A 57,671-nucleotide genomic window follows, 5' to 3' on the forward strand; every position below is an offset into this window, starting at 1 on the left:
TGGATGAGACTCCCGCATCCACCGATCAAACACATAGTGCAGAAACAGGTTAGCTAGCAGTGGGCTGATAACCGCCCCTTGCGGTGTTCCCCGACCCGTACTGACGACCTGATTGCCATCGGGCATCTGGACCGGCATGGCCAACCATCGCTCGATATATAACAGCACCCAGGCACACTGGGTGTGCTTGCGTACTGCATGTATCAGTAATCGATGGTCAATGGTGTCGAAGAACCCCCGGATGTCCAGGTCCAGGACCCAGTCGCGTTCCCAGCAGCGCCGACGCGCCACCGCTAACGCTTGATGGGCTGAGCGACCGGGGCGATAGCCAAAGGAATCACGATCGAAGATGGCTTCGAACGTGGGTTCCAGAGCCCGTTTGACCACCGTTTGAGCAATCCGGTCCACGACGGTGGGTATGCCTAGGGGACGCGTTGTCCCGCCCTTCTTGGGTATGTCCACTCGTCGCACCGGTTGCGGTCGGTAGCTTCCCGAGCTCATTCGGTTCCACAGCTTGTACAGATGATTGTTCTCATTCTGTGCAAACTGTTTCAACGTTTGGCCGTCCACACCGGCCGCACCCTGGTTCGCCTTGACCTGCTGGTATGCCTCCCACACTTCCCGCTTGGAAATAACAAAGGGTTTGGCCAGGCTCATGCAAATCCTCCTCTTGCGAGTTGTTCGCTAAGTCCAACCGGGATAACAATGCCCCTTCGGTCCAGTGCCATTACGGCACCTTCCTCCCTACTACGGGCATTTCCGCCCCTGTGCGCCGCATCGGTACTCACCCTCTTGGGGAGGCCTTCCCCTTGAGGTTCTCCCTTCGCATCGGCACGACAGGTTCCCAAGTTCCTTATCAAAGCCTGGATTACCGTCACGTCGCCTTCATGCCGGTTGCCAATCAGGCGGTAGGCAGGTCGCCCCCTGATCTTGGGTCGCGCGCTGCAACTCATCAGCACGGTTTCGGCAACGTCTAACCATTTTTCGACACGTCGACAGCGATTCACTTGCGTTCGTCTCGGTAATCCACACCTGACGTGGTTGTCCACGCCTTTAACTCCAACGCTCACCACCCGAGCTCTTGACTCGCGCAGCTTGGAGGGGTTTGCGATCCACGCCTGTACGTTGACCGCGAGGGGCCTTCCCTCATCTTCGATAAAGCATCGCTAGCTCTTACAGAGCTACGCGTTCTTGGCACACGAGTTGATCATGGCTGTCCACGATCATACGGCACCCGCACACCTGTCTTTTCTTTCCTTGGGTGACCCGTTCACCGACTCGCCCGCTGCCGGTCTACCGGCTCATCGTCCACAGGCACCCTCGCTACGTGGCACGACCTTCGACGACGTTGCGCTGGCGCACTACGCGCTTTCGCGACTGTGGTTTGAGGACGAGCAGTATCGAAAGGCGAAGGCAAAGCATCCCCATGCCCAGCCCCTAACATGGCCACTCCCAACGCTTTTCAAGGACGGAGTAGCCGTGGCGATTCAGTGCCTGGAGCAGTACGCCAAGCAGCTAAGCGACGAGCGAGCGATGAACGGGTAAGCGTGTCCTTGTGATCGTCCCCGCGGTGCATCGGCCGGTTGGGCGGTGCACCGCACCTTGGTGACGCCTTACCCCAATGCAGGGCTTTGCCCTACACGGATCGCCGCCAGCGCTTATCCGTCGATCCGCTGTGTCCTACACAGATGCGCCCGCAACAAAGGGAGCGACGGCGCCCGCTTCCTCTTGCGGCTCCGCGGTCACGCTGACCACGGTCTTCGAGCCAAAAAAACGGCCCCGCTTGCACGGGGCCGTTCTGACTTTCATGGACAACGATCTGGAGATGAACTGCCAGATCGCCGGGTGCGGACAACATCGTCCATTTCGCTGTTCGAAAAACGGGCCGGCACAGTCATGCCATATCGGCCGCATTTCCCATGCAGTTATTTACAGATCCACGCCGAAGCCGGCACCCACGGACGTCTCTGAACCGCTGGCCGTGGCACCCACGCTGACGTGCATGCGGTTACCCAGCGGTGCGGCATAGCCCACCGAGATCGCCGAGCGTCCCGACTGTTCACCGACGCCTGCTGCAAGGCGACCGTTACCGGTGGCGCCGGCCGCATTGATCGCCATCTGGGTCGATGCAGCACTCATCGCGCCGTCTTCATTGATGCGCTTATCAACCTGCCGGAACTGGTCGTTCATCTGGTTCTGCAACGAGTGCACATTGCTCACCGCGGCATCGGTATAGGCCTTGGCCGCTGACAGCGTCTGCTGTGCGTTGACGTCGGTATAGGTCTTGGCCGCTGCCAGCGCTGAGTTGACTTGGCCGACGTTGGCGGCATCGGTGGTATTCACGCCGGCGGCGACATTGGTGATCTGACGCTGGTTGGTGGCCGAACCGACCGACACCGTGTTGGCGACATCGGCAACCGAACCCTGGCCCAGGGCCACGGCATTGGCGGCCGTCACCGACGCAGCTTGGCCGATGGCCGTACCCGAGGGTGCTGTTACGGATGCGCTTTCACCGACGGCCACGGCATTGGTCGCCGTCGCGGCGATGACCGTGTTGGCACCGACGGCCGTGCTGCCATCCGCATTCACCTTGGCGTTACCGCCGAGCGCGGTGTCGTTCGGGCCCGCGGCGTAGCTGCTGCCACCGATGGCGGTGCCCATCGCGCCACCGGTCTTGGCGCTGTCGCCGATCGCCACATCGCCCGAGTTGGCCTGCACGGATGCGCTGCCGCTGCCATCCACTGCGATCGTATTCGGCATCATCCCACCGCTCTGCTGCAGGGTCGTCATCGCGCCGTTGAGCGTGCTGATCGCCAGCGCGTCCTGGTTTTCCAGCGTGGTCAGCGCGTTGATCGAGCTGTTCAACGAATTGCCAAGCGTGTTGAGCTGGCCCATGTTCACCGCGTCAGCATTGGCTACACCGGCGGCGACGTTGTGGATCGTCGTACCGTTGGCTCCCCCCAGGCTGACGTTGGCCATGTCCGCCGCGGCGTAGTTCACCGCCATGGCGCTGACCTGCGACATGCCCGAGGCGAGCGTCGACGTGAGCTGGCTGAAATTCACCGCGTCGGTGGCCTGAGTGCCGGCCGCAACGTTGGTCAACTTCACGGGCGTCACGCCGCCACCCAGGGTCACGCTGGTATGGGTGCCGTCGGTGTACATGACCGCGTTGCTGAGGGTCTGGTTGGTCGCATACAGCTGCGAACCGTTCACCGCATCGGTACTGGTTGCGCTGAGCTGGCCGGCGGTCACGTTGGTGATGCTGCTGGTGAACTTGGCGCCACCCGTGGTGCCGTCATTACCCACCGATACGGTGTTTGGGGTATAGGCCCGCGCATTGGCACCCAGCGCGACCGCGTTGTTGGCGGTGGCGAGCGCACTGGTGCCAAGCGCGATCGCGTTGGTGACCTGCGTGGTCGCCCCGGTCGGAGTCTTCACGCTCGCGCTGTAGCCGATCGCCACGGAGTTGCTCGGCATAAAGTTCTGTGGCGCAGTTGGGTTGGTATTAAAGGCCGAGTAATTATAGATGGATGCGGACGTTCCGAGCGCCACGTCATTTTTACCTGCCGTAGCGCCGTAACCCATCGCGACGCCGTTTTGCGCTACCGCGGCGTTGGAACCAATCGCCGTACCGGAGTTGTAGTAGTGCTGGATGTTCGAGGTGTCAACGTACCCAGCGATCGTCGCCCAGTTACCGATAGCGGTTGCATTGGTGCCATTGGCACTCACGTTGTAACCAACGCCGGTAGACCAAGTGCCCAACACGGTGGCCAACACACCCACGGCGACGGTATCTCTACTACCGGTCATTGCTTGGCCGCCAACGGCGACCGACAACCCTGACTGGGTGACTGCGTTGTACCCGAGCGCGGTGGACATGCCACCATAAGTCATGGCATAGCCACCCAGCGCAACTGACTGGTCACCCGCGGCAATCGATTGATAGCCGATGCCGATCGCCTGTACACCGGTGACAGTGGAGGTCATGCCGATAGCCACGGACGCACCACTTGCTGCTACGGCCTGATAGCCGTTGGCGACGCTTCCGGTGCCTAGTGCCTGCGCCTCAACACCCAAGGCCGTGCTGGCGGTGCCTTGTGCCTGCGCCGCATACCCCATGGCCGTGCCGGCGGTGCCCTGTGCCAGCGCCGAAGGCCCCATGGCCATGCTGTAATCGCCGGTGGCAGCGGCGTCGGTGCCGATGGCGACGGCGTTTGCACCGATCGCAGTGGTCGCTACGCCAAGGGCGATGGAGCCATGGCCCGAAGCCACCGCACTGGCGCCGATGGCCGTGGCCAGAGCACCCGAGGCGGCCGCCGCCTGCGGGTTGCCGGAGGCGTCGTAAATCTCCGGGTTGCCACTGGCGTCCACCGCGACTCCACCCATCGCCACGCTGCTGCGGCCGGTAGCCTGCGCGTTGGCGCCTACGGCGATCGTGTTGACGTTCGTGGCACCCGCGCCGTAGCCGATCGCGGTCGCGTAGTCGGCGCCAGTGAAGGCGCTATGGCCGATGGCCGACGAGCCGACGCCGATCGCCTGCGAGTTGCCGCCCACGGCCGTGCTGTAGTCGTCATTGGCCACGCTGTTGTAGCCAAGGGCCGTGCTTTCGGTGCCAAACGCCGAGCTCAGCGCACCACCAGCCGTGCTGTTGGTGCCCAGAGACAGGGCGTTGTCGCTACCGTCACCTGCACCGTCGGCAGAGAAGTAGATGGCCGTGCTGGAGCTGGGCGCCGGCACGGAGGTCTGCGGCATCGCCCGCTGTGTTGTTGGCGGGGTCGTATTGTCGGCGGCCAGCGCGGACGTCACGGACGTCGCCAACAGTGTCATGCCCATGGCCAGCGACAGCGCCGCCACGCCGGCGCGCATGCGCTTGGCGCTGCCGCCCTTGCCATTGGCCTTGGCAAACTCGCTGGCAACAATGGTTGTACCCAGCGACTTGCTCCAGATCTTGCTGTGAATCTTGTTCATTGATTTTCCCGGAATGTTGGATCCGCAGTGCGTGTGCGGGCTCGTCGGCGATTCGCGACAGGGCACGTCATGCATCGGATAGCGGACGTCGTGACGCCCATGAATGAGATGAGAAGGCAACACCGGCCGTTTCCCGCGGACGCGCCTTCCCATCGCGGCTTCCAGAAGCCACTCACGTTGGAAGAAATGTCCCCTGCCGATGGAGCCCGGCCGTAGCCGGGCTCCTGGCCGTTAGGGCAAGTGCCCGGTCGCTTACTGCACGCTGCCCAGCACACTGACTCCGCTGAACACCGCATTTCCGCCGGTGATCGTCAGATAGTAGGTACCCGCCGCCGGCGCTCGGATCGTGATCGATTCGGTATTGGTGCCCGGGTGTGCCGACACATGGTCGTAGGACGACGCGCTGGCAGCACTATTGAGCTTTTCAAACAACGTGATGTCACCCGTACCACCGCTCGTGCGGAAGGTCAGAGAGGTCCCGGGCGCCAGCACCACGAAGGTGAACTGCTGTGCCACACCGGGTGTGCCCTGCGTGGTGACCGCGACGTTGTTGGTCAGCGCGGTGACCACCGGCGGCGGCGCAACGCCGGACGGCGGGGTGCCGTCGCCCCAGGTATAGGCCAGCAGGTTGAAGGCGCTGATGTCGAGCGAGCCGAAGCCGGTGGTGTAGTCCCAGCCCGCTGCGGCGTTGTAGCCATAGGTCGTGCCGGAGTAATACACACCGTTGTTGCCCGAGGTCACGTCATGCAGCACGGCCGGGTTGTTCGGAAAATCCCGATACATATAGCTGGCCGGGAAGCCGATCGAGTTGTTCGCGTAGGTCTGTGCGCGCGCAAACGTGCCTACGAAAATCGGCGAAGCGAGGCTGGTGCCGCCGACCCCGTACCTCTGGCCGCCGATATAGATCACGGCGCCGGTGACCGACGATGCGTCGAAGGCGATGTCCGGTACCTGGCGCTTGGTCGCGCCCAGCGCGGTAGCCTGCCATGCAGGTGCCGCTTCGAACGCGCTCGGGCCGCCACCGGTGGCCCAGATGCGGTTGTTGCCGTCGCCGGCATCCGCAATGCCGTCATTCCAGGTGACTTCGCCCGCCCATGCGGTGCCATTGGTGGTCACCTCCGTGCCACCCACGGCGATGACATTCGGCGACGTGGCCGGCTCACTCGCCACATAGGTGCTGATGCTGAACGGTGCCGGCAGCACCACGCCAGCATTGGTTTCGAATTCGCCACCGCTCTCGGTGTACACGCCCTGGTCACCGGAAGAGACCGAGAAGGTCTGCCCCTGCGCCACGGCCTGGGCAAAGATCTTGTCATCCACCGCCTGGTCGCCCGACTGGTTGGCCGAGATCTCGCCTTCGCCCAGCGACACGTTGATGACCTTGGCGATGTTATCCGTCACCGCCTTGTTGTAGGCGGCCGCAATGCCGGCGTTGGTCAGCTCAGCGTCACCACTGCCAGGGAGGCCATTGGCCGCCGTGTAGAACACGAGCTGCTTGACGCCGCCGGACGTGCCGGTGATGGTCTGCGAATCCAGATTCCACTCGCCGTCACCGCCGGGGTCATCGGAGAAGTCCTTCGCGCCCGCAAGCGTCACCGGCACCACCTTGACGTTGACCGGATTCATGCCGTTCACCGTCGTCATCGTATTCAGGTCGGCCAGCGTCTGGGTCAGGTCGCCCCAGGTGATGATGCCCACCGTGGTGTTGTACGCGGTCGGCGTGGTCCCGGCGTCGTAGATCAGCGGGAACTGCGTCGGCGGGTGCAGCACCGTGGTCGGGCCAGACTGCGTGCCGGACTGCGTGCCCGTCCCGGCCACCGAGGAAAGCTGCGCGCCGATGTGGCTGAGCGGATGCTTCACGCTGACGTTCTGCAGGCCGGTCACCGAACCGACGATGCCGCTCAACGCCTGCGGCACCATGGCGTCGCTGTCGTTGCCGAAGCGTAGCTTGCCGTTCTCGGTGTAGGACTTCATCGTCGCGTTGAACGCCGTGCCCACGGTGGCGGCATTGCCGTCCGCGAACACCAGCGTATTGTTCGGCGACACCGTGATGTTGGTGAAACCCGACTGCTGCATGTGCGTCACGACGGACTGCACTTGCGCGTCGGTCGGCGCGTAGGCCGCCTTGAACTGGTCCGGGGTGAGGAATTGGTGGTAATTAGCGCTGCCCCGCGTGTTCACGCTCTTGTTGAAGGCCTGCAGCTGGGCGACGTTACGCAGGTTGAGGCTCACGGCCACGTGCAGCACCTGGGTGCTGGCAAGCGGCGAGACCTGCGCCTGCACCTTGGGCCTTCCGTGCGCGTTGATCACGTAGCTGGCGGTGGCGGCCGAAGTCGACTGGGCTTTCAGCAAGGCGGCATGCGTCCCGGTAGTACCCCACGCGGTGGCGGCATGGCCATTCATCGGGCTCAGCGCCAGGGCCAGGGCCATGGGCAACAGCGCCTTGTTGCAGGACTCGACACCGGATTTCAGCTTTTGTATGCGACTAAACATCTTTAATCCCCAAAAAAGATGGAAGGCCCCCGCCGCGACTCTCGCTGGCGGATGGCTCGTTTCTGATATGCGCCATCAGGCGCGTACGCAAAGTTCAAACATCAACATCTGGCGGAGCGAGCGGAACGCGCTCATGGCTGACGAGACCATGGCGGACGCGACACACCCGTCGAATCCGTCCGCTAACCCGCGCTTACCCGCGCCTCCCCGCGCCGACAGCCAGACCCTTGCCATCGAGCTCAGTCAGTTCAGAGGCAACACCGATCCGCCGGAGCGATTTGCTCCAGGCCGGTGGTAAATCCTGTTCACGTAAAGCCCCCCCGTTTAGTGCTGATGCGATGACCGGCGATTGCCGTCGGTCAAGTTCGCATGGCGTTGCAACCCCCGCCCGTGGCAATCCCCATTGCCGTTCGGCGGTGTATGGACGTCGAAATGCCTAGCGTCCTGCAATCGTCTTGCGAAGAGAATTGGCTATGTCGACTGTGGAGTCACGCACACTTTTCCACGGGATATTTCCGTGAATTTCTGAATCTCACGCAACATTGCAGTTGCTCACGGCGCGAGCTCATGCGACAACTGTCAGGCGATAGATCGCGGTTGGGGGGCATAGTGATCAAAAAGGCTTGGCGTGCCATAGGCGAATGGCTGGCGCGGGTTCCCGTGACGGATCCCGTGGACCGACGCAATGCACCTTTCGTGCAGCTGCTGCTTATTGGCATGGGTTTCCTGGTGCCTATCGACCAGGTGATCCACCTGAGTTTTGCTTCGTTCCGGCACAGCATGACCTTGCCAGCCCTGGCCGTGGACGTTCTCACCGACGTGCTGATCATGATTACGGCCTGGGTGTGCCTTTACCTTGTCCGCGTCGGCCGCTTCCGGCTGGCCATCAAGTCGTATCTTGGGGTGATGCTCTTTTCGGCCATGTGCGCCTATGCGCTGCTCGGCCTGGAGCGGCTGTCGAACGATCCGTTCCCACTGCTTCTGCTCGGTATGAGCGGGCTGCTCCTTGGCCGGCGTGCGCTATGGACAGTGTTTGCAGTGTTGATGGTGGTGTTCGCCATTGGCATCGTGTCGGATGCCATTACGCAAGCAGGGCAAGGTGCCGTGGCATGGAACTTCGGCAAGAAAGTATCGATGGCGATTGGCTACGTCGTTGTGGCCGTCGTGCTCGATCGCACAAGCGCTGCGCTACGCGAGAGCCTGGCCGAGTCCAATGCGCGCGGGCGGATGCTGCAGGTGACGAACGAGCGGCTGTACCGCGAGATGGAAGACCGTGCCCGTGCCCAGCAGTTGTTGATCCATGCCCAAAAGCTGGAGACGGTAGGGCGGGTCGCCGGTGGCGTGGCTCACGATTTCTCCAACGTGCTCGGGGTGATCCTGGGTTATGCGCAGCGCCGCGAGCGGCTCGCCGATAGTGGGCCGGAGGCCTTGCTAAACGCCCTGCAAGGTGTGGAAATGGCGGCCCGACGAGGCTTGGCGGTTACCAGTCGCCTGCTCAGTTTCAGCCGTGAGGAGGCCACCGAACTGGAAGTCTTCAACGCCGACGAAGCGCTGCGCGAGCTACTGCCCATGGTCTGCCAACTGTTCGAGGCCAACGTACGGGTAAGTCTGGCGGTGAGCGAAGGGCCTACGCCTATTCGCTTCGACCGTTCGCAGTTCGAACTGGTGATCCTCAGCATGGCAGCCAACGCCCGCGATGCGATGCCCGAAGGCGGACACTTTCAGCTGGGTGCTTGCCCATCTAAGCAACGCCCTGCCGAAAGTATCGAGGTCACGCTGATCGATAGCGGACACGGCATGTCGGACGAAGTGAAATCACGCATGTTCGACGCCTTCTACACCACGAAGCCGGCCGGCAGCGGCACCGGGCTTGGGCTGGCCGTGGTGAAGGATCTGGTCGTGGAGGCCGGTGGCTGCATCGACGTTGAGAGTTCGCCCGGCCAAGGTACTCAATTCCGCGTCCGCCTACCCCGCGCGGACACGCCACACACGGAATCTGACCTGTCGGTCTGAGCGCTTGTCGCCTTCACTCGTGCTGAGAAGTGGACGGCTGAATTACCACGGCGGGATCGATGGACTGGGCCAAATGGTGGCGCTCAGTGCTGCATCTCCGCCACGAAAACGTAACCACTGCCGCGCGCTGTGAGTAGCGGCACGGCCTCGTTGGTGCACTTGCTTATCTTCCGGCGCAGGCGATGGATCAGCATATCCAGCCGATGTGGATCGAAGTTGTAGACATCCTTGGTGAGCGAGGCAATCAGCGCCTCTCGCTCAACCGGTGCGCCGGCCGCTGCAATCAGCGTGTTGAGCAGGATGCGCTCGGGCGCGCCAAGGGCGATGACTTCGCCCCTGGGTGAGACCAGGCACCATCCATCGGTATCCAGATGCCAGCGCGCATTGGCGTTCGCCGGTTTCTCGAACGCCACCTCCGGCGCGGTGCGCCCCCGCATCCGGCGGGAAAGGCTGTGCAGCGTGGCCGCCAGCACTTCGATATCGGCAGGTTTGGCCAGGTAAGCGTCAGCACCATCGCGGAGCGCGCGGACCCGATCATTGCGTGAATGGTTGCCCGTAAGCATCACGATGCCAAGGTCGGGCAACTCTTGCAGGTGGCGAACCACGCTAAGGCCGTCCTCGTCGGGCAAGCCGATATCGAGCACCACCATGTCGAAGGTGTTCTTCAGCATATGCCGATACAGCTCTGCCGCCGTGCCGGCGCCAGAAACGTCGAAGCCAAAATCGCGCAGGCCGGGTAGGAGAATGGCCTCCCGCAAGTCGGGATCGTCCTCCAGGACAGCCACGCGCAGCGCCTTGGGAGCCTTGCCACTGGTGTTGGATTGCATGCTATCTCTCATGAATGTAGCCATCACTCCACTGCAACAGATACTGGTGGCTAGATGCCGTGACCCGCCGCGATGATGGGCGATGTGGACATGCAAGCAGCCGGTGGAAGGAGGCTGAGGCAGATCAATAGGTTCTTCATAACGGCTCTTCCGCACGGCACCCGACGAACCTATCAACCGGTGACCTAGTCGCCCCCCACCCATAAAGGGGGGGCACGACCATGCGAGGTTGCCATTCTCACGCCTGAGCTTTCGAGCGCCACCCCGCCGTCCTCAGTGACCATGTCACGGCCGTTCGGTTTGACCAACATGACGCAACGCGTGTGGCGCCCGGCCGGGGCATGCACGATCGCCCTGCCCGCTATTTGTCCTTGCCGATCCGCCAACAGGCTTCAAGGAAGATCCGGCGTTCCGGCTCACCGTCGATTTCCGGTGCGAGGCGCCGCGCAAGCGCATCCAAGTCACCGCCGCCCTGCGCTGCCCGACGTACGAGGTGTCCGGCCACGGGCCCGATGCGTTTGGCAAGTTCTGCCTCCAGCCGGCGCAAGTGTGCCGCATCGACGCCGGCCGGATGCGTGGTATCGACTGGCCCGGTGGCCTGCACTGGCCGCTGTTCGGTGGGGAGGCCGCGGGCGCCATGCCCGCCGAGGGCTGTATCGAGGTAATCGCACAGGCGCTCGATGTGCGGTCCGAGGGGTGGCGGGAACGCATCCATCCAGTGTTGTGCGCTGAGGAAGTATTCCAGGCTCTTGGATGGCAGCACGTCCTCGATCCGAAATGGAAGAATCGGCAACTGCTTGTGCACGGCCCGCTCTACCTCGCGCCGCACTTGGCCCGAGTCGTTGCTGCTGCCGGAGAAGACCAGAACCATGAGGCGTGCACTGGAAATCGCATCGATGATTTCGGCGGCCCAGTCGGCGGCCGGCGATACGTCGCGCGGCGCGATCCATACGCCGATGCCGCGCGCCTCCACGCGCTGCACGAGCGCGAACGCAGCTTCCCGATCCGGCTGCGAATAGCTGACGAACAGGTCGTGTGCCATGGCTCAGCCACCCAGCATCCGCAACGCCTTGTCCAGGCTCTTGCGCATGCGGTCAAAGGCGGCCGCCAACGCCGCCACTTCAGGGCCGCCGCCACTCGGGAACTCCTCGGCTGATGTATCGCCGAGGCTCACCTGGTCGGCGATCCGCGCGATCCGGCGCACCGGGCGGATGACCAGCACATAGAGCGAGGCGTTGACGACCAGTAGTACGCTGATGAGCATCGCGGCGATGGCAACCAGCACGTCGCGGCGGACACGCCCGGCGTTCGACTCGGCACTGGCGTACGGCACCGAGACGATTTGCGCGCCGACGACCTCGTTGGGCTGCCAGCCAAAACCGTTGTCGCTGCCATAGCGTGCGAGCATCGTTGCGGGTGCCGCCGAAGGCAGGCTGTGACAACCCAGGCAGCCGGCATCGACACGGATCGGGCGCGCCAGGTAAAGGGTTTTGCCCATCGGGGTGTCGCGTGTTCCGCTCACTTGCCGGGCGGCGCCGTCGTTACGGAAGCCCTGCACGATGTCCGCCTCCCAATCCGTCGCGCGGTCGCGTGGATTGGTCGGGTTGAGCGTCGCTTCCTTGTAGGAGTAGTCGGGGTGCTCTTTGTGCAGCGTGAGGAAGTTCTGCGTGGCGGCATAGAACGGCACGCTCTGCGGGCGGAACGCGCTGACCATCTTGTCGTCGAGCAACGGCCCGATCTCGGTCTCGGTGTAGGAGCGGATCGCCGACGCGCTGTCGATCATCAAACCGGCCTGGGCAAGCACTTCGCGCGTCGCGTTTTCCTGCAAGGTCGATGTCACGAGCATCGAGATCGCGACCATGCCGAGCGCGAAGGCGACAAGCAGTATCAGGTTGATCCGCAACAGCACGCTCGACCCCCTTGCCGGAGCGCGGGTCGACGGACCCGGGCCCGACTGTGTTCTTGGCGGTTGGAACTTCGGTGGCGTCCTGGAGACGCGCCACTCATGCCAGCGTGGAAATCATGACACAAAGCGCCAGGCAGGGTACCCGCCAGGTTTCCGCCTGATTTTCCCCGTCAAAGCAGGAGTTTGTCACCGCCGCGACGGGTGGCGGCGCTCAAAAAGCGCGACTTACTGGCTGATGGCAACCTGCCGTCGAGAACAGACACTTCAAGCTAGGTCGCCGGACTTGAGCCCCAGGACGTGCGAGATGACGTCGGTATATTTCAGTCCGGCGCCCGTATTGAATAGGACGACACGGTCCGACTCATTGAGGACGCCAGCCTTGAGCACGTGAGCGTAGGCGGCCGTGGCCGCCGCCCCTTCCGGAGAAAGAAAGATGCCTTCGTTGGCTGCCCAGTCCCTCAGCGAGGCAAAGATATCTGCATCGGACACAGCGACGGCCATGCCACCCGACGCGCGAAGAATGTCCAGGATGATGTAGTCGCCATAGGCCTTGGGTACACGCAGTCCGGATGCTTGCGCTCACTCACGATGCGCGCGCAATCGGAAATGACGCCGTCCACAAGCGTCACCTTGGCGCCGTAGGCCGTAGCCTCGACGTAGTTGGCGAGGGGCACGTCGCGCGGCATGAAGATATGAGCCTCGATATCCGACGCGGCGGCATAGGCAGCGAGCGCCCCGGCCGCATTTCCGGCGGATGGCACAAGGCCCTGCATCGGGCCGACGAGGCCAAGAAATTGGCTGATCAAGCCGTTACCGACAGTGGCCCCTGGTTTCCAAAGCGGACGGACGCCTTAAAGGTCGAGCTGAAGTCGTGATTGAGGTGCGCGCCGCGGCGCGCTCTGGTCAGGCGGCGCCACGCTTGTCCCTACCGATGCCGCCGGAATCGTGTAGCCGTCACACAATGGGCACTTGGTTGACGTTGTTCTTGGGATCCATCCAGAACGCTTCGTTCGCGAAGCGTCCGAAGATCTCGCGCGGCAGGATGGACTGGCGTTCGATGGCCTGGACCTTCGGGCGCACGGAATGCAGGCCGGGCATGCCGACGCGGGCATCGAACTCGTCTGCGTGGTATTCGATGTGGTCGAAGTCGTGCTCGAACCAAGGCTCGTCGAGGAATTGGTAGACCGCACGCATGGCCGCGACTGGGTCGGCCACCAGGCTCTCGTAGGTCAGCATCAGCAGGTGGTCTTGCGCGTGCTGGCCGTAGAACGCCTCTTTGGTGGCCTGGTAGGCGAAGCCCACCATGCCCCGTGGATCGGTCAAGGCCTCGATGCGAGAGTAGATCGTGGTGTTGGTGTCGAAGCGGAACACTTTGCTGACACTGACCGGTTGCCGACGCACCAATCGCTCCATGCTATCGAGCACCCATACCAACTGGCGCACGCAGGCAATGACCTTCACCCCAGGGAACAGCGTGTCGAGCAACTGCATGCGGCTGCACCACAGCCGGCTGGTGTCGAACACCGCGCCGGCGTCCGCTTGCACCGAGTAGAAGTTCTCGACCAACCCGCGCAACAGTGCGACGCGTTGCTCGTCGGAGACATCGAACGAAAAATCGTTCTTGCTGCTCGCTTCCGCGATCACCACGCCCATGATGTCAGCAAGCGGGCTGGTCATGCCTGCGCGGAAACGCGGATTCTGGTTGAGGATGGCGGCCAGTAGCGTGGTGCCGGAGCGTGGCAGCCCGGAGATGAAATGGAACTTCCGCGGCGGGTTGCTGACGTCGGGCGTGGCAGGCATGTCGGTGTTCCTCTCGATCAGTGGCGTGGACTGCAAGATGATGCCTGACTCAGGGCGCGGATGCCGTCGATGCGCGCATGCGCATTTCGTAGGCGACTTCGACCATGCGAGCATCTCCCTTGCCCAGCACGCGAAGCAGCAGCTCCTCGGTGGCACGCTTGCCCATTTCACGCACGGGTTGATGAACGGTGGTCAGCGGTGGCCACACCTGCGTCGCGATGGTGGTGTCGTCGAAGCCGCAAATGGACATATCGCCGGGAACCGACACCCCGGCCTCCGCGGCGGCCCAGATCGCGCCGACCGCCATGTCGTCGTCGGCCGCGAAAATGGCGGTGGGCCGATGCTTTAGCGCGAGCAACCGGCGGGCCGCGGCCACGCCAGACTCGAAGGAAAACTGTCCCTGGACCATGTACGCAGGGTTTTCCTTCAGCCCCGCGCGCTTCAAGCCGTCGCGGTAACCCGCTAGGCGCCAGATGCCTGCGCCGTGCTTTGGGTCGCCAAGGATGTGGGCGATGCGGCGGTGGCCCAGCGAGACAAGGTGCTCCACCATCGCCGCAGCGGCTTCGCGTTCACGCAGCATCACGCCGATGCAGCCCTTGGGTTGGCGTGGCGCGATCGAGGCAAACGGAAGTTCGCTCTGGCGCAGGTAGTTGAGCAGCTTCGGATGGTCGGTGATGGGGGGCGTAAGAATCAGCCCATCGGGCTGGTGCCGCGAGAGGATGCTCTCGACGCGCTCGACGAAGTCCGGCGCCGTCGAGACCAGCGGCTGCACCATCATGCTGTATTGCTTCGCCTCGCAGGCTTCCAGCACGCCAGCCTGGACTTCCATGATGTAGCTCGGCGAGAGGTTGTCGTAGAGCAGGCCGATCATGAAAGAGCGGTTCGTCGCCAGGCTACGCGCCGAGGTGAGCGGCCGGTAGTTGAGTTTCGCAACAGCCGCGAGCACGCGTTCGCGCACCGAGTCGCGCACGTTCGGCTCGTTGTTCAGCACGCGCGATACGGTCTTCTTCGAGGTGTCCGAGGCATGGGCGACATCGTTGATGGTCACGCGCGACATGGAAGCCTTTGCGTCTTCAATGATCTGCTCCCTGACCGGCGGCAGCCGGAACGCTTTGGACTGGAACGTTCCACCCACTCACTTCGACGACAGGAGCGGCCGTTCCCTGCGATGCGTATCGCGCGGTCAGGACCATCGACTCACCGGGCCAAAGCGTGACGTCATTGTCATTCCAGCGTATCGGCAGCGCAAGGTCGCCGTGCACACCTCGCCTGATCGACACATGCTGAAACAGCGCCACGGCCTTGGACGATGCGGGCACCGACAGCGTGACCGTGGTGACCTCTTCGTTTCCCTCACGCCGTGTCGTTGCGTGGACCTCGCTCGTCGCGGCCGGCAAGGACTGCAGCGCGGTCAGGTCGGCATATTGTTTCAGCGGCGTGAGATACCAGGTCGAGCCCGCCCAGTCGAGCACGTCCTTGCGCGTGGACAGCCAGTAGACGTTGCGGCTGACCGGCTTGCCATCGGAAGCGACAAGATCGAGCTCGATGAAGTAGGTGGGCGACAGGCCGGCGATGCTCGGCAGTGTTGCCAGTGGCTGCGTGTGGTTCCCCACAAGGTCAATGTTTTGCAGGCGCTTCTCGTAACGCACGCTGCCGTCCAGATTGCGCACGCGGATGTCCGCTTGCAGGCCATGGACATCGTCAAGCCCATGGTTGACCAGCACGATGCCGTTGGAGTCGTACGAATACTGGATGTGCACCAGCTCGTTGGCTTTCTTGGCACCGAAATAGGCACCGGCGGGATTCATGAAGTAGTCGTACAGATGCCAGTGCAACGAGGGCCACGCGTTGTTGAGCATCCAGTAGATGACGCCGGTCGCCGGCTTGGCCGCATCCATGTGCGCGTTGAACGCCTCGAACTGCGCGCGCACGTTGTCGTAGTTGTCGAGCTGGGCCTTGGCGACATAATCGGCAAGACTCGTGGGCGCGCCGTAGCGCTGGGCCAACGCCTTGTCGAACGGCGTAAGCACGGCGAAGGTCGACCAGTCCGCGGAGGCGTGGTATTGCCTCGCCTCCGGGTACTTCCATAGCGCCTCCTGCTCCTGGGGCGACAGCATGCGCTGCAGGTCTTCCAGCCGCGGGATATCGGCGCCCGCACTGACCTCCGAATCGAAGCCAAACGCGCCGCCCAGCTTGTCGGCGTACCAATAGGCGGGCGGTATCCAGTCGTACGGACCAGCCATCTTCATGCCGGATGGACCGGCCTCAGCGGTCGCCTGATCGACGGCTGCCGAGATGATGGGCAACGACCAGTCTTCGGCGCGTAGCGTATCGGCGTACATCTTTGCGATCGGCGGCGGCGGTGCGTTGTCGCTGCCGATGAAGAACCCGATCACCGATGGGTGGTTGCGAAGCAAGCGTGCTTCGCTGGCCATGGAGTCTTGCGCGACTTTCAGGTCGGCAGCACTCCAGGGAGAGCCGCCAGTCTTCGCCGCCGACTCCCATTTGTCGCAACACTCCCAGCCCGCCAGTACCAGAATGCCGTTCCGGTCGGCGAGGTCGTAGAAACGCTGGTTCTCCAGCTTGCCCTCACTGCGGATGGTGTTGAGGCCGAGGTTGACGACATAGCTGAACTCCGCCTCCATGCGCGCGGGGTCGTCGCGCAGGAACATATCCGGCGCCCAGCCGCCGCCGCGAATCAGCAGGGGTTTCCCGTTGATGAAGAACTGGCGATAGCCCTGCTTGGTCAGGCTCGAACTGACGCTGCGTATGCCAAACGTCGCCGTGGCCCGGTCGCTGGTCGCGCCATCGACCGCAGCGCTCATCTCGAGCTGGTATAGCGGATGTTCGCCCATGCCGACGGGCCACCAGATCTTCGGGTGATCCAAAGCCAGGCCCGGTGTTGTCTGGGATGAGAACGAAACCACCTGTGTCTGTCCAGGCGCGAGGTGCACGGTCTGTTGTATGGCGACGCCTGCCACGGTGCCGCTGATGGTCGCGTCATGCGCCGTCGTGTCGAGGTTCCTCGCGGTGACTTTCACGGTCAGCTCGGCGCGCGCGAGATCGGGCAGCGACAGCGTCGAAAGCACCTGTGGGAAGCTCAACGCGACCGGTCCGGTCTGCACGATGTCCACGCCACGCCATGGACCCATATTGTTGTCCGGGGGCGTGGGATTCCAGTCCACCCAGCCAATCGACAGGCTCTGTCTTGGGTCGGCCGGATGCACTTGCATGGCGAGGGCGTTGGCGCCCGGGCCTACCCACTGCGTCACGTCGAACCCGTGCACGGGATAGGCTCCGGCGACTTGGGCGTGGTCGGCGACGAGATGCCCGTTTACCCACAGATCAGCGCTCGCGATGATGCCGTTGGTGCGAAGCAGGGTATGCCTGCCTTTCAGGTCCTTCGGTAGTGTGAAGTCGGCGCGATACCACCAAGGCGTCACGAACAGATTGCCGCTGGCTTCCGGCACCTGCACCGCACGCAGGTTGTCACTGTAAAACACGTTCTTGTACGTGCCGTTCTCCAATAGTCCGGCCATGACGGTCGCTCGACCGCTTACCGGGTACCAGCCCTTGGTGGGAAAGCCCGTCGCGGAGATCTCGGCGCCACTTTGCTGCGCCTTCGCGCTGTCTTGAATGTGCCAATGCGCGATGGCGGTGACGGAGCCAGCGTCAACGCTTACCTGGGTAGGGGCGTACGTCGTTTGGGCGTGTGCGTCCGGCGCGACCCATACGGCCATCGCGGCCATGACCCAGAGCGCGTGTTTGGCGGGAGTTCGCATGGCGTTACGGTTTCCCAAGATAGGTTTCGCGTATTTCAACAGGCGAGAACGGCCAGGACCGGTTGAGCCTGGCCCAAATCGTAAACACCACGAGGCCTGCGATGATCCATAAGCCAGACAGGATCAGCGACAAGGTAGAGGCAGACACGTATACATAGACCCATCCCAGCAGCGCGATCACGCATGGCACGGGGTAAAGCCATTGCTTGTACGGGCGCTCAAGGTTCGGTTGGCGCTTGCGCAGCACCACCAAGGCGGCGATCTGCGCGAGGGACTGCACGATGATGGTCGCGGCCAGCAACATGTTGATGACTTCGGTCAGGTCAAAGAACGTGCCGATGGCCGTCACCACGCCCATGGTGAGAAGTGCCACGTGGGGGAAGCCGTGCCTGGCGTGCAGGCGTCCGAACACGGATAGGAACACTTTGTCCTGTGCGGCCTGGAAGGGCACGCGCGAGCCACCCAGCAGGCCAGTGAACACCGACGCAAAAGCGGTCACGATGATGAGGACGGTCATGACAGCGGCGGCCAGATGGCCCCAACTGCGCTCCACCACCAGCGAGGCCACCGACTTGGACTGCGCGATGTCCTGCCACGGCGCCACCCCAAGCACGCTGATGTTGAGGAGCAGATAAATAAACATCATCGCGATCACCGAGATGATGATCGACCTGGGCATGGTCCGGCCGGGATCGCGCAGCTCGTCGCCGATGTAGGCGGTGGTGTTGTAGCCGAGATAGTCGTAGATGCCGATGATCAGCCCTGCCCCCAGCCCGACGAAGATATGGCTGCCGAACGTATCGGCCGGGTAGGCAAAGGCGAAGCCCGCATTGAAGTGTGAGAAGCCCGCCGCCGTCACGCCGACGACCGAGACGAGCATGATGACCCACAACGCGATGGTGATCGAGCGCACCGATTCGATCCGGCGATACAACAGCCAGGTGACTATGACCGTTGCCGCCACGCCGATGAGATGCACCGGCCACCAGCCCAGGTTGGGGAAGAAGAACCCCAGATACTCGACCATGCCGATGATGCCCGTAGACATCAGCAAGGGAATCGCCAGCAGCATGGTCCAGATGAACAGGAACGGCATCAGCTTGCCGCTGCGGTACTGGAACGCTTCGCGCAGATAGACATAGGTTCCCCCGGAACCCGGCATGGCCGCCCCGAGCTCGGCCCAGACCAGGCCGTCGGCCATGGCAAGGATGGCGCCCACGATCCAGCCAATGATTGCCTGCGGGCCGCCCATCGCGGCGACCATGATGGGGATGGTGATGAACGGCCCGATGCCGCACATCTGGGTCATGTTGATCGCGGTTCCCGAGAACACGCCGATGGAACGATGGAAAGCGTTGTCGCGAACGGGCTGGGGCGCGCTGGAGTCCTGCATGCTTGCCTTGTCGTGGTGGGTGGCGATCGGGGTATCGACGAAGCTACCCCGAAGAACGATCTTGTTGATGCGAACTCAGCCCGCGTCGGGGTGTCCCCGTTTCCGCGAAAGCGGCAACGGGGACACTGTCGAGCCTGGACCAACGCGCGAAGGCGCGCTCGTTACCACTGGCCGCGCACGCCCAACATGACCATGCGCTCGGAGAAAGTCGAGTGCGCAGGCTGGTCGGACCAGACCAGGTAGTAACGCTGATACTCGTTGGTGAGGTTGGTGCCGTCCAGGAAGACTTCGGCGTATTTGTTGAACTTGTAAGAGATCGACGCATCGAGGTACCTCTGCGGCGCTTCGTACATCTCCATGCCCGTGATGCCACCCACGCTATCCATCACCGCTCGCCGCGAACGGTAGTTGTAGGCGACGCGGGCCTGGAAGTGGTCATCCTGATACCACACGATGAAGTTGCCGGATTTGGTGGAGTTGTCCTGGAACGGGATCTTGCTGCCAGACAGATCCGTTTCGCCCGAGTTGCTTGGTGCATACGTGGCGTTGACCTGGATGCCGGTCTTGGACAGAAAGCCCGGGAGGAAGGTGAAGCCCTGGCGGTAATCGAACTCCGCGCCATGGATGCTGTTGCCCGTGCCCTGCACCGGTTGGGTGATGACGATGCAATGATTGCGAACCACGCCGTCCTCGTCCGGCAGCGTGCAGTTGGTCACGCTGCCGTTCTTGATGAAGCTGTCCACCTCGATGCGGAACAGCGCGAGGCTGAGCATGCTGGTGGGGTTGATGTAGTACTCCAGCGATGCGCCATAGTTGGTGGAGCGCCACGGGTTGAGGGCCGGGTTGCCGGTCGACGTGCCATTCGCGACGCGGAAGATGGGGCCTTGCGGCGTCTCCGCCAGCGAGTAGTTCAGCTGCAGGCCGCCGGCCCAGGTGCTGAGATTCAGCGGCATCATGTTCTTGGAATAAGCCAGTCGGAACTTCAGGCTTTCGGTCAGATCCAGCGCGAAGTTCATTGACGGCAGGACGTCCTGATAACTGCGCTTGGTGACCGCCGTACCTACGTCAATAGGTTCGTCGCCGTACGCGCCCGGGGCGCCACTCAAGTGCTGGGTAACGTCCAGATTGGTGTGGATCAAGCGCGCACCAATATTGCCGCTGTAGGTCATGTCCCAGATGGTGCCGTTGAAATCGCCCTGCAGATAGCCGGTCAACTCCTTTAGCCGCACGGCCCAGGTCGTGCCAGGCTCACCCACCTGGACGGTGTCGGGGTAGAGCGACTTCCAGAAGGAAAGCGGATTGACCATGGCGTTTGGATCAATCGCCCAGAAGTTGATGCCCGAGCCAAGCAGGTTGTTGTACTGTTTGAAGTTATTCGACAGCGGCGCCGCGGTATTGGGCATCGAGATCGCCGACAAGGGTCCTGCGCGGAAGTAGCCCTGATTGTTGCCCGCGGTGCACGAGCCGCTGTTCAAGACCACGTCGGCACCGACATAACGCACCAGGCATCCACCCGGATCGCTGGCACCGATGCCCGCATAGACCGGCGTTTCCAATGTCCAGCCATCGTTGTTGGCGCTGCGGATGCTGTTGCGCACGCCAAATTCGAGCTTGAAACCGTCCTGGAAATCGTATTTGCCATCGAAACGCAAGGCGTTCAGCGCCACCTGGCGATCGTAGTCGCCGGAGGACTCCAACGTCTTCATGGTCCAGCCATTGGGGTCGGCGAACTGGCTGGCGAGCGAAGGCGGCAGGTTGACGGTGATGTACTTGCCATTGAAGTTCGCAATGATCGGAACCGTGTTCTGGGGCATGCCGTTGGCATTGAACACGCGATTGCCGCCCAATTGCGCTGGATAGACGAAGGTGCCGGGCGGAACGTCGGCGTCGGTCACACCGTCCATCAGCACGTTGGGCCACAGGGCGCCATCGGAGTTGGAAATGTTGACGTCGGTTTCCTGGTTCGACTGCGACGCCGTGTCACGGATGCCACGCACGCTCGCCGTGAACTGACCGCCGTTGTCGTAATCCATCTGCAGGTTGAAGTTCTTCGCGACGGAGCTTTTCTGGATGATCTGCGAGTACGACTCCACATCGCCTGGCCACTTCTGGTACACCTGCGTGGTGAATATCTGCGAGCCCTCCCAGCCCGGCTCTGGCGTGCCGTAGGAGCCGAGGGCAGGACTTCCGGTATTGCGCGACTGCAGCGGCACGTAGGTCGCGCCCTGCCAGTTGGTGGAGTTGAACTGGATGCCGTAGTTGCGGTCGTACTCGCGCTGTTGCGAGTAGAAGAAGTCGCTGGTCAGGCTGAAGCCGCTGCCGAGATCCATCTGGAACGAGGCGTTGCCCGACTTGCGCTTCCGCTGGGTGATGATGTCATTGAGGCCGATGTCCTGGCTTCCCATGAAGACGCCGTTGGACTTGCCATCGCCATTGACGTCCACGCTGCCGTCGGCATTCTGAACGATCTTCGATGGGATGGGCGCGCCGTTCCAAGGGGTCAGGAAGCCGTTGTAGCCACCGGCGCTGGCCGCGTTTTCGCCATTGAGTACGACGCCATACTGGTCCAGGCCCTCGGTGGAATTCATGCGCCGGGTGTCGGAGTAATCGGCGGATACCAGCAGGCCCCAATGGCCACTGTCGTTGAACGAAATAAGGCCGTTGGCCTCGGGCCCCCAATGGTTGGTGGTGGTGCCGCGCTCGCCATTGGCCGAATAGCTGTAGGTGAAACCGCTGGGCAGATCCCAGGGACGGTAGGTATGCAGGTCGATGGCGCCGCTGATGCCGCCGTCGGTCAGGTTGGCGCTGGATGATTTGATCACGTCCACGCCGTGGAACAGCGTGGACGGCAACATGGTGAAGTCGGGCTGCTGCGAGTCGATCTGGTCTGCCGTGATGAACACTTCGCCATTCAACATGGTGCCGACCTGGGGCAAACCGCGCACGTCCACCGAGGTGCCCACGCCCGCGTCGCGGTTGATCTGCACGCCAGTGACGCGCTGCAGGGAGTCCGTGATCGTCGTGTCGGGCAGCGCGCCAATGCTTTCGGCCGTAATGCTGTCCTGAATGTTTGAAGCATCGCGTTTCAGGTCGATGGCACGAATCTGCGACGCGCGCACACCGGAGACCGCCACGGTCGACAGCGTGACCGCGTTCTTCTCCGCGTCCGTGCCATCGGCTTTCTTGGTGTCGGCCTTTTTGGCGTCGGGAGGCGGAGGTGGCGCGGTTTGCGCCGTGCTGGTCTGCGCGGCCTGGTCGTCCGCCTGGACATCGAAGAATGTCGACGCCGCGGTCGACGTCGACACGGCGGCGAACAGCGACATGGTGACGGCAAAGGACAATGGATGTTTGCGAAGTGCGGTTGGCATGGGCTTTAACCTCGTTGGTGTTGCCTGTCGAACCTCAGGTGCTCCGTGGAATTCCAAAAGAACGCGTACAGCCCGGCGGTGCCTGCTGGTTCGCACGCCGTCGTGATTCAATTTGTCGATCTCCCCAGCTCTGGCTACGCGAGCCAAAGCCGTTTACTCAGTGCCACGGCGCGGGACGCTTGCCCCGCCTGCCGCTTATTTCGAAAATGTCATTCGCGCCAACGCCCACTGCCCCTCGCGTGGATCGCCGGTAACGAAAACGCACAGATCGCGCACGCCGGCCCCCGCCGGCATGGCCACCTGTGCATCTAGACGAACTTGCCCGCTTGCCTGCACCACGCTCCGCAGCGGCAAGCGAGCAAGCAGTGACCCCGTGCAGGCGTCAGCATGGATCTCGAACTCGCCGCCCGCGTTGGCCTGGTGGCGCGCCACGGCGTCCTTGGCTTCATCGCCAAAGCGCCATGTGATGCGTTCGACCGTCATCGCGACATGCTTGACGCCATCCAGCGGTGCTTGTGGCCAAAGCCAGCACGCGTTGCCGATGTCGACGGAATACATCGGCCGCGGCCCTTGTGCCGGCATGCCACCTTCCAGGCGCGTGCCCGGCTGCTTGGAGCACATCGCCAGCGCGCTGCTGTCGCGGCTCAGCAAGGTGGTTTCGTCCAGCACTTGCGTGCGTGGCGCGGCAAGTTCGAAGCCGTCCGCGGCAAAGGTTGCGGCGCGCAAGGTCGTGTTGCCCAGTAGCGTGAGCGGCCGGGCATAAGCGGCGGATTGCCTGGTCGGCTCGGAGCCATCCGTGGTGTAACGCATGGTGCCGAATCCGACCTGATTGGACAGCTCGACCCGGAACGCGTCATGGTCGGCTGCCGTCACCTGAAAGGCGGGTGCGAACGCGCTGTCGGCATAGCCAATGCCGAGTGCGCGGTACCGCGCCAGTTCGGCTGGCATGCGTTGCAGAAAACCGTTCCAGTCGTGTGCACGCGAGGGCGACCAGCCAAGCTCCGCCAGCGCCGCGACGCGCGGGAACACCGCATGCTGGTCGTGCGCAAAGGTACGCATCTGCTCGGTCCAGAGACCGCCCTGCACGCCGATGATGCGCTGGGCTTCGGCAGCGCTCGCGCCGTTCGGGATGACGACGGTGTCATACGTTTGCCGCAAGGTGGCTGCAGGCGGCGGTCCCGGCCACTCGTCGGGCCGGTCGGACTGGACGTGGTCGAAGTACAGCGATTCCTGCGGCGTCATGACCACGTCGTGGCCTTGCTTGATGGCGGCGAGCGCCACGCGTTCGTTGTCGTCGCCGTGCCAGGACATCACCACTTCCGCCGCCGGCAGCGTCGCGCCGGCAACCAGCTCGTCATCCCAGCCAACTGGCGTGCGCCCGTGCTCGATCAGATGCGCAGCGACCTGCTGGGTGAACCAGCCCTGCAGCTGATCCATGTTTGCCAGGCCCAGCTTGTGCATCTGCGCATTCACCTCCGGCGAGGCGTTCCACTGCTGCTTGTCTGCCTCATCGCCGCCAATGGAGATGTATCGTGAGGGGAACAACTGCATCACCTCATCGAGCACGTCGTCGACAAACTGCAGGGTCTTTTCATCGGGCTTGAGCAACCAAGGACTGACGCCCCAGTCGGTCCACACCGAAGGACGCTTTCCCGTGACACCTAGCCACGGATAGGCCGCGATGGCCGCCTGCGAATGCCCGGGAAGATCGATCTCCGGCACCACCTCCACATAGCGCTCGGCGGCGTAACGCACGATGTCGCGCGCCTCGGCTTCTGTATAAAAGCCGCAATAGGGCTGCTCCGGAGAACCGGTCAGTTCACTGTCCAGGCCCACCGCCTTGCGACAGGCGCCGATTTTCGTGAGCTCGGGATACTTGGGGATTTCAAGACGCCAGCCCTGGTCTTCGGTCAGATGCCAGAGCAACACGTTGAGCTTGTTGAGCGACATCCCGTCGATCAGCTTCTTGATGTCGGCCACGCTCTGGTAGTGCCGCCCGGAGTCGAGCAGCAACGCGCGCCACGCAAAACGCGGGTGATCGTCGATAACCCCGTGAGCCACCTTGACGGGCATGCCGCGGGTCCACCCGGGCGGCGTCAGCAATTGCCATAGGGTGACGCCGCCGTAAAACGCGCCGCGCGGCGTGCGTGCGGTGACCAGGATGCCGTCGTCGTCCACCGTGATGTGATAGCCGGCCTGGTCTTGGACATCGGCGCTCGGATTCACATCGAAGGTGATTGCGGCATGCGCGACGCCCGCAGTCGCCACGCGCAAATGCAGCCCGTTGGTGTCGGCCACGCGTTGCACGAATCGCTCGGCGATGGACTGCACTTGTTCGCGATCCACGCCGCGCACCGAGACCATGGCACCATCCGCGATCTCGGCCGCGCCCGATCCGGCAGGTCTGGCCATGGCCGGCTGCGGCAGCAACGACCACGTGGGGACGGCAGGCGCGGCAGCGACCACGCCCGTAGCCGCCAGCCACGCCATGGCCACGCAACGGAAAAATCGTGATGTCGTGATGAGGCTCATGCGCCCGTGCCACCCGCCACGGCATGCCGCGGCGCCCCCGACGTGCCATGCCTGAGGTACCACTGGGACGCACCCTGAACGCCGTGGCGGCCGTGCTCGGTTACCCACACCGGCACTTGCGACAGCAGCGCGCGCGCACTGCGTCCGTGCAGGAATCGCTTCTCGAAGGCGCTGCCCTTGAGCAGCTCGAATAGGGACGAGAGGAAACCGCCGGCCAGATACACGCCGCCGGTGGCCATGAAGGCCATCGCGAGATTGCCGGCAAAGCTTCCCAGCGAGGCGCAGAAGATCTCTACGGCCTCCACGGCTTGTACATCGCTGCATGCAACGGCCGCCGCGGTGACCGCTTCTGGCGTCGCCAGCTTCGGCCTTTCCCCCTGCAGCCTGCACAGAATCGCGTAGACGCTCAGCAGGCCGGGGCCCGACACGATGTGTTCGAACGGCACGTAGCCGCCATTTGGCGCGAGGTGCGCGAGAATCTCGCGCTCGCGCACCGAATGGGGCGCGAAATCCATCTGGCCGGCTTCCGTCGCCAGCACGAAACCGCCGCCAGGGCCGGGAACGTGCACCGCCGCGCCAAGGCCGGTGCCCGGTCCGATCACCAAGGTCGGGCCACTGACATGCGCGGTTGGCCCGCACAGATGCCGGCCGCCGTTTGCGAGAGCGCCATCGAGCGCGTAGGCCAACGCTTCGAAGTCGTTGAGTACGGCAACTTCGTCCAGGTCCAGCGCGTGGCGCAACTGCGTCAGGTGGATGGGCCAGGCGAGGTTATCGTTCACGACCTCGTCGCCCATGATCTGGCCCGCGCAAGCGAGCACGCAGTGCTTCACCGAGGCTTGCACGTCGGCGCCGACAAAGGCTTGCAACAGTGCCGACAGCGTCGAGAACTCCGCGCACGCGAAAACACGATAGGCTAGCGTTTCGACCCCGCGGGCACCGTCCTGCGAGGCGCGCATCAGCGCAACACGCGCATGCGTGCCGCCGATATCGGCCGCCAGAAACGGTACCTCCCGTCTCCCCGCCACTCGATCTGAATGGTCGATCGCCACGTCCCGCGTGCCCCTCGCAGTGCAACTGTTATCAGCGTGTAACGTAATTGACACCGGTGTCAAGCCGTGACGCACCATGTACGAAAAATGCCTAGGGAGGCAGCTGGCGCAGTCGTTTCCTCAGGTTTGGGAGGACACCGATGGTCCGCGCTGGCCACTGCCGGACGAGTCTGAGACTGGGCTGGGCATCGCGGACGAGCCCTTCGTGCTCCGTCACGACTCGGCGGAGGAGGCGCTTGAACCGCACGTGTAGTTCATCGAAAGCCCGGCCGCTTCACGCCTGAACGCCGCCGTGAACGGTTGGCGCTTGGTCATCTGACACGTCCAAGGGGATTGCCCGCCTTCAAAGGTGTCAGTCAAGCTCGGGGCATCTCCGCCTTACCCCTGTTCTGCTTGCTATCGGAGATGCTTCGCCACCAAGGCAAGTCCGGCTCGAAATGCAGTAGCGCCACCATTCGAAGGGTGGCGGATCTTGTCCGCGGTGACGCCTAGCTTTCGCAGCGAATCGGCGGCGACATTTCCCACGGCAACCACGGTGACGTCTGGCAAGGCAGAAACCAGTTTGCGCAGGAAGACCGCGCCGATGGCCTTCTCGGCTTCATTCGGCGCCCGGTTCGACAAAGGTGAAGCGCCGTAAGGGTGCCAGGGGAAGGCGCCCCACAGGATGGTGTCATCCGCCAGGCCTTCTTCACGAAGCGCGCGCCACACGATGGTGGACGACGGCTCGCGCCACGGGAGCCTTCGCGACGAGAGCCGGCCGCACAACTTCCCTAGGCGCGGCACGCCGCCCTCGAGCAGCAGGGCTTCAGAGGTGAATGGGCAACCGGTTATCCGTGTGCCTTGATAGCCAGGCGCCTCGCCAATAAGCAGCAGCCTCGGTGCGGGGGCGGACAGATGAAGCTTCAGGCGTTCGCGACGCCCTTCCACGGCCGCGGGCGCCATGTCGTCACTGGAGACAGCGTTCCAGGGATCGAAAACGCGCGGCATGCCGGCCGTCGGTGCGGAGAAAAGATCATCCAGGAATGCATCGAACTTCGCAGCAGTGTGCGTCGCCATGCCGTCCCTCCACAGAACCCGGCGTTCCGAGCGATTCGCCCTCGGCGTCGAGGGCGAACACCCATGCGCGTTCTTACATGGCCTGGTCGACGTCGTCCAGGGCCTGGCGAAATCTGGCCAAGCTTGGTTCGCTGAGCGCTGGTCTAGCCCCCTCAGCTAACAGGCGGCAAAACCGTGAATCGATTACATAGAAATGTCTTTCCCGAAGCGTCCTTTGTCTTGGCGTAGGTACTTTCGCGGATCGTTAGAACTTCGCCTTGAACGCAACGCTGGTCCGCATGAAGGAGGTCGGCGAAACTACCCTCACGCGGAGGAGTATCGCCCTCCGACCGCTTTTCTTCCCCGTAGCCAAGCCAATAACTGACCCAGTCAGCGGGCTTGTTGGCCGCGCTTGTGGCCGACTTTCCTGCCCCGTAACCCAGTTCGTAGCTAGCGTGATCGATAGGTTTGAACTGAAGAGCGTTCACGGGCAAAGCGCTGCTCTGAGGATCCGGCTTTCTGTCTGGACGCGCGCTCGAACTGTAGCTTCGCTCCACTAGAAAGCCGACGACGACGATGAGGCCAACCGCAGCCAGTACCAAGCTTTTCGCTTGCATAAAGTCCCATCCTTTTTGTTGGAAGACCGTGTGGAATCGACGAGTGTGTAGTTGCACAAGCCGAGCATCTGTCCGCTCTTGGGTACGGACATTTCAACTAAGTCCAAGAGACGTCGACGATGTCGACTTCCATTCCCGGAACCGGCGCAACCTCGTTGATCCCCTCGGCATGGACTACAGCGCCATCGGAGGTTTGTATGCCTTGCGCGATTTCCGGCCAGTGCCGTGCGGCGAGATCCATGGCCTTCGAGAGCGCCGTGTCTGCGTCGCAGGCCGAGACAACACCATAAAGCTCAAAGCTGGCAGTTCCTTCGGGGCGCAAAAATCCCTGCCCGACAGCCAAGACTGACCAAAGCCCCATATACCCCCCTGTCCCCGTGTCCGCCTGTCAAGAAAGCAGACACCCCTAGAGTCCCCGGTGCGCAGTATGGCAGCCAACATAGGTCCGATCTGTCTGATATCGAGCGACGTTACATAAGAATTTTTCGTATATTTCCGCGGGTAGCTCAACAGGCGGAACGTCTGCTTCTGTGCGAATTCAGCCGGTCATTGCAACACGGCTTCTGCTTACCCGGTTTATGAGTGCTACATCGATCGATAGGGATCGCAGTCGAAAGGGACATGACGAATCGGCAAGCATTTGCCTATCGTTTATACGGAAACTCATGGTCTCGAACCAATCGTTCACGGCTCTGTTGCGTGAAACCATAGTTTGGCCACGCCTGCAAAGCATAGTTTGGCCAACTAGGCCGTCCACTAGGCAATCGTGGTTACGCGGCGCAGTGCAGTGAGGAACGAGGCAAGACTTCTGTTGGTTGGCTTCGGCGATTTGCTCCCAGGTCAGGTCGAAGCAAGTGATGTACTTTCGCTATCAGTCGGCTTCATTGACCTGCTGCGTGGCAACACACACATTGCGGCGAGTCGATCTCCTCACCCACGTTGCAGGTGAGAGCTAAGGCATCGTGCGCTTGTGCTAGTCGGTCAAACAAGGAACAGCCAAACTGCACTGACACCGCCAAGTAGTATCAAAAGGAGGGTCATGGCGACCACCGCCTTATCGAACGGCTCGAAGCTCCCTTCGCGGATACTTCGGTTCACGTGCCAATACCTGTAAAGAGCCCAGGCCGCCAGTGTGATTCCCAGCAACACCATGCCACCGCCGACGGTCTCCGTATCTCGCAGCATATGCCAAGGGTGCTGACCGGCCGCCACGCTACCTTGCTGCCGAAGAAATTGGCTGAAGCGATTGAGGGTGATACCAAAGCCGATCAGCGAAATCGAAGTTCTCACATAGGCTAAATGCGTGCGTTCGTTGGCCAGATGCGAGCGCAGATCAGCAAGGCCAGTCCGCCGGACGCCGAGACGCGTCCGGTAGATGCCCAGCAACGTCGAAGTCGTGCCGCTGTCTTTTCCCGCGATCGCCTTGGTAAGCTCTTCCGGCAGTTCGGGTATAACGACGGGAAGGTTCTGCTTGCCCATATTATGTCTACCTTCATGAGCATCCATTCCAGATGCGTTGGCCGCTTTTTTGCTTCCTTCCAGCTGCGTGATTGCGACGCGCACGTCGCCTCCAGGTGCGCTATCGACGACTTGACGCTGGAGAAACCGAACTTCGCCAGTACGATGAACCTCTATAACGTCGTCGCCAACGTTTTCAACACGAAGCCGCTATTGTTCGACTACGAATTGTAATTGTCATCGCCGTCGCGGCGCTGGTTCCTTTCGCTCCGATCTGGCTCAGCGTGATTCCTGCCCAGACCATGCTCGACCACCTGGTTGGCATCCTCTTCTAGGACGCAAGGATTTCGCTTACGGCGTTGGCGAAAGCAAGCCGAGCTGAACCATCCCGCCAAGTATCATCTCGGCCGACAACGCGACGGTAAGAATGCCGACAATGACGCCAAAGAGCAGGAACGGAAGTGGACCGATCTTTCGTACCAGCGGACCTGCGAACAACATGGCCAGCAGGTGAATGATCATGATGATCAGCAACAAGCCAACAATGCTTAGGAGGCGATCGACGCTCTGGCTGTTGGAAAGCATGATGATGAGACCAGCAAGCCCATAGGGGGTCACGATCATCGGTACGGCCATCTGGAAGGCATTGGGAGGTGGAGCGTTTGTCACGGCCTGGGTGCCGGAAGGATGGCCACCCTCAAACGGCTCAAGAACCGCACGGAGCGAAACCAGGAAGAACACGATGCCACCGCACAGCCGCAGCATGGCGGAGGAAACATGCCAGTTTTTAGCCAGCGCAATGCCAACAAAGCCACCGATCAACAGACAGGTCGTGGCAAGCGCAATGGTTTTGAAGGCGAGCTGCCTCTGCGCGCCTGCGTCCATCTGGCGCGTACGCGCGAAGAAAATCATAGGCGTTTTAACCGGCGGGCCAAGCGTGAGAAAAAGTAGGACGAAGACCGTACTTAAAGGCAAAAGCGCGCGGCTTTCGTACAAATTTTCCAGATTTGACGATGTGGACTGCAACAGAGAGAGAAGGTTCACGACTAAAATCCTGCAGGACATTGAATCGCATCCATAGCGCACCGGAAGCCAATATGGCTGGTAGACGTATCTACGGGATGCGGATAACGTGCGGCCGGTCTATAGCGCTGGCAATAATTTGCGGCACACAGGTGCGACCCGCCCTTGAGCACCTTGCGTGGTGTCGGAAGTCCTGGCGCTTGTGGATCAACGCTACTCCGTTCCGCTGCGCCCCTTGGATTCCGAGGTACGCAACAGGCTCTTTCGGCGCTCTCCGCGTGCCGATCGCCGTACCAGTCCTGCGTCCACTCCCAGGCATTGCCGATCATGTCGACCAGTCCGAATGCGTTGGGTGGGAAGGCACCTACTGGCGACGTTCGCGCGTAGCCATCCTCCGCGAGGTTCTCGTAGGGAAAGCGCCCCTGCCAGACATTGGCGAGCCATTGGCCGTCGGGCTGCAAACAATCACCCCACGCATAATCCGCCCCATCCAGCGACCCGCGCGCCGCGAACTCCCACTCAGCCTCGGTTGGCAAGCGCTTGCCTAACCAGGTGGCGTAGGCTTGGGCATCGGTGTAAGTGATGTGAACGACTGGGTGGTCGTCCAGACCATCGAGGCTGCTGGCGGGCCCATACGGATGGCACCAGTCTGCTCCGAACATAAAGGTCCACCAGTACTCGATACGCATGGGCACAGGAACTTCAGGTTGTACGAAGACGAGCGAACCCGGCTGCAACATTTCCGGCAGCGCTCCAGGGTAGTCTTCGGCACGGGGCGGGGTTTCCGCGTAGGTGCGGTAACCGGTTGCGTCGACAAAGGCGCGAAACTGGCGATTGGTCACCGGCGTCGTGTCCATCCAGAAACCGTCCACCGACACCTCATGTACCGGCTGCTCTTCGGGATAGAAGTTCGCTGATCCCATGTGGAAACCGCCACCAGGAATCCAGCACATGCCGGGTGGTGCAGTGAGCTTTCCGTGCTTTTCGCTAACCGTGCCGCTAATGGTCGCGCCTGCACCGCAACAGAATTCAGGAGACATTGTCACCTCCCTTGTCCGCCACGCCCGTCGCGACCTTTTGCCAAGGCCAGCGCCCCTCAATCTCGAGGATTAGTGACCAGCTTAGAAAGGTCCGAACGACCACCAGCAAGCCCAGCGCCAGTACGCTCTCGATGCTCGAATCCAGCGCCACGGTGCGCACGATATCGGCAGCCACCAGGATCTCCAGACATAGCAGGAGCGCGCGGCCAATGCGCCGCTTGTAACTTTCATAATGGATTCGCCCATATTCGGCATGCGTCGCCATGCCATACAGAAAAATGGCCGTCGAGAACAAAATGGCTGCGATGATCAGCACAATGGCCAGAATCTCTATAGCCAGCGCAGACAGCTCAGTCAAGGTGTGCGCTTCAACCACACTTGCCTCTTGCATGGCACGGTCGCTTCCATCTGAATAGGCATAGATACGGGCGCCGCTAAAGCCGCCTTGTAGCTTTCTCCGCCTTCGGCGAATAGAAACATCGGCAGTCCGAGACACGAACGTAATCGACCATTAGCGCGCCGGGACCGGTCAAGAAATAAGCCGCGCGGCGCTTTTGGTCGCAGCGCGGTTTTCCCAACTTAGTTGCTGCTTCCATATGGCGAATCCAACTTGGTCATCGCAGAATCAATGGCTTTCTTCATGCTTAATGTACCAGCGCCCTGGCTTCCCTCGCGACCCATGCGGTCGATGTTCGCTGTATGGCCCATCATCCCGTGGGCCTACAAACCGACATTCCACAGGCCAATGGCATCACCAAAAATGACAACGATGTTGGGTTGAGTAGAGGCAGCATTCTTGCCATGGCTGGACGATTGGTTCGCCATGAACTTGGCTCCCTGTGGTGTAACTGACCACTCCCGCCCCGGCGGGGGGCGAACAACCGAATTTTCGAACGAATCATCGCCCCTTCGCGCCCATACACTTCCTCTACGCGCTTGCGCATACGCTCGGCGAGCGAACGCTACTCTCCGCCTATGCGCGCTGATGGGTCAAGCGTAAAACTACTACTTCAAGTAAAGCAAAAACATCTACGCAGTTTCAGGCGGCCGTCCAAACGATACGGGCTTCGACATCAAATGTCGTTTTAGATGGCTGGCATTGCATCCGGCGAGTGCGGTGCGTCACCGCACCCATCCTGGCCTCCACGGGCGAATGCTCCATGGGAATCAGAGGCGCGGTCAACCTCGCGAACGCTCTTGGATTCGGCAGCAAAGGCTGAGTGCGAGGCCGCAAAGTCTGACCTTGCGGAGAAAATTGTTGCAGCCACTTTGATGGAATTGGACGCCGCGATACGTCAGCCCGATGTTGCCCAAATGTAAGGCTTAAGGCAGGCCTTGCATATGATGGAGCTTACCCCGCCCCCAACGAACACTGCCCAGTTGCGCGTCAGTAAATCTACTAAGGCGCTGGCCGCTCGAAAGAGCGAGACTCCGTTCGTTCCGCGCCTTGCCTTCGCAACGTAGATCCCCAACGTCGCTCGTTGGCCAATCATCTTCAACTTGGCGGAGATTACGGCGGCATGTCACCGAACAGGCTCCACAACGAGCTCAAACCAGACTCTTTTTGCGCGCATACCTGGCTGAGTTGCACGCACCTGCTGCCTGCAGCTTGTGCCATCGCCGCCTTGTCATTGCCCTCCAGGGTGGACGCCAGGCAACTCGACCTCATTCCCGAGGCCCAGGTATACGTGAAGATGACCGACGTAATGCGCCTGTATATGAACGTGCAGGTCACGTCGGCCAATCCGGGCGGCGTCACTCAGACCGAGGGCGGGGTTCACCTTGACATCACACTTACACCGCTCCTCCGAAAGAGCTTGCGTGAAGCTGACTGGGAGCGTGATCGCTATCTGTGGATGCGCATCGGTTATGAAACATTTGGCAGCCCTGACAACCAGGAGCCAGGCCCGTCCGAACGGAGGGCCCTGGTGGAGATGACAGTCCAGGCGCCCTTATCGCAAGCGCTCCATCTCTGGCTCGTGAGCCGGGCACGCGTCGACTTTCGCGAGATTGGTAGCACGTTCTCCAGGCGCTATCGATATCGCTTAGGCGTCCAGCAGGAGATCACCCTAAGCAGCGGCAGGACGGTCGTGCCCTATATCCGGGCCGAGACGCTCTACGACACGCGCTACAAGTCCTGGAACCGGCAGATATACCAAGCCGGGGCCGAGATCGGTCTTTCGCACCATTGGCGCATCGAGCCATACCTAACCCGCCAGAACGATAGTCACTCGGCATCCGCCAACGTGGATGAGGTGGGGTTGATCATCAAGTCTTTTTGGTAGATCTGACGTTTCCCCCGGAAATTAAGCGGAGCGGAGGAAGACCGATTGAGAAGTAGCCACTTGCTACAAGCCCGCTGCCTCCTCGCGGCTCCGATCTTTCCGTCGTGGCTTTGCACGAGGTCCATCAGAGCAACATCATCCATGTCGTTGCTTGCGGGTTGGTCGGCCTGCCTAAAATTGTAATAGCTGACGCGACCCGTCGCCCGTCAAGCTTCAAATCGGTAGATCGAACCATCCGACGACATCGGCAGGCGGTTGGGGGCCAGGACGGCTTCAGCGGAATTCCCAAAACGGTGTACTTTGGGCTACGCCGAACCTCCGTATGCCCCTTCGAACGGTCGGCGAAAAGACGGGCCGTTAAGCATCGCACCATCCGCCACGCGGGTATGCCAATGGAAGTTGCCGATTTCTATGAGCGGTATCCCTATCCAAGGCCGATCGAGAGCCTCGAGGAGTATCGGCTCCTTTGGCAGGACCGACAAAGGCGTCGCGCGGAATATCATCTGTACTGGCCTGCCAGGCCGCTTAAAGAAGATCACACGATTCTTATCGCAGGATGCGGGACCTCCCAGGCCGCCAAACATGCGATGCGCTGGCCTGAGGCTCACGTGGTTGGCATCGACTTCAGCGCGACGAGTGTTCGCAGCACTCAGCAACTCAAGCGCAGACACAAGCTCGACAATCTTGAAGTCCACAAGCTCGACATTGAGCACGTGGATGAATTGAAGATCGACTTTGATCGAATCGTCTGCACTGGCGTACTGCACCACCTTCCGGACCCCGCTGAGGGCCTCGCGGCGCTGCGTCGCGTGCTCAAACCAGACGGCGCCATGCAGCTCATGGTCTATGCGCCCTACGGTCGGGTCGGCATCTACATGTTGCAGGAGTTCTGCAGACGGGTCGGCATCCAGGCTACGGATGAAGAGATTCGAAATCTCATCGTTGCGCTCACGATGCTGCCCCGCGGCCATCCGCTGGAAAACCTTCTGCGCCAGGCACCTGACTTCCGTGAGGAGGCGGCGCTTGCTGACGCGCTTCTACACCCACAGGATCAGGCATATTCAGTACCTGAGATCTTCGATCTGCTCTCGCTTGCCGGACTGACGTTCGGCCGCTGGGCACGACAGGCACCCTACGCCACTCATTGCGGTGCCATCGCACAAATCCCGCAGATCGCCCGCCTTCAACAACTTTCCCCGGCCGAGCAGTTCGCCGCCATCGAGCTGTTCAGGGGAACCATGATACGCCACAGTTTCATCGTGTACCGGGACGACTACCCAGGTAGCGCACAACCGATCAGTTTTGGCGGTGACGCCTGGCTTGATTACGTGCCGATTCGGCTGCCGGACACTATCTGCGTTCAGGAGCAACTTCCTGCCGGCGCAGCGGCGGCGTTGATCAACCGGACCCACACGTTCACCGACTTGGTCCTGCCGATCAACAAGCAGGAGAAGCAACTCTTCGACGCCATCGATGGGCACCGAACGATCGCAGAGATCGCCGGTGATCGCGCTGACCGCAAAATCACCAGCGCATTATTTGAGCGGCTTTGGTGGTACGACCAGATTATGTTCGATCTCTCGCGCTGACAGCGACCAACACCCCGTGCCGAAACTGCGACAAGCCAGTTCGGTGCCGGCTGGCGTGAACGTTGCTTGACCACTTCAAGCGGCATGTGAACAAACTCATGCGCCTGTTCTTCACGGGGCTGCGATCAGACTTCGCTGAGTCGCTCTCGTCCTAGGCGCTGCTCGCTTCTTGAGGAGCCCGGCGCGTCTACACCATGACTAGCGATTATGAATCCAAGAGCGGCTGCGTCTTGAGGCTTTGACAAGGCCGAACCGACAGGCAATCAGGAATCACCAAGGAGTCGATCATGGCAGAGAAGAAGCAGCCCAACATCCTCGTCCTCTGGGGGGATGACATCGGGATATGGAACATCAGCCATTTCAGTCGAGGCATGATGGGATACCGTACGCCGAACATCGATCGCGTCGCAGAAGAAGGCGTGACCTTCACCGATTACTACGCCCAGCAGAGCTGTACCGCCGGCCGTGCGTGCTTCATATGCGGCCAGAACCCGATCCGCACGGGCCTGACCAAGGTCGGCATGCCTGGCGCGACCGTGGGGCTCCAGAAGGAAGACCCGACCATCGCCGAAATGCTCAAGCCACTGGGCTACGTCACGGGGCAATTCGGCAAGAATCATCTCGGGGACCGCGATGAGTTCCTGCCGACCGTGCACGGGTTCGACGAGTTCTTTGGCAATCTCTATCATCTCAACGCTGAAGAAGAACCGGAATTGCCGGATTACCCGAAGGACCCTAAGTTCAAGAAGCAGTTCGGCCCCCGTGGCGTGCTCCACTGCACGGCAGATGGCAAGGGCGGCCAGACGATCAAGGACACCGGCCCGCTGACCAAGAAGCGCATGGAAACCATCGACGAGGAGATCACCGATCGGGCTCTGAAGTGGATGGAGACTCAGGCCAAGGCGGGCAAGCCTTTCTTCCTCTGGTACAACGCGACGGCCATGCACTTCCGCACCCATGTCGCCGAGAAGAATCTGGGCAAGAGCGGGCAGGATCCGTACAGCGATCGAATGGTCGTCCACGACGAGCAGATTGGAATGATGCTCGACAAGCTCGATGAGCTTGGCATTGCCGACAACACGATCGTCATGTACTCCACCGACAACGGCCCGGAGAACGACACCTGGCCTGATGCCGCCAATACACCGTTCCGCGGCCAGAAGGACACAAACTGGGAGGGCGGTTGGCGCGTGCCATGTTTCCTCCGCTGGCCGGGAAAGATCAAGGCCGGATCGGTCCTAAACGGCATAGTCTCCCACATCGACATGCTGCCGACCTTCGTCGCTGTCGCTGGCGATGAGAACATCACCAAGAAGCTTTTGAACGGTTACAAAGCCGGCGAAAAAACCTTCAAGGTGCACCTCGATGGCTACAACATGATTCCGTACGTAACCGGACAGGTGAAGGAAAGTCCAAGACACGCGATCATGTACTTCAGCGACGACGGAGACGTCATAGCTGTACGGGTTGACGACTGGAAGTTCAATTTGGCGGTGCAGCGCGCGACCAAAATGGATCAGTGGGCCGAGCCCTTCGTAAAACTCCGTGTGCCGTATATAACGAGCCTCCGTCGCGATCCGTTCGAGCGGGCCGATTTCAACTCCAACACCTACTGGGATTGGATGGTCGACCACATTCCGCAGATGTACCTGATGCAAGCGTACGTTGCAGAGCAGCTCGACAGTTTCGTGAAGTTTCCGCCGCGTCAGAAGCCTGCTTCTTTCAATCTGGACGCGGTGATGGCGCAGGTGAGCCAACCCCACGGCTGACCGTTTGCCCTAGCCAGCGGATAGCACGGCATAGCCGGAGAGAGACAAGGCGTCCCAACGAGGTGGTTGGGACGACCTGCATATAGCGAGTCGCCTGTCTGTCCGCGGTTGGCCTATGCTTAGCCAGCAAGCCCGGTTCGATCGGAAACGACACGATAAAATCGTACTTCTGCAGCGCATACACCACCGGCCCCTTGGCCAGCTCCAGGGCGATGGTGATCCGTCCATCAAAGCGTTGATGCAATGCACGCGCCCAAGCATCGATGGCGTCGGGTCGATGGGCAATTGTGCCAAATTCGCGCGCCTCACCGCCCACCGGCTGCAAGCAGAAGTCGTGCTTCGCATCCGCCCAGTCCAAGCCGATGAAGGCGGTTAAATCGTCATCCCGATGAGTGCTCATGCGTCAGCTCGTGGCGTGCTCACGATGCGAGACCTGCGTGCTCAAGCTCGGCGAAGCCAATATAGAGAGCCGATCACTCGGCAAGCCATGAGTATTCGTTAAGGAGCTCAAGCGCACCGGCCGGTTCGAAGCCAAAGCGGCGAACATCGGATGTTTGGGTCGGAATATTCGTAGCCGGCCGGTGTAAGTGCTGCCGCGCCAGGTGGCCATCGACTTCGAACGACTCACCGGCGCGCGCCTGCACGAAGGCTATGGCCTGACCGAGGGCAGCTGTGCTTCGACTGTCAATCCGCCTGAGGGCCAGCGCAAACTCGGCACCGTGGGCCTTCGTCTGCCGTACCAGGAGATCGAGCTGTTCGAACTTGGTGCCGACACGGCGCGAACGATCGATGGCCATCCGATGCTGGTGACCTTCTGCCAACCGGAACTGGAAGCTGCCCTGCGGCGCCGGCTCGCCAATTATTCCAGCGTGGAAATCCAGCTGGGGGTGACGCTGGATGGCTTCGTCTACGAAGGAAGCCACGTGCAAGCCACCCTCAAGGGGGTGATGCGCTGCGCCAGGTCCGGGCCAGGTACCTCGTCGGTGCTGATGGCGCAAGCTCGCTCGTGCGTCGCACGCTGGACATGGACTTCGAAGGTCGCACTTTTGGCCAAGACTGGCTGATCGTCGATGCTGTGGATGTGCCAACGCCGATCGATCATGTGGAGTTCCTCTGCGATCCGCGTCGACCAACACCGCACATGGTGGCACCTGGCGGCAGACAGCGCTGGGAATTCATGCTCCGTCCTGGCGAGCAGGCCAGCGATATGAAACAGCCAGAGAGAGTGCGTGCGTTACTCGCGCCCTGGTGCGGGACGAGCGACATCCGCATCGAGCGTACCGCGGTCTATCGCTCCATGCTCGCGAGGCCCGTCGTTTCTCGAAAGGCCGCTGCTTCCTCGTGGGCGACTCGGCGCACGTCACGCCCCCTTTCGTAGGCCAGGGGCTGGTTGCCGGACTACGCGACGCGGCGAACCTAGCGCGGAAACTCGCAGGCGTCGTGCAGGGTCGTATCCGCGAGCAGGCGCTCGACAGCCACGACCAGGAGCGTCGCCCGCACGCACGCAAGATCATTAATCTTGCCCGCTTCCTCGGCAGGCTGGTGATGCCAAGCAATCGCGCTGCTGCGTTCGCCGTCCACGGACTGATTCGCGCGCTACGTCTGTTGCCTGCCGGCCGTGCGATTTTTGACGATCTAGAGATCAAGCCACCCCAAGTGTTCGACAGAGGACTCTTCTGGGGCGAGCGAAAGACGCGCAAGCTCCTCGCCGGCTCGATGTTCCCTCAGGGCCGGGTGCGCAAAGGCGATCAGGTTACGCCCCAGCTCAGTGACGATATGCTCGGGTTGCATTGGTCACTCATCGGCTTTGGCGTGGATCCGACAAAGCACCTCGACTCCGCGCAACTCGAACACTGGGGCCGTCTTGGCGGCAAGGTGTGGCAGTGGTGTTCCTCAGAGCACGGACAAGATCTGGCGCCAACCGAGCGGCGCCTGGAGGCCATGGACACAAACGTGTCTTCGGAACTTGCTCCGATAGGCTGGATCGCCTTAGTGCGCCCTGACCGCTGTGTAATGGCCGAAGGGCCGGTGGCAGCGGCAGATCCGCTACTGAGGCGTGCGCTGCAAATTATAGAGCCCAGTGCCCCCACCCCTTGGTACACGCCCGATCCAGAGAACGGCGGAACCTCGGCTCGACCTGCCCGCACCGGATAGCCTGATGAGGAGGTCGTCATTCTGAACCGCCCCGGGTTTCGTGGAGGCTTCAACTCTTGAGAAGATGAAGCCATGAACAAGTCGAACAAATTTTCGCCCGAAGTTCGCGAGCGCGCAGTGAGGATGGTGCGAGAGCACCGTGGGGAGTACCCCGTCACTATGGGCGGCGGTCGAGGCGATTGCACCGAAGATCGGCTGTGTACCGCAAACGCTGCTGGAGTGGGTCAACCGCGTCGAGGTCGATACGGGCGTGCGCGAAGGCGTCACGACCTTCGAGGCGCAGCGCGTCAAGGACCTTGAGCGAGAGGTCAAAGAGCTGCGTCGGGCCAACGAGATCTTGAAGCTGGCGAGCGCGTTTTTCGCCCAGGCGGAGCTCGACCGCCGACTCAAGTCCTGAACGACTTTATCGACAAGCATCGGGCTACCTTCGGGGTCGAGCCGATCTGCAAGGTATTGCAGGTCGCCCCGTCGGGATATCGGCGGCAGGTGGCGCTTCGGCGTGAACCAGACAAACGTTGCGCTCGGGCTCAGTTCGGTCCTCTTATCTCTGCCGTGTGTTGCAACGACTGGCTGAAGTCGCACCTCATGCGCGTCCCACAGAAGCTAGGAGAGAGGTTATGAAGGCAACCTTCTTCCTGGCTGTCGCACCTATGCATACCCGCGATAACCAGGGCTAATCGCCCTGCTCTAGACAAGCACGCATCGCACTCGATAAACGCCTACGTGTGTGTCAGATACCCAGTCGACGCTGAATCAACAGCTCGCCCTGCGCTGTCCGGCCGACAGGTTCGAAGCCGACGCTGGCGAGCAGACGAAGTCCTCCGCGACGCTCGAGCTTTTTGTTTTCGATGGTGGCCAGTAAACGCTGCGGAGCACCGGCATCACCTATGAGTGCCTCGAAGCCTTCGATCATTCGCTGCATCATGCGCACGTTGAAACCGGGATGCCGGTTTGCCGAGCCGACGAAAATCCGCACAAAACCATAACTGCGGTGCTGCTCGTCCAGCGCGATGGCAACCGTGCACACGCCGGCGATTTCGCCGTTCGACGCATCCTGAAGAATGCTTGCGACTTCGAATGAGCGGCGCCACGCCTCGTCAGCACTGGCCAGCGCGCCTTCGCGCAGCCAGAAGGCCACGATCTGCCGACGCATGGCGTCGGTGATGGCGCCGAAAACCCAGCGCACCAGAAAGCGGCGCTGAGCGCCATGGGCGTCGTTGTTCGTTTCGCTCATGAAGGCATCTCGCGCATACAGTGAGGCTGCGTCGATGACGCGGCCGTGGATATCGTGGCCATGTCACGCCCACAGCGTGCCACGGCCGGCTTCATCGCCAAAACGGCAAAGGCCGGATGCGCGACAAACGGGAGTATGTCGACGCAACCGGCCTTTGTCCGGGTACTGCTTAGAAATGCTTGGTGAAGCCCACGCTCAATGCGTTGTCATTGAGGTGGCTGGCGAACTGGCCCTGGTAATCCAGGTACAGAATCCACGATGCGCCTTCCTGGGCGGTGATGCGTGCACCCACCGTGGTCATGCCACGACCCATCGCGTTGCCACGCAGCGCGAACGGCGTACCGTCCTGGCTGATCACGTTCACGATCGGGCCGTTGCCGTTGCGCGTGTCATAGCGATAGCCCACGTCGAACTGCGGGATATAGCTGATGCCACCGGCCATGAACGGACGGGTGAACGACACGTTCGCGTACGGCTGCATGCTGGTGTAGGTGGTGCGCATGCCTTCGAGCGCGAATGCCGACGCCAGCGGACTGGTGCTGTTCACCGTTTCGCTGAAGCCGTCCAGACGCTGGTGCTGATACAGCGCCCCCACGGCCGGCGTTACCTGCCACTGCGCGAGCGCAATCGGCCACGCGGCCTGCAGCGCTGCCGCCGTGGTGTCGCCATTCGGACTGCTCGTCGCCTGTCCGATGCCCGACGGACGCGACAGGCGATAGCTGCCATGCGCTTCGTCGACCATGCCCGACAACACCACCGGACCCGCATTGGCGAACGCATAGACGCCACCATGCACGTTGTCGACGTGACCGTTGCCGCCATTGCGGTCGTTGCCGGTGATTCGATCCACACCGGCTTCCAGGCCAACGTGCACCAGCTCGCCTAAGGCCATGTCACCGCCGGCCTGCAGACCAAACGTGGTGCTGTTGAGGCCATTGCTGCCGTTCAGCTCATTGCTGCTGCCGCTGTACTGCGCCCATACGCCGTTGTTGCACGACGACGTCACTGTATTGGTGTGCGTTGCGCCGTCGTTGCTGCCGCAGGTACCTTCCGCCGGACGCAGGGTCGCACCGAGCACGGTCGTCATTGACTGCTGACCGATCAAGTTGGCCGAGCGCATGAAGTTGGCATAAAGCGCGCCATCCTTCGGTGCCACTACCGTGGGTGCCGTCGGATTGCCCGGGTTGCTGGGATTGGTCGGATTGGTCGGATTGGTCGGATTGGTCGGATTGGTCGACGTGGGCGTACCAAGCACAAGGTCGGCTTGCGTCGCCGTGTACGACACCGTTGGCGCCAGCGCCGTGGGCACCGAACCACTGGATGTGGTGCTGGCGAACGTGCCCGTCAGTGCATTGGCCTGCACCAACGTGTACGTCGTGCTGTTGTAGGTACCCGGTGCGTAGATCAGGCTCAGCGTGCCGCCCAGCGTAGCGTTGCCCTTCACGAACAACTGCGAGGCTTCCGTCGGCGTCACGTCGATCTGCAACGTAGCGTCGGCATTTTGCGTGTAGTTGCCGTTGATGGTCAGTACACCGAGCGAACCGCCCGGCCACACCGTGCCGTCGCTCACCACGTTACCGATGATCGTGCCGTGGCCGCGCAACGTGCCGCCGTTGTCGACGTCGACGTCATTCTGTACGGATGCCGTGCTGTGCGACGCATCGCCGATTTCCAGCGTACCTGCCCGCACTGTGGTGCCACCCGTGTACGTCTCCACAGCGTTCAACACCAACGTGCCGGTGCCGATCTGCGACACGCTGCCGGTGCCGCTGATCACGGCGTTGTAGTTGATGGTGTCAGCGCGATTGAAAGCCAATGCACCACCGTTCACCACGTTGCCGCTGACCATGCCGGTTACGCCGTCACTGCTCACCTGCAGCAAGCCGCCGGTGATCGTGGTGACGCCGGTGTACGTGTTGTTGCCCGTCAGGGTCAGCGTGCCACTACCTATCTTGGTCAACGAGCCGTTGCCGGAGATCACGCCGTTGTAAACACCGTTGGCCGTCTGATCGAACGTGAGGTTCGCGCTGGCACCTGACGCCGGTGCGAAGGTCACGTTGCCCACCACGCTGGTCGAGTTGCCCACCAGCGTACCGCCGCTGATCGTCCACGACTGACTGGCGTTGCCGGTACCGGTGAGCGTCCACGTGCTGGTGCCCGACTTGCCGAACGTCGAGAAGCCCTGATATTGCGCGCTGCTACCGACGGCACCGGTGGTGCCCAGGTCGAAGGTTGCATTGGTGCTTCCGCCCAAGGTGAGCGTGTCGCCGCCATTGGTGCTGCCGCTAGTACTCACCACGTTGCCGACGAACTTGGCTCCGGCCTCGACGATCAGGTTGTTGCCGCCGCCACTGAAGTCGACCGCATCGGCCTGCACGGCATTGACGCCCACGCCGCCGGTGATGACACCTGCGTTGTCCACCGTCGAGCCACCGGTCGACACCAAGCCGACGCCGCCGGCGCCCCCTGTGACAGGCGCTCCTGAGCCGAGCGCGGGACCGGCGTTACCACCGTTGCCGCCGGTGATCGTGCCGGTGCTCGCATTGACCAAGGTGAAGCCCGAGCCACTGACGCCCGCGCCACCGGCGCCTCCCGCTCCCACCGTGGACGAGGAGCCCCCCACATACTTAGTCGCACCGCCGCCACCGCCTTTACCGCCAGTGATGGAACCGGTATTGGTTGCGGTGAAGCCGGTGCCGCTGACACCGACGCCACCCGCGCCGCCCGCGCCGCCGCTTCCCCACACACTGCCGGAGGCGTACTTGTTCGCGCCACCGCCACCGTAGCCACCCCTGCCGGCGGTGATCGAACCGCTGTTGGTCAGGTTGAAGCCGGTGCCGCTGACACCAGCGCCACCTACGCCACCGATGCCACCGTTGCCCTGGATACCGGGCAAGCCCGGGGCGGCACCGCCATAACCTCCGGTCTGCGGCCCGGCTGCCTGGCCGCCGTTACCACCCGCGCCAGCGATACCGCCAGCGATCGTGCCCTTGTTGTTCAGTGTGAAACCGCTACCTGTGACACCGACGCCACCGTTGCCGCCCGCGCCACCGCCGCCGCCGTTGCCGCTGGTCGCGTTGGTGCCTTGGTACGAGGTGCCGCCGAGCCCACCGTTGCCACCTGCGCCGCCGTTGCCGCCGCTGCCGGCCGTGATGTAGCCGTTGTTGACCACATGGAAGTCGGAGCCGCTAACGCCGGCACCCCCCACGCCACCGGTACCACCCGCGCCACCGTTACCGCCGATGCCCGCCGTGTTGTAACCGGAACCACCCAGGGAACCGCTGCCGCCGTAGCCACCTCTACCGCCGTTACCACCGGAGATATAGCCGCTATTGCCCACGGAGAAATTGCTGCCGCTGATGCCCGCGCCGCCCGCGCCGCCGATGCCGCCCGCGCCACCCGAGCCACCCATTCCCGGCGTGCCGTTGTAGGTACTGCCCGCCATAAACGACTGGTTGCCACCCTGGCCACCGGTACCGCCGTTACCGCCATAGATGTAGCCGGCATTGTTGACGGTGAACTGGTAACCGCTCACGGCGGCGCCGCCGGCGCCACCCGTTCCGCCCATGCCGCCGGTGCCGGCATTGCCCGCGGTGCCGCCGAAAGACGAGCCGCCGGAACCGCCCTGGCCACCCTGTCCACCGGTGCCACCCGTGCCGCCCGCTACCCAGTTGCTATTGGTCAGCTGGAAGTTGCTGCCGGTCATCGCAGCGCCACCGGCGCCGCCCGTACCGCCCATGCCGCCTGCGCCGCCGATACCGGCGACACCGCCCGCGTTGGCGCTGCCGATCGTCGTGTCGCCGCCATAGCCGCCGAAGCCGCCGACGCCACCCTGGCCGCCATTGCCACCCATCAGACCACCGGTGTTGGTCACGCCCATGTTGCTGCCGCTGACGCCTGCGCCACCGGCTCCGCCTGCGCCGCCCTGACCACCGGCGCCGCCCAGGCCGCCGTTGAAGGAGTCACCCAAAACGGAACTGAAGAATCCCCCTGCGGCGTAATTGCCCGTTGCTCCCGCGCCACCCTGGCCGCCGCTGCCGCCCTGGCCGCCATAGATCGACCCGGTATTGGTCACCGTGCCATGGTCGCCAATGATGCCCGTGCCACCCGTGCCGCCCGCACCACCCACGCCACCATTGCCCGCACCAGCGATCGTGGCGTAGCCCGTGACGCCAGCGTAGGAGGCGGTCATCACGTTGCCGATACCACCGGTGCCGCCGTTGCCGCCCGCGCCACCGGTGCCAGCAAGGCCACCCATCACCGTGCCGTCGTTGGTCAGGGTGAAGCTCGATCCAGATAGGCCGTTGCCGCCATGGCCGCCCGCGCCGCCGGTACCGCCGATGCCGCCCGCGCCACCGGTGCCGCCGAGCGAAAGGCCGCCGCTACTACCGTTGGCGCCATAGCCACCCAGGCCGCCGTTGCCGCCGGTGATGTACGCGCCCTGCATATTGGTTACGGTGAAACCCGCACCGATGCTGCTGCCAGCAATGGCATCGCCGCCATTGCCACCGGCGCCGCCCGTGCCACCCGCACCACCTGTGCCGCCGCTGCCCGGCGTGGCAGCGCTTGCGCTGTAATTGCTACCGGCGAAACCGCCAAAACCGCCGTTGCCACCAAAGCCGCCCATGCCACCGTTGATGCCCAGGTTATTGGTCAGCGTGAAACCATTGCCCGTCACCGCCGCACCGCCGTTACCGCCCTGGCCGCCCGCGCCGCCGGCGTAGCCATTCGCTGCCGGCGCACTGCTACCCGAGCTGGCTCCCGTAGCACCGTTGCCGCCGTAACCGCCGAAGCCGCCGGTACCACCGGTGATCTGCGCATTGTTGGTCAACGTGAACCCGTAACCGGTCACCGCCGTGCCGCCGCCCATGCCCATGGAGCCATTGCCGGCTGCCGTGGTGCCGTAGCCCCACGCGCCGCCCATGCCGTTGGCGCCCTGCGCACCCGTCACGTGCAGATAGGCGCCGCCGGCACCCACGACCATCGTGGTGTGGTTGTCCAGCGTGAACTCGCCGGTGAACACGCTGGTGTTGCCCGCCAGGTCCAATTCACCACCACTGACCAGCCAGTTGCCGGTGACGATGGACGCGCTCGCCAGCGTCCAGGTGCTGGCACCGGACTTCACGAAGTTGCTGAAGCCCTGGTACTGGCCCTGGAAGAATGGGTTATTGAGATCGCTCAGCGAACCCGTAAGCGTGGCATTGGTGTCGCCGCCCAGTTCCAGCGTGTCGCCGCCATTGAACGTGCCGCTCGTACTGACCACGTTGCCCACAATGAGCGAGTTGGCGGTAAGCACGAGACGGTTGTTGCCGCCCGAGAAGTCGATGGCGTCGGCCGGCGTGAGGCCATCGCCGCTCATGCCGCCCAAGATGGCGCCGTTGTTGACGATGGTGGAGTTGCCTGTCGACACCACGCCAGCGCCGCCAGCGCCCGCGGTGGAACCCACGCCGCCATTGCCACCCAGGATGTCGCCGTTATTCGTGAGTTGGAAACCCGTGCCGGACACACCGGCGCCGCCCTGGCCGCCCGCGCCCATCGTGCCTGCCACCCCGGACGAACCCACCTGGCCGTATTTCGTGGTGCCGGCAGCGCCACCTTGACCGCCAAAACCGCCGACACCGCCGCGGCCGCCGGAGATCGTCCCGTTGTTGACCGCGCTGAAGCCGATGCCAGACACGCCAGCGCCACCGGCGCCGCCCGCGCCGCCGCTACCGCCGTTACCACCCGCGCCGCCGGTACGGTTGTAGGAATAGCCGCCATTGCCGCCATTGCCGCCATTGCCGCCATTGCCGCCGGTGCCACCGCCCACCAGCTGATTGGTGGTCAACGTGAAACCGAATCCGCCGATGCCCGAACCGCCCGCACCGCCAATGCCGCCGTTGGCGCCACTGCCCGTGTCGCCGCCGTTACCCAGCCAGTCTCCACCGCCATTGCCGCTGTTGCCGCCCACGCCACCGGTGCCACCCAGGCCGCCGAAGATGCCGCCGTTGTTGGTCACGTTGAAGCCGGCGCCACCCACGCCCGCGCCGCCGGCGCCACCGTTACCCGCCGCACCCGGAGTGCCGCCGGGGTAATTGGTGTTGCTGTTCAAGCCAGCGCTGCCCGCGCCGCCATTGCCGCCATTGCCGCCATTGCCGCCGGCAACCGTGTTGCTGTTGTCAAGCGTAAAGCCCGTGCCCGTGACTGCCGCCGTGCCAGCCACGCCATCGGTACCGTTTGAACCCGGTGCACCACCGCCGCCGTTGATCCACCCCGAAGCGTTGACGCCATTCGCGCCATTCGCGCCATTTGCGCCGTACACCGACGTGCCGACACCGGCGCCGTCGACCGACAGCGTGGTGCCCTGGCTCATGGTGAACCCACCGACGAAGTCGGCGGCATTGCCAGTCAGGTCGAGTTCGCCGCCGGCCACATTCCACGCGCCAGTGACGAAGACGTTGTCGCCGGTCACGGTCCACGTGCTGCTGCCGGTCTTGGCGAACTGGTTGAAGCCCTGGATCTGACTGCCCAGCGTGGTCGCATCGAAGCTGGCATTGGTATTGCCGCCGAGCGTCAGCAGGTCGCTGCCGCTGGTGCTGACCACGTTGCCGATGAACTGGTAACCGGCTTCGAGCACGAGATCGTTGTTGCCACCAGAAAGGTTCACGGCGTCGGCGCGCGAGCCATCGGCATTGAGGCCGCCGCTGATAGTGCCGCTGTTGATGATGGTGGAGTTACCCGTGGCAACCACGCCCACGCCACCGACACCGCCCGCGCCAGCCACACCACTGGCGCCGTTGTTGCCGTTGGCGCCGTAGTAATAGTAATGCCCGCCAGCGAAACCGGCGGTGCCCGCGGCACCGCCCTGGCCTGCGTTGCCTCCCGTGACGGTGCCCGTGTTGGTCAACGTGAAGCCAGCGCCGATGACGCCCACGCCGCCGTTGCCGCCGGCGCCACCGTTCCCACCCTTGCCACCATCGCCCCCGGCGCCGTAATAGGCCATGCCGCCGTTGCCGCCGTTACCGCCGTTGCCGCCGTTGCCGCCGTTGCCGCCCGTGATCGAGCCACCGTTGGTCAAGAGGAAATTGTTGCCGCTCGCGCCGGCGCCGCCGTTGCCGGCCACACCACCGTTGCCGGCGCTGCCACCGCTGCCTGCGTTGCCGGGAACGAAACTACCGAAGCCGTAGAACGGCAAGGAACTGCCGCCGTTGCCGCCGTTGCCGCCGTTGCCCGCGTTACCACCCGCGCCGCCAGCGATCGAACCGGTGTTTGTCAGAGTGAAGCTGTTGCCTGCAACGCCGCTGCCACCCTGGCCACCCCAGCTACCCGAGGTCGCGCCCGCGCCCGCACCGCCGTTCTGATACCGGCCGCCGTTGCCGCCATTGCCACCATCGCCACCCCGGGTGCCCGAACCGCCCGCACCGCCGGAGATCGTGCCGGCGTTGGTGAGAGTGAAGTAGCCGGCATTCACGCCGTTGCCGCCCGCGCCACCCATGTTTGCACCGCCGGCACCGCCGCCAGCCCCGCCAACCCCGCCAACGCCATTGGCACCATTGACACCATTGGTGCCTGCGCTGCCATTGCCGCCCGCGCCGCCCGCGATGCTTCCTGCGTTATTCAGCGTGAAATAAGCGCCGCCAAGCGCATCCGCGCCGTTTCCGGCAGGGTTGAGATTGCCGGGGATGCCCGCTGCCCCGGCCTGACCGAGCACCGTGGTGCCTGCATTGGTCGTCAGCGCCACTGAATCCAGCAGCACTCCGCTCGGCAGTACGTTGGACGATCCCGCCAGCGTCACCGAGCCGCCAACGAACGCTACGGGAACTCCCGTCGCGCTGTTCAGCGCGCCGTCGATGGTCACGGCTCCCTGGCTCACGATCGTGGTCGGAGCGCCGACCGTCGGCAGCGTGCCGGTGACGGTGATCGTGCCGCCCGAAGCCAGCTGGATGTCGATGGTGCTGCCGGGTGCCAGATTGCTCTGCGCAATGGCCCAGCTCAGGCTGCCCGGTACGGTGCCGGTGCCGTCGTCAGTAGACTGCGTCACGGTGAACGTGCCACCCACCGGCACGGCGAACGCGGCTGGCGCCGAAAGCATCAGCCCCGCGCCAAGCAGTATCGCCAGCGCACCAGCCAGTGGACGCATCGGCAAACCAGGGGCGCGATCTTCAGCGCTCGCCACCGCGCCGCCACTCGGGCTGCGCGCAAACTCGGAGGCCACCTGCATGACGCCCAAAGCCCGGTTCCATACAAGACGATAGATTCGATTCATGACTTAGGCCCCCTGTTGGCCTGGATGCTTTTGTTGTTGGTTGCCGCCGTCATGCACAACCGTGTGCCCTTGACGACGGCTTATCTCGAAACGAGAAAAGGTGCGAGTAACGCTGGTCAGACGACGCGGACGTTGCGTGGATTGAGCGAGGCGTCGCGCCAGAAGACGTCGTTTTCGAAGCGTCGGAACACGTCCGGCGGCAATACGCTCATGCGTTCGCGCACGGTGATTTTTCTGCGCACTTCATGCAATCCTGGCGTGCCCGCCCGCAGATCGAATTCGTCGGCCTGATAGCTGATGTTTTCGAAGTCGTGCGCGTACGGCATTTCGCCAATGAAGTCGTACACGGCCGCGATGGCAGCAGCCGGATCGCTCACCAGCGTTTCGTACTGCAGCAGCATCAGATTCTGCGTTTCGTCGCCGTAGAACGCTTCCTTCAACGCGTTGTACGGCGCACCCACCATGCCCTCGCCGTTGGCCAGCGCTTCGCTGCGCGAATACACGGTGCCACCCGGCTGGTAATTGAAGATGGACGACGGCTGGAAGGTGTTCTTGCGGATCAACTGCTCGATGCTGTCGATGATCCACGACATGTTGCGCACGCAGGCAATCACCTTGCCCTGCGGAAACAGCGGACGCAGGTGGCGCATCTTGCTGCACCAGATGCGATTGGTATCGAAGATGACCTCGGCGCCGTATTCGGGGCCGTAGTAGGTATCGAACAGGCCCTTGAGCATGCGCTGGCGCTGCTCGTCCGTGACGAATACCGAGTACTCGTTGCGACCGCTCAGCTCGCCCAGCAGGGTGTTGAATGCACCGCCGATGGGACCGCTCATTCCCGCGCGAAAACGGGGGTTCTGGCTCAAAATGGCCGAAAGCAATGTAGACCCGGACCTGGGGAGGCCCGAGATGAAATGAAACCGCCTATTCATTGTTCCCCTTATCCCGGGCTTGATGCCCTATTGGCGCAGACCTCAGTGAGGCTGCGCGCTTTTTTTTGCGAACTGTTTCACACCTGAGACAGGGTAAGGATGCTAAGCCGCACTAGTCGAAAGCGACATGTCTGTGCGTCGCATTCTCGCGACGCCGGTGCCAGACGGCAGGCTCAAGCAGGTCAGCGAAGCTCCATCAAACTGCTGTCCCAGCGCCGCGTCATCATCTCGACCGACGGGCTCTGCGCACCGCGAATGCTGGCCGCCCGGTAAACCCCCGGAGATACGCCGAAGGCCTGCTTGAACAGGCGGCCCGCATGGCTTTCCCCCGAGAAACCGAGCATCGGCGCCAGCGTGGCCAGCGACTGATGGTCGAAGGCCCGGTCGTCCAGCCGCGCACGCAACTGCTGCAGCCGACACACCTGGATGTATCGAGCCACACCTCCCTGCGGCTCGAACAGGCGATACAGCCCTGCGCGGGACATGCCCGTCGCGTCGATGATGTCCTGCACGGAAAAATTGGGCGTGCCGACATTGGCTTCGATCAAGCGTCGCGCCGCGTCGCGCCGCGCATGTTCCAGACGATAGAAGTCAGAGCGCCCCGCCGGGCCGGCGGGATGAATCGCTACCGACAACAACTCTACCAGCGTGCGTGTCACGGCGGCATGCGCGCCGGGCGCCAGATGCGCCGCCTGCATCACCAACTCGCGCAGTAGCGATGACAGCAATGCACCCTCGCGGCTGCCGATCCGATGGCCGTGCAGATCGTCGATGTTGCCCATCGCAGCGCGCATGGCTTCGCGCGCCAGGCTGATTGTCACCAGATGCACCGACGTGGCGCCACTTTCCATCGGCTTGCGCGTATCGAGCACCAGTGTTTCGCCCGGATTTATCGCCATGGGATGCCCAAGCCGGCCAGCCCGCAGCTCGCCGCTCACCACATGATGCAGCACGAAATGGTCGAAACCATCGCGATCGACGCGATCGCCACGGGAATGGCGCACGCCACCGAACTCGCGCGCGAACAACAGCGAGCGATCCAATTGCCAGCTGCGTACACGTGCGAAGAACGGTGTCGACAAACGCTCCACATCCGCGCCCGACGCATAGAGGTTGCCGTACAGCGCGAAGCCCTCATCCGGATCCATGTCGGTGGTGTCGAATGCGAAGATCTCGGTCATTGCGCGAGTTCCGCCGCCGAGCCGCGCCAACCCGGCGACGCGAGCAGCGCCGTTGCCACACCAGCAGCGGCGGCAAGCGAACACACCTTGTAGAGGGCAATCGACAAGCCGGCACCGCCTACGCCGAGCCCGTCGCTGACCACGCCGGCCATGTAAGGCCCGACTGCCACACCCACTAGCGTGGTGAAGGTCAGGAAAAGGCGCAGGCCGATGTCGCGTGCCGGCGTGCCCAGCATCGAAGGCAACCCGGCCAGCGCGGCCACGGCTGCGGTGCCGCCGAGCAGCGATGCCAGCGCCAGCAGTGCGCATGCTTTGGTGGCCGATGGGGCATCAGGAATGCGCCAGAGCACAGGCATGACCAAGAGCAGCGCAACGGCGACGATGGACATCGGCGTGATGTGCTGCCGCCGCTTGTCCACCAGCAGGCCCGCCAACAGATGTCCCATGGGAGAGGCGACCAGCAGGGCAACGCCGAACGTCAACGCCGCCGCTGCGGGCGACAAGGCGTGCTCACGATGCAGTACCGAGGGTGCCCACGCGCCAATGCTCTGCACGACCAGCACGCTCGCAGCGGACGCGAGCAGATAAGCGCACAGGGTTCCGGGCCGCTGACGGAACGCCGCCAGCAACTCGCCAAACGCACGGGGCGATGGCGCTGCCGAGGCCTGCACGGGCGCGCGACCCCACACCAGCCAAACCATCAGAATCAGGTTGGGCACGGTCATCAGCAGGAACAGCAGCCGCCAGTGCGCATGCGCCATCGACGGTGCCCAACGCGCGAGCATCGCGAGCGCCGCACCACCTGCCAACAACGCCAGCCCCCGGCCCATCACGGCGCCCGCGGTAAACACCGCGATCGCACGGCCGCGCCGTTGCGGCCCCGACCCATCCACGATCAGACCCAGTGCTAGCGGTACGAACGCCGCTTGTCCCAGCCCGATCAAGGCACGGCCCGCCACCAGCACACCGAACGACGAACCCAGCGCAAAGATCACCATGCCTGCCGCCCACACGGCGATGCATCCGGCGATCAGGCGCAGCCGGTGCGGCGAGCGGGCCAGCGGCCAGCTCGCCAGCATGCCCAACGCGTAAAGCAGAACGAAAGCGGGCCCATCGAGAATGCCGAGCTGCGTGTCGGTAAGACCCAGGCTGGATTTGAGCAGCGGCGCGGCAACGGCAGGGAGATTGCGGTCCGCAAAGGCGGCGCAATGACCCAGAGCGAGCAGCCCCATCAAAGAGATGCTCATGCCTTTTGAGCTGACGTGAGTGTGTGACAGCGGAGCCCCCCCCCTTGGGGCAGTCCAGCGCGCCAGTGCGACGTCGATGACGATGTCTTGCCGATAACCCAGACGGCCAAGCAATGGACATGCCAACGACTACTTTACACGAGGATTGCTGTCGCGTTAGCACCCGCACAAAAGTCGCAACCCGTCTAACTGACCATTCGTGAGGTCACGTCAGGTCACTTTGTGACATGCCCGATGACCGCCTCCGTCAGAGCGAACGTACCCGGCCGCCCAGACTGAGTCTCCGGCATAGACAGCAGCATCGGCTGCACGGCCAGTGCTATCAATGCCATCACGACGCCGGGCAACGCCGGGCAACGCCGCAAAGCTTGATGAACACCGGCATCGTCACTTCGCGAAATAGTTACTGCCATGCTAATCGGGATGATGCCGGTCTCTACAGCCATCACCAGGCGTTCGCCGCGCGAAGCCTCGCCATGCGTTCCCATATAGCGATTTTCAGTATCTGCAAGCGATTGAAGTGTCGGGATGGCGCAGCGGAACGCTATGACGCTTTGCTCGAGTTTTTGACTTTTCACACAGCCTCGGTCGGAAGCAATGGGATGGACTCCTCCCCGCCTTCGGCATCGAGTGCCAGACTGGAGTTGCGAACCACCAGTCAACGGCGAGAAGGAGTCCACACATGAAGCTTAAACGCATTGGGGTCGACTTGGCCAAGCAGGTCTTCCAGGTTCACGGCGTCGATCGATACGAGCAACCGATCTGGCGTCGGCGTTTGTCCCGCAAACGTTGGCTACAGGCTATCGTTGAGACGGCCGAGCCGGGCTGCGATCGGGAGCCAGCGCGCGAATATCCCATCAAGGCCCAGCATCGACACATCGATGTAGCCGTTAGAGGCCGAATATACGTGAGCAGTCGACTCAGGGCGCTAAAGAACGGAGTGCTTGCAATGGGGAGGAGTCCATATACGGACCTTACCGTCGATTGCCAGTAGAAAGTGTCAGTTCCATTCCCAGCGAAAAGTGTCAAAAGTGACACTTTTCAATTGCATCGCCAAACCTTGCGCGATCTCACATAGTTTGGCCGCTCTCGTCTCGCATAGTTTTGCCACCGCAAACGGCGTCATCCAACTATCACTCTGTCCATCCGTCATGGCGTGATCAAACACGCATCGACGACCGTTGCTATCGATATTTCCAGGGCGAGATCATGCAGCCACTTTCTGTCTTGACCCCATTTAGGAAAGTCCAAGGCATCCCCCGTCTCAACCAGCAGCTTGGTCAGCTGCTTGAGCAGTCCTGTGGACGGGGCAAAATGACAAGGCGGCACCTAAACGAGTAGCCCTTAGGAGAGTAGGGCTAGCCCGCCGGGGAGAGGGGGGTACCGCCTTGCCGGGGAGAACAATCAGCCGCCAGATTGGTTTTTCAGGAATGCCTTGACCTGATCCAGTGTCACGTATCCCTTGTGATTGACGTCGATTTGGGCAAAGGCAGGCACGATAGGCAGCATGCCTGCCCTTGCCTCTTCAAGGGTCAGCTTGCCGTCGTGGTCCGTGTCAGCTTGCGAAAAGGCTGCCTCGGCCATCTGAGATGCACTGGGCGGCTGTGGCAGCGTAGGAAAGGACGCGTTCTGCGGAGAAGCGGCGGCGAGGGCCGGCAAGGATGCAAGCACGAGAACGAAGGGAATGCGCATGGATGAACTCACTCAATCTATGAAAGTCTAGGTCTAGAATCGTTGCGGCCCACCTGGGCAGCCGACGTCGAGCATGCTATCCCTAAGATGTTTGACAGGTATTGCTTGCGCAAGCGAAATTGTTTCAATTCGTGACATTCACGCCACGCGTGTACTCGTCGCCAATGGCAGCGTCACTACCGCTTCCAAGCCCTTGCCGTGACGTGAGTTCAAACGCAGATTGCCACCGTGCAGTCGGGTCAGCCGTTCAACGATGGCCAATCCCAAGCCAAGTCCCTTGACTGCGGAGCTGGCTTGTCCTCGCACGAAAGGATGCCTCACTCGCGCCTCGTCCCCGGAGGGCAGCCCCGGGCCCGCATCCAGCACAGCCAACTCGACTTGACCGTGAGCCATCGCAGTACGTACCGCCAGTCCGCAACCAGCGTACTTGACGGCATTCTCCATCAAGTTGCTCATCACTCGCAGCATGGCCACTGGTCGAAAGCGCTGGTCAGGAATGACGCCAAGACAAAGCTCAAACACATGCCCACGCTCCTCGAATTCACCGGCGAGTTGGAGAATGAGCGTGTTGAGGTTGCCAACAATGAGTTCCTCGTCCCCGCCAGATCGACCGAAGTCCAGGAATTGGTCGACAATGGCGTCAATCTGATCGATGTATCGACTCACATGCAATTCATCTGATCGCGCCCCTATCGCCAGCGCTAGCCGCAGCTGAGTGAGCGGCGTGCGGATATCGTGGGATATTCCGGCCAACATCACCGCACGCGTGGCCTCCATATCCTGCAGGCTGTCGGACATGGCGTTGAACTGTTGAGCAACAGCCGCCAGTTCGACGACAGGATAGATAGGCAGACGCTGAGAATGATCGCCGGCCCCAATCTTTCGAGCAGCCCCGGCAATTTCCAGCAGAGGCCGGTTAATTCGCCACTGAATCAGCAATGCAGAAAACATGATCAGCAGCACCACGCCAAGCGACTGAAGCACCATGGTTACTACCCATCCATAGCGCACTAGGTCACTAATCGGCAGCAGGACCCATGCTTGTCTACCGCCAATATTCTGGCTCACCCAGTATTGCACTTGGTCGCCAGCACGCTCGACTCGCCTGATCTCTAAACCTGGCGGCAGATTCTCGACCAACGAGTCAAAGAAAGCTTGCGACAAAACATTGCCTCGCTCGGCCATTCTCCGCCCAAGCGGAGGCGCCGACGCAATAGCAAGTGAATCGACGCCCCTCATCCGCGCCATATACTCATCGCGCCGACTAGCGGGAATTTCCGATAGCGCACTATCAAGTGCGTTGATTTGCCAGGCCGTGAGCTTGCCAAGTTCCACAGCCTGCGGCCATAGCAGCATGGTATAGGTAGCCAAAGTGGCCACGTGAGCCACCGTCGACATGATCAGAAAGAGAAGAAAACTTCGACCGAACAGCGAGCGTGGCAACATATGTCGGAGGCTTGTCCTGAGCTTCCAGCCTTTAAACATGGGCACCATCCGGAACGAACTTGTACCCAACACCCCATACGGTCCGCAGGTATTTTGGCGCGGCGGGTTTTTCCTCTATTTTTCCCCGTAGCCTTGAAATCAGAACATCAATGCCTCGATCGAAGGCCTCGAGATCGCGACCTTTCAATTTTTCCTGAAGGTGATCTCGACTCAGGGGACGTCTGGGATTTGCCGTAAATAGGTGAAGCAGCCGGTACTCCATATTTGTCAGCGACACGGCCTCACCATCGCGTAGTAGTTCCATCCGCGACACGTTGAGCACAAATCGCCCGAATTGCACCATTTCTTCATTTCCCCCACTGCTCGCTTGCCGTGCCATGTCCTGGCGACGCAGTATCGCGTGGAGCCTTGCGATCAGCTCGCGTGGCTCAAAAGGTTTGGCCAAGTAATCGTCAGCACCCATTTCCAGGCCAACGATGCGATCCGCCGGATCTCCTCGAGCGGTAAGCATCAGGATAGGGATCGTTTGCCCCGCGGCCCTTAAGCGGCGACAAACCGATAGTCCGTCTTCATCGGGCATCGTTATATCCAATACGAGAACGTCGTATGGCTCACGCTGAAGCATCTGATCCAGTCGCGCTGCTCGATCCGCGGTTTGCACAGCAATGCCTCGTTCGCTGAGATAACGGCGCAACATGCTGCGTAGGTCGGCGTCATCATCCAGTATGAGTACGCGTGGTGGTGGAATAGCCATTGAATAATTCCTCTTGAAGGGCAGACATTTCTGCCCCCCGCTGTGGTCATTGACAACAAAATGAAAAGTGTCTTGCGCGAACTATTGCCTTGGATCGTCAGCAAACTTCCTCTGGCATGATCCAAACCATCGCGCGTCGTGCGTTGCGTGACGCGACAATGCGCAGCATCTTCGCGTCGCCAGATTCATATCCACGAGAGCAGGAAGCTCGTTGCCGTCGCGTGTTCAGCCAAACGTAAAACTAGTCAAAGGAGCTACGTTACGCGTCGGAATCGCCCACTGCGCTCGGGGCGCCTGAACTCAGCTCTACCCAGTCAAGCTCCGCCTCTACCTGGCGGTAAGCGTCATCGCCAATCGCGCCTATGCGACGCAGATTCTCAATGGCATGTCGCGCGACGCCAACGAGATGGCGTCTCAATTTATTTCCTTGGCTGTTTCCGGGACTGAGCCCCGGCAGCGCACCACTCAACGCCTCGGTGAGCTCCAGCTTTAACCGCTCAGCCGCTGGCGAATTTTGGTCATTTAGATCCGCCAGAGCAGTTCTTAGCGCGGTCTCTCGTGCCAGCGCGAGTTCCTTCCGTATCGTGTAGTCAGGAGGCAAACGAACCAATTTCAGTAACGGACTTAATGTCAGTCCCTGGATTGCGAGCGTTCCCAGTACGACCACGAACGCTGTCAGCTGGATGAAGTCGCGGTATGGAAAATCGGCTGGCAACGCCATTGCAGCCGCGAGTGTCACCATGCCTCGCATACCAGACCAACCGACCAAGAGGGCGCCGCCTAAACTCGGTACGTAGGAGGTCTCGTTATCGCCTCGGCGCTTCAGCCGAGCAAAAGCGTAGTGAATGAGCACCAGAACCAGGCGCACTACCACCACCACGGCAAGAATCACCGCAGCGACAGTGATCGAACGGATGCGTTCTTCCGGAGATAACGTCTCGAGGATAGGTCGCAGCTGTAGTCCAACCAGCGTGAATGCGAGCGCGTTCAAAATGACTGTGGCGGAGTCCCAGATTGCGAACGACGCGATCCTGACGTAGGCCGGTGACGAATAGCTGTTTTTTCGGGCGAACGTAATTGCAAATGTCACCACAGTGACGATCGGCGATAGTCCCAGCCTCTCACTTACTAACCAAATTCCAAACGTCAAACCAAACTGGAAGATCACGGCGCTTGGCACGTCTTGAAAGCGCGACATGAACCAGCTTGCGGGCCATGCCAGAACCACTCCCGCGGCGGCGCCACCCAAAACGACCAAGGCGAACATCGGCATGGCATGGCCAAACGAAAAGCTTCCCAGAACCGCGGCCGCCACTGCCACTTTGTAGATAAGTAGCGCAGACGCATCATTGAGCAAGCTTTCGCCTTCCAGCACCATCCTGATACGAAGAGGGAGCGGCAATTTTCGCAACACCGCAGTTGCCGCCACGGCATCCGGCGGAGCCAAAAGGGCACCTAAAGTGACCGCAACGGACCACGGCATACCGGGAAGGAAATGGCGTACAACTACTGCTACGACGGCTGTCGTTAGAGCCACGGCCAACAGGACCAACGCCATCACGTGATCGCGGTTGTCCCACAGATCGCGAAGAGAGGTTCGGAATGCTGCGTCCATCAGCACTGGCGCCACAAAAAGGGCAAGAATGAGGTCGGGCGCAAGCTCCAGCCTAGGGGCGCTCGGCAGTAGTGCTACCAGGGCTCCACCAATAGCAAGAATGGTTGGGTATGGCAGGTCCAGTCGCTTTGCGAGCGACGACACGAGTGCCGCGCTTAGCAAGAGAACAAGTATTGTCTCGAAAATTTGCATAGGTGCACCTCAAATCGGGTCCCACGCTCGCT

40 protein-coding genes, 3 pseudogenes and 1 other annotated feature (1 of these 44 cut by a window edge) are annotated in these 57,671 nt (G+C 62.2%); of the genes and pseudogenes, 10 read left to right on the top strand and 33 right to left on the bottom strand.

The window, feature by feature from the left end; genetic code table 11:
• Window positions 1-657: the 5' portion of a group II intron reverse transcriptase/maturase gene (gene ltrA, locus ACT01B_RS20030; RefSeq protein ID WP_445143493.1), read on the bottom strand. 585 nt of this gene lie to the left of the window's left edge; 657 of the gene's 1,242 nt are visible here — the first part of the coding sequence; its start codon is at window positions 655-657; the stop codon falls past the left edge of the window.
• Window positions 658-1,209: 552 nt separating this feature from the next.
• Here ltrA and ACT01B_RS20035 point away from each other — a divergent pair.
• Window positions 1,210-1,545, top strand: coding sequence for a hypothetical protein (locus ACT01B_RS20035; RefSeq protein WP_445144960.1), 336 nt, complete (start codon window positions 1,210-1,212; stop codon window positions 1,543-1,545).
• A gap of 384 nt (window positions 1,546-1,929) precedes the next feature.
• On the opposite strand, the gene ACT01B_RS20040 is transcribed toward ACT01B_RS20035, so the two are convergent.
• A complete protein-coding gene (locus tag ACT01B_RS20040) occupies window positions 1,930-4,968 on the bottom strand; it encodes an ESPR-type extended signal peptide-containing protein (RefSeq protein ID WP_445144961.1) in 3,039 nt (1,012 codons plus the stop codon).
• A 252-nt stretch (window positions 4,969-5,220) separates the two neighbouring features.
• Complete coding sequence (locus ACT01B_RS20045; RefSeq protein ID WP_445144962.1) at window positions 5,221-7,461, bottom strand: protease pro-enzyme activation domain-containing protein; 2,241 nt, start codon at window positions 7,459-7,461, stop codon at window positions 5,221-5,223.
• Between the two features lie 660 nt (window positions 7,462-8,121).
• Between ACT01B_RS20045 and ACT01B_RS20050 the strand changes: the two genes are divergently transcribed.
• The gene (locus tag ACT01B_RS20050; protein WP_445144963.1) at window positions 8,122-9,474 is read left to right on the top strand and encodes a sensor histidine kinase; all 1,353 of its coding nucleotides are present in this window, start codon (window positions 8,122-8,124) and stop codon (window positions 9,472-9,474) included.
• 83 nt (window positions 9,475-9,557) lie between these two features.
• Here the strand turns inward: ACT01B_RS20050 and ACT01B_RS20055 are convergent, their stop codons facing one another.
• The 5 genes from ACT01B_RS20055 to ACT01B_RS20075 all read right to left on the bottom strand — a co-directional run bounded on the left by ACT01B_RS20055 (window position 9,558) and on the right by ACT01B_RS20075 (window position 12,980).
• Window positions 9,558-10,301 carry a response regulator transcription factor gene (locus ACT01B_RS20055; protein ID WP_445144964.1) on the bottom strand — a complete coding sequence of 248 codons (744 nt, stop codon included), beginning with the start codon at window positions 10,299-10,301 and terminating at the stop codon, window positions 9,558-9,560.
• 361 nt (window positions 10,302-10,662) lie between these two features.
• On the bottom strand, window positions 10,663-11,343 hold the full coding sequence (locus ACT01B_RS20060; RefSeq protein ID WP_445144965.1) for a toll/interleukin-1 receptor domain-containing protein: 681 nt from the start codon (window positions 11,341-11,343) through the stop codon (window positions 10,663-10,665).
• 3 nt (window positions 11,344-11,346) lie between these two features.
• Complete coding sequence (locus tag ACT01B_RS20065) at window positions 11,347-12,210, bottom strand: c-type heme family protein (RefSeq protein ID WP_445144966.1); 864 nt, start codon at window positions 12,208-12,210, stop codon at window positions 11,347-11,349.
• Window positions 12,211-12,471: 261 nt separating this feature from the next.
• The gene (locus ACT01B_RS20070; RefSeq protein WP_445144967.1) at window positions 12,472-12,708 is read right to left on the bottom strand and encodes a hypothetical protein; all 237 of its coding nucleotides are present in this window, start codon (window positions 12,706-12,708) and stop codon (window positions 12,472-12,474) included.
• On the bottom strand, window positions 12,666-12,980 hold the full coding sequence (locus tag ACT01B_RS20075) for a pyridoxal-phosphate dependent enzyme (RefSeq protein ID WP_445147538.1): 315 nt from the start codon (window positions 12,978-12,980) through the stop codon (window positions 12,666-12,668). Before ACT01B_RS20075 ends, ACT01B_RS20070 begins: the two co-directional genes overlap by 43 nt.
• Here ACT01B_RS20075 and ACT01B_RS20080 point away from each other — a divergent pair.
• Entirely contained in the window at window positions 12,900-13,082 is a 183-nt protein-coding gene (locus ACT01B_RS20080; RefSeq protein WP_445147552.1) for a hypothetical protein, read from the top strand. The genes ACT01B_RS20075 and ACT01B_RS20080 overlap by 81 nt on opposite strands.
• A 79-nt stretch (window positions 13,083-13,161) precedes the next feature.
• On the opposite strand, the gene ACT01B_RS20085 is transcribed toward ACT01B_RS20080, so the two are convergent.
• The 14 genes from ACT01B_RS20085 to ACT01B_RS20150 all read right to left on the bottom strand — a co-directional run bounded on the left by ACT01B_RS20085 (window position 13,162) and on the right by ACT01B_RS20150 (window position 31,695).
• Window positions 13,162-14,007, bottom strand: a complete 846-nt coding sequence (locus tag ACT01B_RS20085; protein ID WP_445144968.1) for a sulfotransferase family protein — start codon at window positions 14,005-14,007, stop codon at window positions 13,162-13,164.
• Between the two features lie 49 nt (window positions 14,008-14,056).
• Complete coding sequence (locus ACT01B_RS20090) at window positions 14,057-15,064, bottom strand: LacI family DNA-binding transcriptional regulator (RefSeq protein ID WP_445144969.1); 1,008 nt, start codon at window positions 15,062-15,064, stop codon at window positions 14,057-14,059.
• Between the two features lie 16 nt (window positions 15,065-15,080).
• Entirely contained in the window at window positions 15,081-17,789 is a 2,709-nt protein-coding gene (locus tag ACT01B_RS20095; protein WP_445144970.1) for a glycosyl hydrolase 2 galactose-binding domain-containing protein, read from the bottom strand.
• Window positions 17,790-17,793: 4 nt separating this feature from the next.
• On the bottom strand, window positions 17,794-19,182 hold the full coding sequence (locus tag ACT01B_RS20100) for an APC family permease (RefSeq protein ID WP_445144971.1): 1,389 nt from the start codon (window positions 19,180-19,182) through the stop codon (window positions 17,794-17,796).
• A gap of 161 nt (window positions 19,183-19,343) precedes the next feature.
• On the bottom strand, window positions 19,344-22,550 hold the full coding sequence (locus ACT01B_RS20105) for a TonB-dependent receptor (protein ID WP_445144972.1): 3,207 nt from the start codon (window positions 22,548-22,550) through the stop codon (window positions 19,344-19,346).
• Window positions 22,551-22,745: 195 nt separating this feature from the next.
• Window positions 22,746-25,082 carry a beta-N-acetylhexosaminidase gene (locus tag ACT01B_RS20110; protein WP_445144973.1) on the bottom strand — a complete coding sequence of 779 codons (2,337 nt, stop codon included), beginning with the start codon at window positions 25,080-25,082 and terminating at the stop codon, window positions 22,746-22,748.
• Window positions 25,079-26,209 carry a glucokinase gene (locus ACT01B_RS20115; protein WP_445144974.1) on the bottom strand — a complete coding sequence of 377 codons (1,131 nt, stop codon included), beginning with the start codon at window positions 26,207-26,209 and terminating at the stop codon, window positions 25,079-25,081. The genes ACT01B_RS20110 and ACT01B_RS20115 overlap by 4 nt, the downstream gene beginning before the upstream one ends.
• Window positions 26,210-26,527: 318 nt before the next feature.
• On the bottom strand, window positions 26,528-27,187 hold the full coding sequence (locus tag ACT01B_RS20120; protein ID WP_445144975.1) for a uracil-DNA glycosylase: 660 nt from the start codon (window positions 27,185-27,187) through the stop codon (window positions 26,528-26,530).
• A 152-nt stretch (window positions 27,188-27,339) separates the two neighbouring features.
• Complete coding sequence (locus tag ACT01B_RS20125) at window positions 27,340-27,783, bottom strand: hypothetical protein (protein WP_445144976.1); 444 nt, start codon at window positions 27,781-27,783, stop codon at window positions 27,340-27,342.
• Window positions 27,784-27,880: 97 nt separating this feature from the next.
• Window positions 27,881-28,144 carry a hypothetical protein gene (locus tag ACT01B_RS20130; protein WP_445144977.1) on the bottom strand — a complete coding sequence of 88 codons (264 nt, stop codon included), beginning with the start codon at window positions 28,142-28,144 and terminating at the stop codon, window positions 27,881-27,883.
• A gap of 620 nt (window positions 28,145-28,764) precedes the next feature.
• A complete protein-coding gene (locus ACT01B_RS20135; RefSeq protein ID WP_445144978.1) occupies window positions 28,765-29,346 on the bottom strand; it encodes a YidH family protein in 582 nt (193 codons plus the stop codon).
• A 246-nt stretch (window positions 29,347-29,592) separates the two neighbouring features.
• Window positions 29,593-30,285, bottom strand: a complete 693-nt coding sequence (locus ACT01B_RS20140; RefSeq protein ID WP_445144979.1) for a MarC family protein — start codon at window positions 30,283-30,285, stop codon at window positions 29,593-29,595.
• 2 nt (window positions 30,286-30,287) lie between these two features.
• Window positions 30,288-31,304 (bottom strand): formylglycine-generating enzyme family protein, encoded by a 1,017-nt coding sequence (locus tag ACT01B_RS20145; protein ID WP_445144980.1) that lies wholly within the window; start codon window positions 31,302-31,304, stop codon window positions 30,288-30,290.
• Complete coding sequence (locus ACT01B_RS20150) at window positions 31,294-31,695, bottom strand: DUF1622 domain-containing protein (protein WP_445144981.1); 402 nt, start codon at window positions 31,693-31,695, stop codon at window positions 31,294-31,296. The genes ACT01B_RS20145 and ACT01B_RS20150 overlap by 11 nt, the downstream gene beginning before the upstream one ends.
• 1,129 nt (window positions 31,696-32,824) lie before the next feature.
• On the opposite strand from ACT01B_RS20150, the gene ACT01B_RS20155 reads away from it, so the two are divergent.
• From ACT01B_RS20155 to ACT01B_RS20165, 3 genes are all read left to right on the top strand, one after another.
• The gene (locus ACT01B_RS20155) at window positions 32,825-33,589 is read left to right on the top strand and encodes a DUF2490 domain-containing protein (RefSeq protein ID WP_445144982.1); all 765 of its coding nucleotides are present in this window, start codon (window positions 32,825-32,827) and stop codon (window positions 33,587-33,589) included.
• 392 nt (window positions 33,590-33,981) lie between these two features.
• Window positions 33,982-35,178, top strand: a complete 1,197-nt coding sequence (locus ACT01B_RS20160; protein WP_445144983.1) for a methyltransferase domain-containing protein — start codon at window positions 33,982-33,984, stop codon at window positions 35,176-35,178.
• Window positions 35,179-35,465: 287 nt separating this feature from the next.
• Window positions 35,466-36,947, top strand: coding sequence for an arylsulfatase (locus ACT01B_RS20165; protein ID WP_445144984.1), 1,482 nt, complete (start codon window positions 35,466-35,468; stop codon window positions 36,945-36,947).
• Here the strand turns inward: ACT01B_RS20165 and ACT01B_RS20170 are convergent.
• The gene (locus tag ACT01B_RS20170) at window positions 36,901-37,347 is read right to left on the bottom strand and encodes a hypothetical protein (RefSeq protein ID WP_445144985.1); all 447 of its coding nucleotides are present in this window, start codon (window positions 37,345-37,347) and stop codon (window positions 36,901-36,903) included. The genes ACT01B_RS20165 and ACT01B_RS20170 overlap by 47 nt on opposite strands.
• Window positions 37,348-37,534: 187 nt before the next feature.
• Here ACT01B_RS20170 and ACT01B_RS20175 point away from each other — a divergent pair, with 187 nt between their 5' ends.
• From ACT01B_RS20175 to ACT01B_RS20185, 3 genes and pseudogenes are all read left to right on the top strand, one after another.
• A complete protein-coding gene (locus ACT01B_RS20175; protein ID WP_445144986.1) occupies window positions 37,535-38,011 on the top strand; it encodes a hypothetical protein in 477 nt (158 codons plus the stop codon).
• Window positions 37,954-39,101: pseudogene (locus ACT01B_RS20180) on the top strand (FAD-dependent monooxygenase). Before ACT01B_RS20175 ends, ACT01B_RS20180 begins: the two are co-directional and overlap by 58 nt.
• 72 nt (window positions 39,102-39,173) lie before the next feature.
• Window positions 39,174-39,632, top strand: a pseudogene (locus tag ACT01B_RS20185) (transposase); the annotation flags it as partial.
• Window positions 39,453-39,569: a sequence feature (AL1L pseudoknot), on the top strand. (Overlaps the previous pseudogene by 117 nt.)
• Before the next feature lie 199 nt (window positions 39,633-39,831).
• Here ACT01B_RS20185 and ACT01B_RS20190 read toward each other — a convergent pair.
• The 6 genes from ACT01B_RS20190 to ACT01B_RS20215 form a co-directional block, all read right to left on the bottom strand.
• Entirely contained in the window at window positions 39,832-40,335 is a 504-nt protein-coding gene (locus ACT01B_RS20190) for a hypothetical protein (protein WP_445144987.1), read from the bottom strand.
• A gap of 169 nt (window positions 40,336-40,504) precedes the next feature.
• On the bottom strand, window positions 40,505-48,580 hold the full coding sequence (locus ACT01B_RS20195) for an ESPR-type extended signal peptide-containing protein (RefSeq protein ID WP_445144988.1): 8,076 nt from the start codon (window positions 48,578-48,580) through the stop codon (window positions 40,505-40,507).
• Between the two features lie 116 nt (window positions 48,581-48,696).
• The gene (locus ACT01B_RS20200) at window positions 48,697-49,512 is read right to left on the bottom strand and encodes a sulfotransferase family protein (protein WP_445144989.1); all 816 of its coding nucleotides are present in this window, start codon (window positions 49,510-49,512) and stop codon (window positions 48,697-48,699) included.
• Window positions 49,513-49,694: 182 nt separating this feature from the next.
• Window positions 49,695-50,693 carry a helix-turn-helix domain-containing protein gene (locus ACT01B_RS20205; RefSeq protein ID WP_445144990.1) on the bottom strand — a complete coding sequence of 333 codons (999 nt, stop codon included), beginning with the start codon at window positions 50,691-50,693 and terminating at the stop codon, window positions 49,695-49,697.
• Entirely contained in the window at window positions 50,690-51,940 is a 1,251-nt protein-coding gene (locus ACT01B_RS20210) for an MFS transporter (protein WP_445144991.1), read from the bottom strand. The genes ACT01B_RS20205 and ACT01B_RS20210 overlap by 4 nt, the downstream gene beginning before the upstream one ends.
• A gap of 215 nt (window positions 51,941-52,155) precedes the next feature.
• Window positions 52,156-52,518: a hypothetical protein gene (locus ACT01B_RS20215; protein ID WP_445144992.1), complete on the bottom strand. Its 363-nt coding sequence runs from the start codon at window positions 52,516-52,518 to the stop codon at window positions 52,156-52,158.
• 104 nt (window positions 52,519-52,622) lie between these two features.
• Here ACT01B_RS20215 and ACT01B_RS20220 point away from each other — a divergent pair.
• Window positions 52,623-52,724: pseudogene (locus ACT01B_RS20220) on the top strand (IS110 family transposase); the annotation flags it as partial.
• Between the two features lie 620 nt (window positions 52,725-53,344).
• Here the strand turns inward: ACT01B_RS20220 and ACT01B_RS20225 are convergent.
• The 4 genes from ACT01B_RS20225 to ACT01B_RS20240 all read right to left on the bottom strand — a co-directional run bounded on the left by ACT01B_RS20225 (window position 53,345) and on the right by ACT01B_RS20240 (window position 57,639).
• Complete coding sequence (locus ACT01B_RS20225) at window positions 53,345-53,632, bottom strand: hypothetical protein (RefSeq protein ID WP_445144993.1); 288 nt, start codon at window positions 53,630-53,632, stop codon at window positions 53,345-53,347.
• Window positions 53,633-53,770: 138 nt separating this feature from the next.
• Entirely contained in the window at window positions 53,771-55,117 is a 1,347-nt protein-coding gene (locus tag ACT01B_RS20230; RefSeq protein WP_445144994.1) for an ATP-binding protein, read from the bottom strand.
• The gene (locus tag ACT01B_RS20235) at window positions 55,110-55,832 is read right to left on the bottom strand and encodes a response regulator (protein WP_445144995.1); all 723 of its coding nucleotides are present in this window, start codon (window positions 55,830-55,832) and stop codon (window positions 55,110-55,112) included. The genes ACT01B_RS20230 and ACT01B_RS20235 overlap by 8 nt, the downstream gene beginning before the upstream one ends.
• 259 nt (window positions 55,833-56,091) lie before the next feature.
• On the bottom strand, window positions 56,092-57,639 hold the full coding sequence (locus ACT01B_RS20240) for a cation:proton antiporter (protein WP_445144996.1): 1,548 nt from the start codon (window positions 57,637-57,639) through the stop codon (window positions 56,092-56,094).
• Between the last annotated feature and the right edge of the window lie 32 nt (window positions 57,640-57,671).

It is taken from the genome of Dyella sp. Tek66A03 (assembly GCF_052567735.1).

What these genes read in the sequence shown, in the direction of transcription:
- ACT01B_RS20035 (WP_445144960.1), top strand. Translation starts at nt 1,210, where the DNA reads ATGGCTGTCCACGATCATACGGCACCCGCACACCTGTCTTTTCTTTCC.
- ACT01B_RS20040 (WP_445144961.1), bottom strand. Translation starts at nt 4,968, where the DNA reads ATGAACAAGATTCACAGCAAGATCTGGAGCAAGTCGCTGGGTACAACC.
- ACT01B_RS20045 (WP_445144962.1), bottom strand. Translation starts at nt 7,461, where the DNA reads ATGTTTAGTCGCATACAAAAGCTGAAATCCGGTGTCGAGTCCTGCAAC.
- ACT01B_RS20055 (WP_445144964.1), bottom strand. Translation starts at nt 10,301, where the DNA reads ATGCAATCCAACACCAGTGGCAAGGCTCCCAAGGCGCTGCGCGTGGCT.
- ACT01B_RS20060 (WP_445144965.1), bottom strand. Translation starts at nt 11,343, where the DNA reads ATGGCACACGACCTGTTCGTCAGCTATTCGCAGCCGGATCGGGAAGCT.
- ACT01B_RS20070 (WP_445144967.1), bottom strand. Translation starts at nt 12,708, where the DNA reads ATGGCCGTCGCTGTGTCCGATGCAGATATCTTTGCCTCGCTGAGGGAC.
- ACT01B_RS20080 (WP_445147552.1), top strand. Translation starts at nt 12,900, where the DNA reads ATGAGCCTCGATATCCGACGCGGCGGCATAGGCAGCGAGCGCCCCGGC.
- ACT01B_RS20075 (WP_445147538.1), bottom strand. Translation starts at nt 12,980, where the DNA reads ATGCAGGGCCTTGTGCCATCCGCCGGAAATGCGGCCGGGGCGCTCGCT.
- ACT01B_RS20085 (WP_445144968.1), bottom strand. Translation starts at nt 14,007, where the DNA reads ATGCCTGCCACGCCCGACGTCAGCAACCCGCCGCGGAAGTTCCATTTC.
- ACT01B_RS20090 (WP_445144969.1), bottom strand. Translation starts at nt 15,064, where the DNA reads ATGTCGCGCGTGACCATCAACGATGTCGCCCATGCCTCGGACACCTCG.
- ACT01B_RS20095 (WP_445144970.1), bottom strand. Translation starts at nt 17,789, where the DNA reads ATGCGAACTCCCGCCAAACACGCGCTCTGGGTCATGGCCGCGATGGCC.
- ACT01B_RS20100 (WP_445144971.1), bottom strand. Translation starts at nt 19,182, where the DNA reads ATGCAGGACTCCAGCGCGCCCCAGCCCGTTCGCGACAACGCTTTCCAT.
- ACT01B_RS20105 (WP_445144972.1), bottom strand. Translation starts at nt 22,550, where the DNA reads ATGCCAACCGCACTTCGCAAACATCCATTGTCCTTTGCCGTCACCATG.
- ACT01B_RS20110 (WP_445144973.1), bottom strand. Translation starts at nt 25,082, where the DNA reads ATGAGCCTCATCACGACATCACGATTTTTCCGTTGCGTGGCCATGGCG.
- ACT01B_RS20115 (WP_445144974.1), bottom strand. Translation starts at nt 26,209, where the DNA reads ATGGTGCGTCACGGCTTGACACCGGTGTCAATTACGTTACACGCTGAT.
- ACT01B_RS20120 (WP_445144975.1), bottom strand. Translation starts at nt 27,187, where the DNA reads ATGGCGACGCACACTGCTGCGAAGTTCGATGCATTCCTGGATGATCTT.
- ACT01B_RS20125 (WP_445144976.1), bottom strand. Translation starts at nt 27,783, where the DNA reads ATGCAAGCGAAAAGCTTGGTACTGGCTGCGGTTGGCCTCATCGTCGTC.
- ACT01B_RS20130 (WP_445144977.1), bottom strand. Translation starts at nt 28,144, where the DNA reads ATGGGGCTTTGGTCAGTCTTGGCTGTCGGGCAGGGATTTTTGCGCCCC.
- ACT01B_RS20145 (WP_445144980.1), bottom strand. Translation starts at nt 31,304, where the DNA reads ATGTCTCCTGAATTCTGTTGCGGTGCAGGCGCGACCATTAGCGGCACG.
- ACT01B_RS20150 (WP_445144981.1), bottom strand. Translation starts at nt 31,695, where the DNA reads ATGCAAGAGGCAAGTGTGGTTGAAGCGCACACCTTGACTGAGCTGTCT.
- ACT01B_RS20155 (WP_445144982.1), top strand. Translation starts at nt 32,825, where the DNA reads ATGTCACCGAACAGGCTCCACAACGAGCTCAAACCAGACTCTTTTTGC.
- ACT01B_RS20160 (WP_445144983.1), top strand. Translation starts at nt 33,982, where the DNA reads ATGGAAGTTGCCGATTTCTATGAGCGGTATCCCTATCCAAGGCCGATC.
- ACT01B_RS20165 (WP_445144984.1), top strand. Translation starts at nt 35,466, where the DNA reads ATGGCAGAGAAGAAGCAGCCCAACATCCTCGTCCTCTGGGGGGATGAC.
- ACT01B_RS20170 (WP_445144985.1), bottom strand. Translation starts at nt 37,347, where the DNA reads ATGAGCACTCATCGGGATGACGATTTAACCGCCTTCATCGGCTTGGAC.
- ACT01B_RS20190 (WP_445144987.1), bottom strand. Translation starts at nt 40,335, where the DNA reads ATGAGCGAAACGAACAACGACGCCCATGGCGCTCAGCGCCGCTTTCTG.
- ACT01B_RS20195 (WP_445144988.1), bottom strand. Translation starts at nt 48,580, where the DNA reads ATGAATCGAATCTATCGTCTTGTATGGAACCGGGCTTTGGGCGTCATG.
- ACT01B_RS20200 (WP_445144989.1), bottom strand. Translation starts at nt 49,512, where the DNA reads ATGAATAGGCGGTTTCATTTCATCTCGGGCCTCCCCAGGTCCGGGTCT.
- ACT01B_RS20205 (WP_445144990.1), bottom strand. Translation starts at nt 50,693, where the DNA reads ATGACCGAGATCTTCGCATTCGACACCACCGACATGGATCCGGATGAG.
- ACT01B_RS20210 (WP_445144991.1), bottom strand. Translation starts at nt 51,940, where the DNA reads ATGAGCATCTCTTTGATGGGGCTGCTCGCTCTGGGTCATTGCGCCGCC.
- ACT01B_RS20225 (WP_445144993.1), bottom strand. Translation starts at nt 53,632, where the DNA reads ATGCGCATTCCCTTCGTTCTCGTGCTTGCATCCTTGCCGGCCCTCGCC.
- ACT01B_RS20230 (WP_445144994.1), bottom strand. Translation starts at nt 55,117, where the DNA reads ATGTTTAAAGGCTGGAAGCTCAGGACAAGCCTCCGACATATGTTGCCA.
- ACT01B_RS20235 (WP_445144995.1), bottom strand. Translation starts at nt 55,832, where the DNA reads ATGGCTATTCCACCACCACGCGTACTCATACTGGATGATGACGCCGAC.
- ACT01B_RS20240 (WP_445144996.1), bottom strand. Translation starts at nt 57,639, where the DNA reads ATGCAAATTTTCGAGACAATACTTGTTCTCTTGCTAAGCGCGGCACTC.